Here is a 41,672-nt window from a genome sequence, read left to right on the forward strand (position 1 = left end):
CCCGCTCAGAGATGTGTATAAGAGACAGCCCGACGGGTGCGGGCAAAAAGGTGGGTATTCTCCGAATTACCAGCTTCCGTCTGCTTCGGAGGCGCAACTGGAGACGGGAACACCACGACGGCTCCTTTCGTCGTGTTCTCGGTTCTCGCGCGCCGAGCGGGGTTACAATCGGCGAATCCACCCTACCTGTCTCCCACGAATGAGACCGGTTCGCTCAAGAACCGCCGCCCCTAACCTCCGACGATGGCAACGGGTTACAACGGCGTCTTCGGGGCCTTTCCCTACGCCTTCCGGCGCAGTCGGTCGCTCCTGTTCAAATCGTACGTCGTGCTCAGCGCGTTCGCCGTCGCGCTCGTTGCGCTGTTCGTCGTCATCGCCATCGTCGTCCTCCTCGGTCGGACGGCGGCGGTGCAGGGCGGGTCGCTGACGCTCTCGCGGGCGTTCTTCATCGTCATCGGCCTCCTCGTCGTCCTCCCGGCCGTCGCGCCGACGCTCGCCGTCGCCCGCCGCTACCGGCGCGACATCGAGTCGACGCCGCGGTACGAGGTGGCGCTGGCCGTCGCCGGCTACCTCTTCTTGTTCTCGCTGTACTTGGGCGCCGTCGCGTCGATGCCCGAGACGTTCGTGCTGGACGGGGAGACGGTGACGCGCCCGCCGCCGTCAGGGCTGTTCGCGCCGGTCGTCGCCCTGCTGTACGCGATTCCGCAGGCGCTGTCGTGGATCGTCCCGCTCTGCGGCGCTCTCCTCGTCGCCGCCGCGCACAGGCTGTTCGGCTGAGTCCGTCCGTGCGGCCTCGCGGGAGGCGGCGAGCCTCCGGGCGTGACGAAACCCGGAAGTGGCCGCCGCGCCTACTCGCGAGCAATGACCGAGGACGACGGAATCGGCCGAGGCGAACCGTTCGGCGACGCGGAGCAGGACGACCCGGACGACGAGCGAGTCGAGGGGACGTTCCTCGTGACCGCCGCCGACGAGGACTCGGCGGTGCTGAAGAACGTCGACACCGGGCAGGTGCACACGCTGTCGTCGAACCCCGGCGTCGAACGCCACGACGCCGTCACGGGCGTCGTCGCCCCCGACCCGCCGATGAACGTGTCCTACCAACTCGTCGATATCGAGTCGCGGTGGGGACTCACCATCGAACTGTCCGACGAGGCGCCGACGGCGGACTCCCGCGACATCGCCGAGTCGCAACCGGTGGGCGAACTCACCCGGAAGGAGCGCGCGGGGACGGGAGAGATTCACGTCGTCACTGTCCCCGAGGCGGAGACCGACCAGGCCGCCACCGACGTGGCCGACGACGCGGAGAACACGCTGTCCCGAGCGGCGCGCCTCGGCGTGAACCGCGTCGAGATTCGGACCGACCCCGGCGTCGTCGTCGTTCGATACATGCCCTGAACCGCCCGCGAGGGGGTCGACTGGACGCCGACGCGGATGTGGATACGGGTCCGGTCGACTCCGAACCGCGGGACGGTGGTCTTGTTATACCGTCCGCCCGAACCGTCCCCGCATGGACCGAGTGCGAGCGCTGGTGATCCAGTACACGTGCGTCGGCGGCCTCTACCTCGCCGTCGGCGCGTGGACGATGGCGACGCGTGGGTTCTCTCTCGGCGGTGCGCTGTCCGCGTTCGGCGGAGCGCTGCTCGTCGCGTCCGGCCTCTGGAACCTGCGCCACGAGAACGACGAGTACAGCTTCCGACAATTCGCCCGGCAGGACTGGTTCTTCTGGCCGCAGACCGTCGCCATCGTTCTCCTCGCCGTCGGAGCGGTCGTCCGCCTTCTCTGACCGCCCAAGAGCTATCTTCGTCGGGCGAGGAAGCCCCGTATGGACAGAGAACGCGTCGTGGTCGTCTGCATGGGACTGTACGCGCTCGCTCTCGTCGTCGACAGCGCCGTCGAGTTTCTCACCGAGGGCGTCACCCTGTTCGGCGTCGTGTTCGCGGCGTTCGGCCTGTTCGTGCTGGTGACGCTCGCTCGGAGCGCCGCCCGCGGGACGACCGACGACGGCATCCAGCGCATCGCCGACAGCGACCTGTGGTTCTGGTCGCTCGTCGTCCTGTTCGCCCTCGGTATCGCGGGCATCGTCCTCGACCTGACGAACGGCGGTGCGCTCGCTTAGGACCGTTCCTCGCGCTCCTCGCGTTCCTTGCCGCTCGTCGGCGTCGGCCCGTCGGCGCTCTGGACCTTCCACCCGCCTTCCACCTCGCCGGGTTCGCTCTCGCGCGTCGCGTACTCGATTTCGGTGTCGGGACCCATCGTCTCGACGCCGTCGACGGACTCGATTCGGAGGGGAACGTCCAGAGAGTTGCCGCAACAGCCCACGTCGACGAACTCCTCCCAGGTGTCGCCGGGCGTCAGGTCCTCAAGCACCCGCCGGAGGTAGAGTCGGAACCGGTCGGTCTCCAGTTGGTCGCGCGCCCACGCGCTGAGGTCGTCCGGGTAGGAGATGACGACCCGGCGGGCCTCGTCGTGCTCTCTCGGTGCCGCCGTCGCGTTCGCGTTTCCGTCGTCCATACCTCCGATAGGGGCTCTGGGACAAAACGTCTCACGGCCGCACGCACCGCGTATCGCCAGTCGACGAGTGGGGGCGTATAAGAAGGCTTATTCGGGGACCGTGACGAACGCCACGCATGGTCGACTTCACGGTACCGGAGGTAGATTACACCCGGTACACGAATCGCCAACTCGCCGCGGTCCCCTTGGCGGTGTTGGCGGTCGCACTCCTCGTCATCGGCGGGTGGTACGTCATGACGGGCGTTCCCGTCAACCAGGGCATCGCCTTCACCGGCGGGACGGAGATTCAGGTCGTCGTCGACGGCTCCGGCAACGCCCAAGAACAGATCCAGCAGGCGTTCGACGCCGAACCCGCTTCTATCCAGTCCGTCCCGGCCGAGAACGGGCTGTACATCGTGACGTTCCAGTCGGACTCTGGGTCGGGCGTCGGTGCGGACGCGAACAACTTACAACGACAGGCCGAACAGGCGGGCTTCGAGGTCCGCTCTATCTCCTCGGTCTCGGCCAATTTCGGCGGTGACACGCAGTGGCTCGCCCTCGGCGGGGTCGCCGCCGCCTTCCTCGGCATGAGCGTCCTCGTCTTCGCCATGTTCCGCACGTTCGTCCCCTCCGTCGCCGTCGTCATCTCGGCGTTCTCCGACATCGTCATCCCCGTGGCGCTGATGAACCTCCTCGGCATCCAACTCTCGCTCGGGACCGTCGCCGCCCTCCTGATGCTCATCGGGTACTCGGTGGACTCCGACATCCTCCTGAACAACCACATCCTCCGGCGCTCCGGCGACTTCTACGAGTCGACGTACCGGGCGATGCGGACCGGGGTGACGATGACGCTCACCTCCATCGCGGCGATGATCGTCATGACCATCACGGCGACGCTGTTCGGCATCCAACTGCTCGCGGCCATCGGGACCGTCCTCGTGTTCGGCCTCGCCACCGACCTGATGAACACCTACATGCTCAACCTCAGTCTGCTTCGCTGGTACAAGTTCGAGGGGGTGCGTCGCTGATGGCGGGCCTCCGCGACAACTGGCGGGTCGCCCTCCTCGTCGTATTCCTCCTCGTCTCCACGTTCGCGCTGTTCTCCCCGACGCTCGCCGGGGGGGCGGGATCGGACGGCGGCGTCGGCAACGCGACCGACTCCGGACCCACGAACCTGCAGTTCGGTCTCGAACTCTCCGGCGGGACGCGCATCCGCGCGCCCCTCGTCGGCCTGACCGCCGAGGGCGTCCAGTTCGGGGGCGACCAACCCCGCGTGGTCGAACAGAACGTCGCCTCGAACCTGCAGGGCGCCACGGTGACGGACGTCATCGCCCGTCAGTCGGCCAACTCCACGTCGGTCGAGGTGACCGCCGAGAACGTCACTCAACAGGAGTTCCGCACCGCCCTCCAGTCGGCCGGGTACGGATTCGGGACGGTCCGCGACGGCGTCACCGACGCGACGCGCGAGGAAGTCGTCCGCATCCTCAGCGACAAGATCAATCAGGCCGGCCTCTCCGGCGGGTCGGTCCAACAGGTGACGACGGCGACGGGCCAACACTTCATCCGCGTGGAGGTGCCCAACCGCGACACGAGCGAGGTCCGCCAACTCGTCTCCGAACGCGGGACCGTCGTCGTCCAGGCGTACTACCCGGTCGAAGAGAACGGGACGAGGACCTACCGCTCGGAGGTCGTCCTCCAGCAGAACGACTTCCAGACCATCGGCTCCGTGCAGGACCAGGGCTCGGCCCCGTCCGTGCCGGTCACCATCAAGTCCTCCGTCGCCCCCGAACTCCAGCGGTCGCTGGTCGAGACGGGCGTCGCACAACCCGGCGGTACCTCCTGTACGTACGACCAGAACCCCAACAGCACCCAACCGTGTCTCCTGTTGGTCGTCAACGGCGACGTCGTCAACGCGTTCGGGATGGACGGCGGTCTCGCGAGCAGCATGCGAAGCGGCGAGTGGGCCAACAGCCCGGAGTTCGTCCTGACCGCACGCAACACCTCCGAGGCCCAGCAGGTCGCCATCAACCTCCGCGCGGGCGCGCTCCCGGCGAAACTCGACCTCTCCGGCGAGGACGGGGGTACCACCTCCTACGTCTCGCCCAGTCAGGGTGAGAGCTTCAAGATAGACTCGCTCATCACCGGCATCGTCGCGGTGCTGGCGGTCAGCGGCGTCGTCTTCGTCCGCTACAGCGACGTGAAGGTGGCCGCGCCGATGATCGTCACCGCGCTCTCCGAGGTGGTCATCCTCCTCGGGGCCGCGGCCGCCATCGGCTACCCGCTCGACCTCTCTGTCATCGCCGGCTTCATCGCCGTCATCGGGACCGGGGTGGACGACCTCATCATCATCGCCGACGAGGTGATGGCCGAAGGGGACGTCTCCTCGCGCCGCATCTTCCAGTCGCGCTTCCGCAAGGCGTTCTGGGTCATCGGCGCCGCCGCCGCGACGACCATCGTGGCGATGTCCCCGCTGGCGGTACTGTCGCTCGGCGACCTGCAGGGATTCGCCATCTTCACCATCCTCGGCGTCCTCATCGGCGTCCTCGTCACCCGCCCGGCGTACGGTGACATCCTTCGGTCGCTGACGACTATCGACCGCTGAGAACCGCACCCCGACCCCACTTCGTCGCTCGCCTCCGGCGATTCTTATCACAGAACGCTACTCTCCGCCGTTCGCGGCAGTCTCGCCCGACCCCGATTCCGTCCGTCTATTTTCGCGGCGGCGCCGCCCTAATCCTGTAGGCCGGTATTTAACTGCGGAAGCGCACGTACTGTAAACTGTACCGCGACGCAGACCGTGGTTACCCGCTCGCGCGGGCGACGACGTAGACAGCGAGGCACGTACATTATGTCAATCGACGCTCCCCTGACGGACGACGCAGATGCCCCGCACGCAGCAACCGCTTCGGAGACGCTGGTTTCCACCGTCGTCGAGTACGACGACGAGTCCGATGAGTGTACGATATACCCGCTCCGGGCCGACGACGAGGAGCGCGTCACGACGTGGGTCTCCGCCAAGCGGGAGTCGTACGTCTCGCTGGACGAGATGCGCTGAGCGGCTACGGTCCGGTCCCCCCTCTCCTCTCCCCTGCCGCCGCGGATTCAGAACTCTGTCAGCGACGACTGCGCCGCCGCGTCCAACACGTCGTCGCACGTCGACCACGAAGCCCGCGCGCAGTCCGGCAACTCGCCCGTCTCGCCGACGTACCTCCTGAGGAACTCGCGAGTCGTCGGATCGCTCGGGTACCCGCTCCCGACGGGGCCGTACGCCGTCACATCCTCGTCTATCTCGGCCATCCGCGCGTCGCGTTCCACCTTGGCGACGACGCTCGCAGCGCCGACGTGTGGATACGTCTCGTCCGCGCGGTGTTCGGCGGTGACGGAGACGGCGACACCCGCCTCCTCGACGCCCGTTCGGACGCGCCTGCCGAACCGCGACTCGTTCACGTCGCCCGCGTCGGTTACTACCTCGTCGCCCTCGCGCGCGACGGCGGCGACCGCCTCGACGTGCGCGGCGACGGTCAGCGCGTTCATGTCGGTGTCCGGACGGTCGATACGCTCGGGTTCGACGAACGCGACGCCTATCTCGACTCCCTCGTGCTCCCGAAGCGTCGCCGCTATCTCCTCGCGGCGCGCCGACGAGAGGCGTTTGGAGTCGTCGATGCCGTCCGGCAGGGCGTCTGCGTCGGCGCGCACCGCCGCGGCGACCATCGGCCCGAGCACCGGCCCCTTGCCCGCCTCGTCGCTGCCGACGAGGACGGGCGACCCGTCTGTCATACCTCGGTCGGCGACCAGCGACGACTAAGCGGTTGCGGTCGGCGCCGGCGAAGGAGGGGTGAAAAGAGTCGAACGGGCGCTCAGTCGTCCGCGAGAGGCGGGTCGGCCCGACCCGGCGATTCCTCCGGTCCGTCGCCGTCGTCTTCGAACTCCGCGCGCAGTCGTTGCTCGACGAGCGCTTCCCACTCCGGATTCGACTCGTAGTGGTGACACATGGTATCTGCTCTCACTCGTAGGCGCGGCCGGAGACTGGTAAACGTTGGGACGTCGCCTCGGCGAAGGCCGGTGGTCTACCGGGGGTCGCCGCGGAAGAACGACTCGTTCTCGAATTCCTCGTCGACGCCGTAAACGCCCGTCACGTCGAGCGCCGTCACGACGGCGTCGACGCCGAGCAGGCCCGCCAGACTCGGTTCCGTCCGTCCCTCGTCGCCCGAGACGAGTTCCTTGATGTAGAGGCCGCCGGCCCCGTGCACCTCGACGGTGGCGTGTCGCTCGTCCGCCCACTCGCCCGTCGCCTCGAACACCTCGCGGGTCCGGGTGAGCGCCGCCCGGCGGTGGTCGACGCGGTTCGGCGTGTACTGTTCGATGGTCGCCCCGTCGAGTTCGGCGAGAGCGTCGGCGAGTTCCTCCTCGGTGACGTCGTCGCCGAACTCCACCTCCGCGCGGTAGCGCTTCGAGGCGTTCAACTGCTTTACGCGTTCGACCATGTCGTAGGCGGCGAGGCGGAGTCCCTCGACTTCGGCTTTCCCCCCGGCGAAGGCGTTGATGTCGCCCTCCAGACGCTCGACGTCCACGTCGCGGCGGCGCGGTTCCATGATTTCGATGACGAACGGCCGTCCCGTCCCGAGCATCAGGGCGTCGACGTCCTCCCGCCCGGCGCCGTGGAACTTCGCGTCCGTGCCGTCCATCACGTCCATCACGACGGGGGCGGTCAGACCCTCGACGCTCTCTTGGTACATGTAGCCCGTCCCGTCGCATTTGTCGCAGGGCTGTTTGCCGAGGTATCCAGTACCGTGGCACTTGTTACACGGCCACTCGGTCTGCGGGATGTCGCGTTCGAGTTTGCGGTAGCGCCCGTAGACGAACGTGGAGTTGATTTCGACCGCTACGGTGTCGGCGTCGATGTCGAGGAGGAACTGCACGTCCGGCCGGCCGAACTCCACCTCCGTCTCGGTGAGTCGACCGAACCGCTTGCCCACCTCGCGGTTGTACTCGGATTTGAACAGTTCGCCCGCGTCCTCGGCGAGTCCGGCCCCCTCGCGGAGGAGCACCTCGTTCTCCTCGACCAACGGCGGCGCGCGCGTCCCGACCTGGTAGGTGTCGAACTCGACGCCCTCGACGGCCTCGACGCACCGTTCGGCCCACTCGTCGAATCGGGCGCACTCGCCCTCGCACACCCAGCAGTCCTCGCGGGCCACCTCCTCGGGTTCCTCGTCGTCTTCGAGGGCGGCGGCGACCCGGAGGCTTCGGCCCCGTTCGGCGTTCGTCAGTCCGAAACTCCGGTCGGCGAACACGCGGCCCAGACACGGGTCGCAGACGGGACTCTGCGCGGCCACCTCGCGCGCGTCCTCCAAGATACTCATACGGGACGATGACGTGGACCGCGTTTCTGTCTTCCCCTTTCAGACGACCTGCGACAGCAGCCACCAGGAGGCGAGAGCGACGGCCGCGCCGAGGGCGACGACGAGGCAGAACAGGAGGACGCCGGCGACGGCGAGGACGCGCCCGTCGCGTTCGGCCCCCGATGGGTCGGCGCGCCGCGCCTCGAACAGGCGGACGTTTCTTCGGTTTGCTTTCCACGCCGCGTCGAACACGTCGCCCACGAGGGGAATCGACCCCACGACGGCGTCGACAGCGAGGTTGCCGACCATCCGCGCCACCGTCTCCCGCGGCGCGCCGAGGGCCGCGGCTTCCGCGACGATGTACGCCGAGACGGCCGCGGCGGGCAGGTCGCCCGCGACGGGAAGAAGCCCCAGTATCGGGTCGAGGCCGATGCGCAGGTTCGTCCCCGGAATCGGTATCGCGCTGTCCAGATAGTAGCTCAGGCGGCGGAGTCGCGCGAGGGCCTCGGCTTCGGGGTCCGCGGCGTCGGTCACCGGGTCGCGGACGACGAACGGGGCGGCGTCGGCGTCCGTGGTGTCTGAGGAACTCACGACCGGAGGTGGCGGCGGACGGACTTGAGCGTTCGCTGCGGATTCGGGGACCGGGGGGAGGGCCGAAGCGGGGGGCGTCGGGTTGAGCGGGCGGTTCGCGCGCCGGCGCGTCGTCACCGGCCTACTCCGCGTCCACCTCCCGCACCTCCTTGACGCCGAAGCCCGATTCGAGTGCGGCGGCGACGCTCGCCTCGTCGGGCGGACCGCTGACGCGCAGGGCGGCGTCGACCTGCACGCGTAAGTCGTTCAGCGCGGGTCGTAAGCCGCTCACGTCAGCGCGGTCCACGCCGACGACGCAGTCGACGGCGGCCAGGCGGGCGCGGACGCCCTCCGCTAAGTCGCCGTCGGCGTTCCGCGTGACGAGCACCGTCAGCGACGCGCGGACCGCGCGTTTGCGTTCGCACTCGTGTTCTTCTCGCTGTGCGTCCGGACTAGCAGGACTGATTGCCATAGGCTCCCGGCGCGAATCGAACGCGCCTCTCTCCTCGGAGTGCCGACACGGGAGCGGTCCGGTCGTTCGTCGCGTCGGGTTCGCGGACGCGACGGTACGCACTCGGGACGTAGTGGAACCGCGCGAGAAAGGAACGGGCCGGTTCGTCTCGGGTGAGTCACACGGAGACGACGCCGGTTTCCCGGACCCCGCCCGCGCGGCGCGACTTCACGCGCCGAGCGCGGACCGGACGCAGAGGGAGGGGTTCCCGGAATCGTCGCCGGAGACCCCCGCTTCGATTCCGATGCCCCCCGTCCCCTCGTCGCCGACTGTGGCGGCCGCACGCGCGGCTACCATCGAAGTCGGACGACGAGCGGTGGTGTGACGGAGCATCGGTTCCTCTGCCCGCGGGTCGCGGGACTCGATTCGGCAGACGATGTCGCTTCACTTAATATTTTTTCAGGTGTGACACGGGATACCGCGGCTCAGAGCACCCCCGCGGCCTCGGCGCGGGCGACGAGTCGCCGCGCCATCTTGTTCGTCGCCTCGTCGACCATCTCCCCGTCGACGGAGACGGCGCCCTTTCCCGCGGCCGTCGCCTCGGCGTAGGCGTCGACGATGCGCTGGGCGCGTTCGGCCTCCTCGGGGTCGGGCGCGAACGTCTCGTTCGCGATTTCGATCTGGCTCGGGTGGATGGCCCACTTGCCGTCGCACCCGAGGAGGCTCGCGTTCCGGCAGGACTCCCTGAACCCTTCGGGGTCCTCGATTTCGGCGTACGGCCCGTCGATGACCTGTAGCCCCTCGGCCTTCGCGGCGTGGGCGATACGGGCCAGTTGGTAGTGCCAGTAGTGGCCGGGGTAGTCGCCGCCGGACCCGATGGTCAGGCCCGCCGCGCCGACGCTGGCGGTGTAGTCGCCCGGCCCGAACACCAGCGACTCCATCCGGTCGGAGGCGCGGGCTATCTCCGCGACGTTCGTCATGCCCGCGGCGGACTCTATCTGGCACTGGAGGCCGATCTCCCCCTCGGGCAGTCCCTCGTTCGCCTCGACTTGGGTGAGGAGGTTGTCGACCGTCCGCACCGTCGAGTCGTCGTGGCACATCGGCACCATGATGGTGTCGACGGACTCGCCCGCGGCGCCGACGACTTCGATGACGTCGTCGTACCACCACTCGGTGTCGACGCCGTTCATCCGGAAGCACGCCCGCGTCTCCGACCAGTCGCCGTCCCGCAGACCCTCGATGACCGTCTCGCGGGCGTCCACTTTCTCGCCGGGGGCGACGGCGTCTTCGAGGTCCAAGAACGCCTCGTCGGCGCCCGAATCGGGCGCCTTCCGCACCATCGTCTCGTCGCTGCCGGGCGTCGCCAGTTGGCTCCGCCGCATCGTCGGTTGGATGTCTCCGCTCGTCCGACTCTCGCTCGTCCGCGTCGATTGCTCGCTCATCGTCAGTCGTCGCTCTCTATGGGGTCGCTCTGTTCCTCCGAGAAGCCCTCGGAGCTCTCGATTCGCTCGCGCGCCTCGCGGTCGAACTCCATCTCCGTCTCCTGGTAGTCGGAGACGAACGCGAGTTCGTGGTGCGATTCGGTCGGGTGACCGATGTAGCGCTCTTCGAGGTCCATCTGTCCGACCTCGTCGTTCTCCGCGAGATTCTGGAAGTCCTCGTAGACGCTGTGGGCGCCCGAGTGCAGGCCGAACAGCGTGATGAAGATGTACTCGTAGCCGAGATTCCCCAGTTCCTCGAACGTCAGCGGGTCCTCCTCCTCGGACCACGCGAACGACGAGGAGTAGTTGAACGCCAACTTCAGGTCCGGATGCGTCTCGTGGATGGTCTCGGCGTACTCGACGGCGTCCTCGCGCGAGGGGTCGGGCATCTCCGGCCAGACCATGTCGACGCCGGCGTCGGCGTAGATTCGCCCCCGCTCTAAGTGCTCCTCCCAGTCGCCGTTCGAGGAGCCGTAGGCGTCCGTCCGGGCGATGATGAACGTGTCCTCGGACTGCTTGGCGTCGACGGCCGCCTCGAAGCGCGCGCGGGCTTTGTCGCGCGAGACGATTTCCTTGCCGGCGATGTGGCCGCAGCGCTTCGGCGTCGTCTGGTCCTCGATGTGAATCGCGGCGACGCCCGCCTTCTCGTACTCGCGGACGGCGCGGCGGACGTTGTGGACGCCGCCGTACCCCGTGTCGCAGTCGGCGACGACGGGCAGGTTCGTCGACTCGACGATGCGCTTTGCGTTCTCGACCATCTCGGTCATCGTCACCATCTCCAGGTCCGGGAAGCCGAACTGACCGAGGACCGTGGAGTAGCCGCTCATGTACGCCGCGTCGAGGCCGGCGAGTTCGGCCAGGCGGGCGTCGAGGGCGTGGTAGATGCCCGGCGCGAAGACGAAGTTCTGCTCGTCGAGCATCCGGCGGAACTCCCGGGCGGACTCGTTGTCGACGTCGCGGGTGAACACGTCGGCGCCTGTCGTCCGCTCGTAGGGGTCCGAACTCATCGGCGCTCCTCCGTCTCCATACGGGTCTCCAACCGTTCCAGTTGCGTCCGGAGGGCGGCGATGTCGCGACGCAGGCCGCCGATGTCGTCGTCGGTCGACTCCGTCATCTCCGTCAGCGTCGTCGGTTCGGTCGGTTCGGCCGCGTCGGCGATGAACGGGACCAGCGGGGCGTCCATGTTCTCCTCGTTGTTCGGGTAGTCTCGGGTCGTCGGTCGCGTCGTGCGTCGGGTCATAGGTGTCGTCATCTATCTCGTATCGGTGGGTCGGGGCTGTTCGTCGAGCGGTTCGGCTGACGGAACGCGGGACGGTGGGCGCGTACTGCGCCGGGTACTGCCATCCTGTGTCACCTCGTTCGCTCCGTGTTCAGTCTGCTAAATAAACATAATGATTGATAGTGTTAATATTCTTTAGTGGGATTTAGCACCTAATACGTATACCTATGTGAACAATATCCACACTGAGGTACGCCGAGACAGCAGCGTCCCCTCCCGCCCGTGCCAGCTTCTCTCACCCGGTTCCGCGGTCGGTGCGCTTAATCCCCGCAATCGCCGACCTTCGGTATCCGATGTCTTCTGCGATAACGATACGCGATTTACGCAAGTCCTACGGCGACGTGCAGGCGCTCGACGGCGTCGACCTCGACGTCCCCGAGGGGTCGTTTTTCGGCCTCCTCGGCCCGAACGGCGCGGGAAAGACGACGTTCATCAACGTCCTCGTCGGCCTCGTCCGCAAGTCCAGCGGCCGGGCCGAGGTGTTCGGCTACGACGTGGAGGACGACTACCGCGAGGCGCGCGACAGCATCGGCCTCGCGCCGCAGGAGTTCAACGTCGACCGCTTTTTCCCCATCCGCGAGGTGCTCCAGCACAAAGCGGGCTACCACGGAATCTCCGAGGAGGAGGCGGCCGAACGCGCCGACGAGGTGCTGAAGCGCGTGGGCATCTACGAGAAGCGCGACACGCGGTTCGACTGGCTCTCCGGCGGGATGAAGCGCCGGTTCGTCCTCGCCCGCGCGCTTATCACCGACCCGGACCTCCTCATCCTCGACGAACCCACCGCGGGCGTCGACGTGCAACTCCGCCGCGAACTGTGGGAGACCATCACCGAACTGAACGACTCGGGGACGACCATCCTCCTCACGACCCACTACATCGAGGAGGCCGAACGCCTCTGCGACGAGGTGGCCATCCTCGATTCGGGGCGCGTCGTCGAGGTGGCGAGTCCCGAGGACCTGATGGACCGCGGCACCGACGACGTGGTGGTGACGCTCCGGAACGCCCCCACCGCCGTCCCCGACTTCGCCGCCGAGGACGACCGGGTCGAGGCGGTCGAACTCGACGGGACGCGCCTCGTCGTCACCGCCCGCGAGGGCGGCCTCGTCGCGCCCGAACTCGTCCGCCGCCTCGATAGCGCGGGCCACGAGATAGTCGACCTCGAAATCTCGCGCACCTCGCTCGAAGAGGTGTTCGTGGAGATGACTAGAACCGACGAGGACCGCGCGACGACGGAGGCGAGCGGATGAACGTCGAACGCACGGGCTTCTACGCCCTCCTCAAGCGCGAGGTGCTTCGGTTCATCCGCCGCCCGCGCAACACGTTCGTCCCGCCGTTCATCACGAACGTGCTGTACTTCTCGGTGTTCGGCGTTATCCTCGGCGAACGCATCAACGAGATCGCGGGCGTCCCCTACATCCTCTTTATCCTCCCCGGCCTCATCGTCCTCGGCGCGGTGTCGAACGCCTTCGAGAACGCCTCCTTCTCCATCTTCCACGGCCGGTGGAACCGCTACATCGAAGAGGTGCTGACCTCGCCTCTCTCCTATCGGTCGATGGTCGGCGCGTTCGTCCTCTCCTCTGCGGCCCGCGGCATCATCGTCGGCGCCCTCGTCGCCGTCATCGGCGCGTTCTTCNATCGGTCGATGGTCGGCGCGTTCGTCCTCTCCTCTGCGGCCCGCGGCATCATCGTCGGCGCCCTCGTCGCCGTCATCGGCGCGTTCTTCACCTCCGTCGGCGTCGCCAAGCCGTTCTACCTCGTCGCGTTCATGCTCGTCATCACCCTGCTGTTCGCCGGGTTCGGCGTCGTCGGAGGCCTGTGGGCCGACGACTTCGACGACCTGACGATGATGAACCAGTTCATCCTGCGACCGCTGGTGTTCTTCGGCGGCGTGTTCTACTCGCTGGGCGAACTGCCGGCGACGGTCCAGCAGGTGTCGCTGCTGAACCCGATGATATACATGGTCAACGGCGTCCGCTACGGCTTCCTCGGCGTCAGCGAGGTAGACCCGAACGCCTCCCTGGCCGTCCTCGTCGCCCTCACCGTCGGCGTAACGGCGCTGAACGTCGCCCTGTTCAAGCGCGGTTACGGTCTGACCGACTGAACCGACCTCTCCGGGGGCGGTCCGTCGGCCCCGACGCGTTCCGTCCCGGTTCGACGCGGACGCGAATCGTTCCCTTCACGAGTGAACATCCGAGCGCCGACTACTATCGACCGAGCTATATTTTTCGCCGGGGACGACGCTCCGGGAAACAGTCAAGTCGACTCCGACTACACTAGCGTGCGATGATGAAGATGGGACGGCGCCGGTTCCTCGCGTCCGTCGGCTCCGGGGCGGCCGGTCTCGCCGCGGCGCCCGCCGTCGCGGCCGCCGGCGCCGAGGGGGGGTTCGACCCGTCCGTCCACGGGTTCGGCTTCCGGAACTGGCGCGGGGGCGAACGGGCCTACCCCGGTCACGACCACCGGAAACTGGCCGACGAGGAGGTCAGAGAGTGCATTCGCCTCGACTGGCGGGGGCCGTTCGCCGACCTATTCGGTACGGCCGTCGCCCGCCTGCCGGACGCCCTCGTCGGCCTCGTCTCCTCGCAGATTCGCGTCGCAGCCGCGCAGTTGGCCTCGACGGACGGCCACTGCTACGGGATGACGTTCTCCGCGCAGGAGTTCTTCGAGGACCCCGACGCGCTCCCCGACGCCGTCCGGAACGCCGCCGCCCTTCGGACGCCGGAGGTGCCCCGCGGCGAGAGCGGAACCGTCGGTACCCTCATCGACGAGTACCAGTCCACGCAGTTGCTCGACGTGCACTCGTGGCTGGGTCGACGCCGGATGCTTCGTCCGGGGGCGATAGACCACGCCGCCGAAGTCGCGGCGCTGACGGCGACGGTCGACGCCTTCGGGACGGCGGGCGTGACGCTCGTCGACACCGATACGCGCCTGTCCCACCAGGTGCTCGTCTACGACTACACCGAGCGAAGGAACGCGACGCTGCTCGACGTGTACAACCCGAACGTCCCGGCGCGTTCCTACCGCCCGCGGTACCGCCGACGGCTGAAGGTGGTTCCGAACGCGGACAGACCGCTCGCGAACCACGCCGCGTTCGACAACCTCGTGTTCAACCGCTGGGACCGGGCCATCCGCGTCGACGCCGACGCGACGGCTCCTCGACGGACCGACGACGGCGACTTCTCGCACCTGCTCGAACGCGCCGTCCGGTTCACCGTCTCCTCGCCGAACGTCGCCCTCTCCGTCGTCGCCCCCGACGGGACGACGGTGGGCCGCAACCGCGCCGAGATGATGGACCTGAGTCGCAGCGACGTGTACGACACGCGCTACCGCTACGACGCGCCGGCCGGCGACTACCGCGTCTCGGTCGTCGGCAAGCGGGCGGCGACGTACGAGTTGACCGCGCAGGCCGCCGGATTCGGCGGGTCGCTCTTGGACGACGCCGTGACCGCCCGAATCGACCCCGGCGAGGTGCGCGAGTACGTCGCCTCGGTCCCCGAGAGCGCCGACGGAACGGGGACGCTCGGCGAACGCGGGTCGGTCTCGCTGTCGCGCGTCCGCCGGGCCGTCGACGTTCCCAACCTCCTCGCCGGCGCCGCCGGCGGCGCGGCCCTGTCGGCGTACGCGCTTCGTCGACAGCGAGGGTGAGAATGAGCACCGGCGGCGACCGACGGAGGTAAACGCCGCGCGCGCCTACCGAGGGCGACAGATGCCGACCGACGGACCCGACGGAAGACGGCAGGATCGCTACGGGTTCGACGAGACGGAGAGCCGAGTCGCCGCCGCCCTCGGAAAGTTCGTCCCGCAGGCCGTCGTCAGACGGGGACTCTCCGTCACCGTCCGCACCGACCGCGAGGTGTACGCGCCCGGCGACCCGGTGGAACTCACCGTCGCCATCGAGAACCGGCTTCCACTCCCCGTGAGCGTCGCGACGCCGACCCGCCGCCTGTGGGGGTGGGCCGTCGACGGCGAGTTGGAGGCCAGCGACGAGCGCATCTACCTGCCGGAGTCGCCCTCGGAACTCTCCTTTCGCGGCGGCGAGCGGAAGGTGCTCACGCAGACGTGGAACGGCCTGTTCAAGCGCGTCGGCGACGGCGACGCAGAGACCCGGTGGGTCGAACCCGACCCCGGCGTCCACGAGGTGGGCGCCCATCTCGCCCTCGACGGTGACCGCCCCGCCGACACGACGACGATTCGGATCGAGCGGTAGTCGGGCGTCGCCGCCGGCGACGCGGGCGCTCGCGGACCTGCGAGGAGCACAGGAGGAGCGAGGAAAGACCGGGAGGGAACGGCGCTCAGTCGGCGTTGACGCTGCCCTTCACGTCGTCGTTGTGGAGGTGGCAGGCGGCGAAGTGGACGCCGTCACCGTGCTTCGGTTCGACTTCGTAGGCGGGAACTTCCCGCGCGCAGATGCTCTCCTCGGCGAACGCCTCGGTGAGTCGTTCCTCCGCGGCGTCCCAGTCGTCGTTCAACACGTCGTCGATGCTCTTCTCCACGAGCGACCCGGCCTCGCCGTCGGGCGTCCCGTCGGGGAAGAACTCGTTGCGGAGCGACGCCTCGCCGTCGGCCTCGAACGTGCGGCGCTGGGTCTCGCGCATGAACGCCTTCACGCGCTCCCACTCCGCTGCCGAGAGGTCGTACTGCTCGGGGGCGATGAGCCGCGGACACCGCGTCCGGAAGCGACACCCCGAGGGCGGGTCGATGGGCGAGGGCACGTCGCCTTCGAGTACGCCGCGCTGACCGCCGGCGCGCGGGTCGGGAACAGGAATCGACTGCAAGAGCGCCTTTGTGTACGGGTGCTGGGGGTTCTCGAACAGCTCCTCGGTCTCCGATAGCTCGACCAACTGCCCGAGGTACATCACGGCCACGCGGTCGGAGATGTGTCGGATGACGCTCAGGTCGTGGCTGATGAACAGGTAGGTCAGCCCGAACTCCTCTTGGAGGTCCCGCATCGTGTTCAGCACCTGCGCCTGGATGGAGGCGTCCAGCGCCGAGGTGGGTTCGTCGCAGACGATGAAGTCCGGGTTGACGGCCAGCGCTCGGGCGAGGTTGACCCGCTGTCGCTGCCCGCCGGAGAACTGGTGCGGGTAACGGTTGTAGTGCTGGGGGTCGAGTCCGACCTTCTCCAGCAGCATGCGGGCGCGTTGCTCGCGTTCGCCCTTGTAGAGGCCGTGGGCCTTCATCGGTTCTTCGACGATGGGACCGACCTTCATCCGCGGGTCCAGCGAGGACTGGGGGTCCTGGAATATCATCTGGATGTTCTCGCGCATCGTGCGGAGTTCCTCGCCGCTCATCTCCGCGAGGTTGTCGCCCTTGAACCACACCGCGCCGTCGGTCGGTTCGAGGAGGCGCAGAATCGTCCGCGCGAGCGTCGACTTCCCGCACCCGGACTCGCCGACGAGACCCAGCGTTTCGCCCTTGGCGATGTCGAAGGAGACGTCGTCGACCGCTCTGACCTCCTCGTCGTTGAACAGGCTGGCGATGAGGCCGCTGCCCTGACTGAAGTGCTTGGTGAGTCCCTCGACGCGGAGGAGCGTCTCGCCAAAGTCGATGTCGTCGTCGCTCCCGGTGACCATACCCTGACTCATTGGCCGTCACCTCGCGCTTCGACGAGTCCGCCGCCGAACGCGCCGGTCGCCTCGGTTTCGAGGGGTTCGGCGTCGTCGTAGCCGACGTTCTCGTACTTCACGCAGGAGACCATGTGCCTCGCTTCGCCGGGGTCGCTCACGTCCTGATAGGCTGGGTGGACCTCCCTGCAGACGGTCCGCGCGTCGGGACAGCGGGTGTGGAACCGACAGCCGGACGGCGGGTTGATGGCCTCCGGCATGACCCCCTTTATCGGGTTCAGTTCGTCGACCGACTGGTCGGGTCGCGGGATGGAGTCCAACAGCGCCTCCGTGTACGGATGCCGCGTCTTATGGAACAGGTCGTCCACGTCCGCCTGCTCGATTATCTCGCCGAGGTACATCACGTTCACGCGGTCGCATATCTCCGCGACGACGCCGAGGTCGTGGGTGACCCAGACGAACGAGGTGTCGTACTTCTGTTGGAGTTCATCCACCAGGTCCAGAATCTGCCCCTCGACGGTCACGTCCAGCGCCGTCGTCGGTTCGTCGGCGATGATGAGGTCGGGTTCGCACGCCAGCGCCATCGCGATGATGACGCGCTGGCGCATCCCGCCGGAGAACTGGTGGGGGTAGCTGTCGTAGCGCTTCTCGGGTTCGGGGATGCCGACCTCCCGGAGCATGTCGACGGCTATCCGCTTGGCCTCCTTCCCGCTCACGTCGCGGTTTATCTCGATGAACTCGCGGAGCTGTGCGCCGACCTTGAACACGGGGTTCAGCGCCTCCATCGGGTCCTGGAAGATGATGGCTATCTCCTTGCCCCGGATCTGCTTGCGCATCTGCTCGTTCGACAGCATCTCCGAGGAGCGCCGGAGTTCGCCGTCCGGTCCCTCCTCGAAGTCGATGAGCTTCTTTCCCTTGTACGTCACCGTGCCGCCGACGATCTCGCCGGGGTCCTCGACGAGCCGCATTATCGAACTCGTCGCCACGGACTTGCCCGCGCCGGACTCGCCCACGAGACCGACGAGTTCCCCTTCGTTCACCTCGAAGGAGATGCCGTCCACCGCGCGGACGGTTCCTTCCTCGGTGAAGAACTGCGTTTTCAGATTTTCGACTTTGAGTATTGGTTCGCTCATCAGTTGTTTATCCGGGGGTCGAGTGCGTCGCGCAGGCCGTCTCCGATGAGATTGAAGCCGACGACGGTGATCAGAATAGCGATGCCGGGCCAGATGCTGAACCACGCGTTCGGCAGCATGTACTGCCGGGAGTTCGAGAGCATCTGTCCCCAGGAGGGCGTCGGCGGCTGAGCGCCGTAGCCGAGGAACGACAGACCGGCGATGATGAGTATGTTGACGCCGATCTGGAGCGTCGCCTGCACGAGGACGGGCGCAAAACTGTTCGGGACGACGTGCCGCAGGATGATGTCCCGGTCACGCACCCCGGCCGCGCGCGCCGCCTCGATGAAGTCCTCCTCGCGCACCGAGAGCACGCGCGAGCGGATGAGGCGGGCGAACGTCGGGATGGTCGCGATGCCGACTCCGATCATCGCGTACGTCAGCTTCTGTCCGAACGCGGTCATGAACGCGATGACGAGGATGAGAAACGGGATGGCGTACAGGGTCTCGGAACCGCGCATGAGGGCGTCGTCGATCCAGCCGCCGTAGTAGCCGGCGACGGCGCCGACGAGCGTCCCGAGTATCAGCGCGATGCCCGTCGAGACGATGCCGACGGTGATGGCGATGCGCGTCCCGTAGAACAGGCGGACGAGGATGTCGCGCCCGCGGTGATCGGTGCCGAGCGGGTGCGCCCACGTGCCGGCTTCGTTCGGGTAGAGCTGGTTCGTCAGGTAGACGGGCGGGCGGAGGATCTGCGCGTTGCCCGGGTCGTTCACCGGGTTGACCCAGAACGTCTCCGCCAGCACGTACTGGTGGACGCCCATGTTGGCGAACGTGTCGAAGTCGCCGAGAAAGTCGAAGAGGACGCCGTCGACGAAGCCGACGAGCGCGACGAGCGTCATGAAGACGATGATTCCGAGCCCGACGAGCGCCGTCGGGTCGCGCTTCACCTGCGAGAGCGTGTAGCGCAGTCCGACTCGGGCTTCTGGCTGTTCGGGGCCGCTTTCGTCCGCGTCGAGAGAGGATCCTGTCGTAGTTGCCATGATTACTCGCTCCCGTCAAAGGAGACTCGCGGGTCGACGTAGGCGTACGAGAGGTCCGTGATGATGACGCCGATGACGAACACGAGCCCGAACACCAGCGTCGTCCCCATAATGAGCTGGTAGTCTTGATTCTGTACGGCCGTAATGATGAGACGGCCCATCCCGTTGATGGAGAAAACCGTCTCGGTCAGCACCGCCCCGCCGAGCGCGCTCGTCAGTTGGAGGCCGACGAGCGTGATGAGCGGGAGTTGCGCGTTCCGGAAGGCGTGTTTGCGTACGATTTTGCTCTCGCTGACGCCGTAGGCGCGCGCGAGCTTCACGTACTCCTCGCCGAGCACTTCGAGCATCGAGGAGCGCTCGATGCGGGTGAACGCCGCCATCTGGAGCGTCCCCAGCGTTATCATCGGCATGATGAGGTGCTGGAGCGATTTGATTATCACCTCGAGCTGATTGCTCGCGCCGCCCACGTTCGCGGGTCCGGTCCACGGGAGGACGATGTTCGTCGACGGCAGCCAGCCCAGCCAGAACGAGAAGATGATGATGAGCATCAGCCCGATCCAAAAGGAGGGCGTGCTGACGCCGAACAGCGCCACGACCCGCGAGATGTGATCCGTCGGCTCGTTGCGGCGTTGCGCCGAGACGATACCCAGCGGAACGGCGGTCACGAGCGCGAACGTGAAGCTGGCGAGCAGGAGGTACATCGTCACCGGCAGCCGCTCCATGATCTTCTGTGTGACCGGCACCTGGTAGTAGATGCTCGTTCCGAGGTCGAGTTGGACGACGCTCGCGAGGTAGCTGAAGTACCGAACGTAGAGCGGCCGGTCCAGACCGAACTTCGCGCGGATGGCCGCGGCCTGCTGGGCGCTCGGCGAGGGGCCGAGCATAATCTGCACGGGGTCGCCCGGAATCGCGTCGGTGAGGAAGAACGTGATGGTGATCACGCCGACTATCACCGGTACGGCTTGGAGCAGTCGGCTGATGGTGTAGCGGAGGCGTCCCATCGTCAGTTTCTGCTCCGTGTTCCGGTCACGTATGTCTCTAAACGTCGAGTTGCGGTTGGTATGTACATAAATGTGGCATCACAGCCTCCGTCGTGGCGTTCTACTGCTTGTCGACGGAGACGTTGTTGTAGTCGGTCGTCAGCGTGAAGCTGCTCACTGGGTGTGCGTGCCAGTCTTTCACGTAGTTCTTCACGCCGAAGCTGTTCTTGAGGTTGTACGCCGGCAGGTGTGCGCGGTCGTTGAGGAGCGTCGTCGTCGCCTCCACGTAGAGCTTCTTGCGCGCCTCCTGTTCGGGCGTGCGGCGGGCCTCGACGAACTTCTCGCTGACCCGCTTGCCGGCCTCGCTGTTGTTGCCATAGTACGTCCCGTTGGTCACGCCGAGCGTGTCCTCGGTCCGACCGAACAGGTAGTACGCGAACGCGTCGGGGTCGGGCGTTCCGGACCAACCGAGCGTGTAGATGTTGTAGTCGGACTCGTTTCCGGAGATGTACTTGTTGAGGAACGCGCCCCAGTCGAGACGCTGGACGCTCGCGTCCCAGCCGGCCTCCTTGATGCCGTTCGAGATGGTGATTCCGATCTGTTCGCGCTTGTCGTCCGGCGGGACGATGACCTTGAACGAGTAGTCGTCCGGCACGCCGGCCTCGTCGAACAGCGTCTTCGTCTTGTCGACGTTCTTCGAGTGCGGAATCTGCTTCCACTTGTCGAGCGGGAAGCCCCAGTCCTCGGCGATGGAGAGGGGGTACGGGCTGTACTGGCGCACGCCCGTCGGTTCGACGTAGTTGGAGACGGCCGAGTCCATATCGAACGCGTAGTCGATTGCCTCGCGGACCTTGGGGTCCGTCGTCGGCCCCTCCTTGCAGTTGAACGCCGCGTAGAAGTAGCCGATTCCGGCCACTTCGCTGATGCTGGCGTCGGAGATGCTCTTGACCGTCGGGTACTGCTTCGGCGGAATCTCCTCGACCACGTCGTTTTCGCCGTTCTTGAGGGTCGTGACGCGGGTGGTCGCCTCCTCGACGGGGACGAACTCGATCTCCGAGAGGTTCGGCTTCGGGTCGTCCCAGTAGTCCTCGTTGGCCGACAAGCGGGCGAAGTTACCCTCCTGCCACTCCTCGAAGACGAACGGACCCGACCCCGTGAGCGCGGTGCCCGTGTTGAACGCCTTCTTGTCCTCCTCGCGGACGGACTTCGGAACGACGTACCACGTGAGCGTGTTCTTGAACGGCGCGTACGGATACTTCAGGTCGAACTGCACCGTCTTCTCGTCCACCGCGGTGATGGAGTCGATCATGTTCACCTCCGAGGCGTTCTCGGTGCTCTCCTTGACCGGCGCCTCGAAGGAGTACTTCACGTCGCTCGCGGTGACGGGGTTGCCGTTCGAGAACGTCGCCCCGTCCTGAATCGTCACGGTGTAGCGCTTCCCCGACTTCTCGACGGTCGGTTTGCCGTCTGCGAGGAGCGGAACGACGCCCGTGCTCTCGTCGTACGTGTAGAGCCCCTCGACGACCCGATCGACGACTTGCGACGACGGAACGTCGTTGAGGACGATGGGGTCGAACTCGATGGGGCTCTTGACCAGCGCCATGCGGAGGCTGCCGCCGGAACTCGAGCTACCGTCGTCCGTGGTCTCGCCCGTCGTACCGCTGCCGGTACCCGTTCCGGTTCCGCTCTGGCCCTCCGTCTCGTTGCCGGAGCCACCGGCGCAGCCGGCGAGGCCTGCGATTCCTACGCCACCGAGTCCCTGCAGGACGCGACGGCGGTTCAGTTTGCTGTGAAAGGTTTTGTGCTTGTCTGACATGGTTTAGTACACCTTATGCCGGGGGATACCAAGAATCACCAACTGGCCGAATAAATACCTAACGAATGTCCTCCGGTACAGGCAAATCTTGTTCTAACCCAGGTGAGACGCTCGAAATGGATTTTTTTCTTGTTATAAGGGAGAGATTAAAAGTCGGTTAGTAAATCGGCATGTAGTTCGTTGTTTTACCACGATTAGGATAGTATTCTCTCGAACGAATCTCGTTTGTATTCTTCGCTGGCCAATAGGCTCGTACCTGTTCGGTTTAGTCCCGCCTGATAGTTCGTTATCGTTAACGGTCGACGACTACTACTTATCGCCGACCGACGAGTGATGAGAGGACAGAGCCTTAGGTTCCCGGCGGGAGGTCATCGTATGCGACAGTTCGTCATCATCGGTCACGACGCTCCGACGACCGCCGAGTTTTCGCTGGACGACCTGGCGGGGGCGGCGGGGCGCCTCGACGTCCTCTGTCGGTGCGTCAACTCCGCGTTCTTCCTCTCGCACGCGATTCGGGAATCCGTCCGCGTCCACTTGGTGCTCGGCGACGAGTACACGGTCCGGTTCGACGGGGCGGAGGTGCGACGCCTCAATCCCGACGAACGCAGCACCGCCGCGTTGATTCGCGGTGCCTTGGAGGTCCGAGAGGAGGCCATCGGGCACATGCCCGCGGAGGCCAGTCCCGGCGTGAGTCTCCGTCGGATGGGGTTCGAGTCGACGCTCGAAACCGTCGCCGCCGACGGCACCGTCGTCGAACTCCACGAGGCGGGCGACCCGGTGGTCGACGTGGAACCGCCCGAGGACCCGGTGTTCGTCCTCTCGGACCATCGCGATTTCACCGACGAGGAGGCCGCCCTCCTCGCCGACGCCGCCGACGAGCGAGTCCGCCTCGGTCCGGAGGTGCTGCACGCGGACCACGCCGTCACCGTCGTCCACAACTACCTCGACACGGAGGGGTTCGCGACGTACTGACCGACACCGCGAATCACAACTGTTAAACGCGGTGCCGGACTCATTTCGAGGTGCGGGCCGGTGGGGTAGCTTGGTATCCTTCGGCCTTCGGGTGGCCGTAACCGCAGTTCGAATCTGCGCCGGCCCACTTCTCCCGCATTCTCACCGACGAGCGACGCGAAGCGTTCGCGAGTCGATTTCGAGAATGCGGTTGTGTGGGTGACCGCGGATTGGAACGTCGAAACGAGCGGAGCGAGGTTTGGAAGTTCGAATCTGCGCCCTTGCCGCGAACGACGTGATCGACGGCTCGTGACGGTAGTCGCGGTGGCCCACTTCTCTCCCACTCCCCCCACTGAGCGACGCGTTCGCCTCACTGCTCGTCGCCGGCCCGGCGGAGTTCCTGCGCCCACTCGGGCCACGTCTGACGGCTGTTCCACTCGCCGTCCTCGCCCGCGATGGCCCGCGCGTCGTCCGCGGAGTACACCCACCCGTCCTCGTAGAACAGTCCGTTGAGACGCCCCCTCGCCCGTTGGACGTAGCCGTACGCCGGTTTGAGCATCAGTTGCCAGAAGAAGTCGCCGGCGATGTCGCCGGCGCGCACCGTCGCCGCCAGCGAGGAGTAGTTGGGGACGAGCACGTCCGGCGGCTCCTCGCGGGTGCGCTGCCACTCGGTCAGCCACACCGGCGTCTCCGTCTCCCGCGACAGTCGGGACGCCTCCGCCAGCGCCGTCTCCATGTGCGCCGCCGTCGGCGGGAGGTTGTAGTGGAACTGAAAGATATCGAGTCCCGGTTCGTCGTATTGGAGGTTGTTCGAGAGGTCGAGACAGCCCATCGTGAGCGGCGCCTCCGGGTCGGCGCCGCGGGCCGACTGGAGCATCGCCCGGCAGAACCGGACCCGGTCGGTCCACTCGCCGGGTTCGTTCATCACCTCGACGGCGAGGAGGCCGTCGTGGGCGCCGTACCGCGCTACGAACCACCGGACGAACTGGTGCGGGCCGCTCCACTCACTCTCGTTCGAGATAACCTGGTGCGACGGCGACCGAATCGCGCCGTTATGCAGGACGTCCCGCTCGTGGAGGTTCTCCGCCGTCGGTTCCTCGCCGATGCTCTCGAACAGCACCGGGAGCACCCGGATTCCCCGCTCGGCGGCCGCCGCGAACAGGTGGTCGAGTTTCCGCCGGGCGTCGACGGGGTTGTTCCGCCAGTACTCGTAGCTGACGAGCGTTCGGAGCGCGTTCACGTTGACCGACCGCGCGTACGACAGGTCGCGGACGGCCTCCGCGGGGTCGTACATCTCCCACGCCTGGTACTGGTTGAACGTCCGGGAGGGAAAGTACACCGCGCCGCGGACGTCGGTGAGGCGCGAGGGCTCGGGTCCCGCCGTCGCCGTCGGCGTGGCGGTGTCGGGTTCGGGCGTCTCCGAGTCCGCCGTTGGGGGCCGCGGCTCGGAATCGGGGCGACCGCACCCGCTCAGGCCGGTGAGCGCCGAAGCGGTCCCCGCGCCGACCCGCCGGAGGAACCGCCGTCTCGACCCGGTCCCGTCGGACCTCGAATCACCGCGTCCCATGCTCGTCTGCCGATTCGAGGCGGGCGCCTATGAATCGCGTGGGATGAACGTCGTCGTCGGCGAACGGACGCGCCGCCGTATCACTCGCTCCTCCCAGTCACTCCCGTAGCGGAGAGTTACTCTTGTTCATTTATTTCAGTACTGTTGACTGAGTACGAATTTGGGTGGGAGTTCGGAAAATCCTCATTTAACCGACAGACGCAGTTGAGAGTGCGCTTCGGCGCGTGATTACTGATGACGAACCAAGAACACACGGAAGGCGGAACGGACGGAACGCCGTTCGACGCGGGAGTAGAGTCGGTCCAAGAAGCGGTCACCTCGCGGCGGGGATTCCTCGCGGGTTCGACCGCGGCGGGACTGGGTGCGCTGGCGTTCGGCACCTCGGGCGTGGCGGCCGACAACCACGGGGGTGAGGAGGGGATGAACGGCGAGGGGTCCGAGAACGCTGAGAACTCCGAGAGCGCGACCGAGATAGCCGGTTCCGGCATCTGGGACGTCGACGTGCTGAACTACGCGCTCACGCTCGAACACCTCGAAGACGCGTTCTACCAGCAGAACCTCAAGTCGCTCGGCGGCTTCTACAGCAAGGAGACCATCGTCTCCGCGGATATGTTCGACCACATCCCCTACAGCGTCCGTGAACCCATCTACGGGCATCTGACTGACATCGGCGAACACGAGGCCGCGCACGTGGAGACGCTGGAGACGGTCATCGAGGACCTCGGCGGCACGCCCGTCGAGAAGGCCGAGTACGAGTTCGGCACGATGGTGACGGACGACCCCACGGCGTTCTTCCAGACGGCTCAGGCCCTGGAGAACACGGGCGTCGCCGCCTACGCGGGCGCGGCACCGTACATCGGCGACGACGACATCCTGTCGGCCGCGCTCGGCGTCCACAGCGTCGAAGCCCGTCACGCGTCGTTCCTCAACTACCTGAACGGCGCGGACCCGTTCCCGAACGCCGTCGACGAGGCCCTCGGAAGAGCAGAAGTGCTGGAGATAGCGACCCAGTTCATCGTCGACTAAGCCCTCACCGACCCTCGAACATCTCGACGCTCCTTTTCGGTTCCCGTTCGCTTCGGCCCGCCCCGCTTTTCGCTCCGCCGTCCCCGGGTTCAGAGGCGTTATCCCCGTCGCCCCCCACTCCCGACACGAATGACAGAGGGGATAGACTTCGACTTCGCGGACGCCGCCGCCGTCGCCGAACGACGCGACGAGGTGGTCGCCGCCGTCGAGTCCCACGCCGGCCGCATCGCGCGCGAACTCGCCCTCCTCCAGGGCGGCGACTACGGTCAGCGGGCGTTCGACACCGCGCGGGGGACGTGGACGCTCAAGTACGAGGGCGGAGCGCTCCAGTACCTCCGCTTCGAGGGACGGGGTGACTCGGAGACGTACGTCGTCTCGACGAAGCGCTCCCCGGACCCGGAGGCGTTGGCGACGGCGATGACCGACTACGAGGCGTTCGTCGAGTCGTACAACGACCACGTCGACTCCCTGTCCGGCGTCCTCGACGACGTGTCCACCGACTTCCCGGACCCGCGCAGTACGGACGCCGTCGTCTCGGAACGCGACCGGGTCGTCAACCGCATCCGCGAGGTGTGCGACGAGATGGCCGTCCAGTTGCACCGCTACGACGGCACCGACTACGGCACCTTCGCGACCACCGTCTCGGGCACCCGCTGGGAACTGAAACGCGACGTGGACCGGGCGTCGTACCTCCGGGTCGGCGGCGAGGGAGGGACCTACCTCCTCTCGCAGTACGAACCGCCCGCGGCCCCGGACGTGCGTCGCCTCGTCGGCGAGTTCGAGGGATTCGTCCGGGCGTACAACGACCACGTCGAGGGGTTGGAGTCCGACCTCGACGGCGTCTCGTTCTAATTCGGGCGCCGGTCCCGCCTCACCCGAGTAGATACACCAGCAGGTACGCCCCGCCGGCGACGGTGAGCGTCGCCAGTCCCGTCGCGAGGCCGCGGACCGAGCGCTCGTCCCGCGTCCCGACGCCCCGCGCGGCGGCCGTCGCCCCGACGACGACGGCGAGGGGGACGACGGTGAACCCGAGGACGTGCGCGTCCACCATCGTCGGCCGCGGGAGGAGGAACGCCGCGGGCGCGTAGCCGACGCCGACGACGGCCCGCCCGGCGAACGCGTCGCGTAGACGGCGGTCGGTCAGGCGGAGGTAGACGAGGAGGCCCGCCCACACCGTCGCCGCCTCGACGAAGAGGACGCCGAGGAGGTTCAGCGTCTGGTCGGGCGCGAACGCGACCCGTTCCGTCAGCGGCGAGGGGGCGAACGGCGAGAGCAACGGCGGCGGCGCGGCCATGAACACGTCGCCGAAGGGGTGAGAGAGGAAGCCGACGCCGGCGGCGACGGCGAGGACGCCGACCGGCGCGACGGTGCGCCGAGCGACGGCGACGCCGGTGACGCAGGCGGTTCCGAGGTAGACGGCCGCGACGACGGCCGAGGCGTCGCCCGCGGTCCGGGCCACCGCCGAAACGACGATACCGGCGGTGACGACGCCGCCGAGGGTGAGAGCGACGGTGGCCGCCGTCGGGACGACCGGGGCGTCGACCCGAGCGTCGCGGATACGGCCGACCGCGGCGGCGGCGGCGAAGCAACACGTCGCGGCGGCGCCGACGGGGAGGGGGTGCGTGACGACGCGGTGGACGCCGTTGGCGACGACCCAGAACGCCTCCCACGAGAGGGGCGCGCCGCGCCCGACGGCGAGCAGGTACGTCGCGAACCCGTAGGCGACGTCCAGATCGGGGAGGAGGGCGCAGAGGGCGGCGACGAACCCCGCGGCGAGGGCGGTACGCGCGTCTCTGCCGACCAGTCTGGCGCCGGCCCCGGCGACGGCGAACGCGAGGAACTCGTGGCCGACGAACATCTACACCGCGGCCGGCGCGGCCGGTTCGTCGGTGCTGGCGGGGCGATACATATCGGCTATCGTGAGAGAACTGCGGAGCGGACCATAGTCTTTTCTCCTCGGCGGTTGCCGCGCCCCCGGTATCTACGTTCTTCGGGACCGTCGGTTCGACCATGGACGTCACCGAAATAGACCACGCGAACCTCCACATCCCGACGGACGGCGTCGAGACGGCCGTCACTTTCTACCGCGACCGGTTGGGGTTGGACGTGGAGAACCGCGACCGGTACGAGTCGGGCGACAAACCCTTCTTCTCCGTGCGCCTCGCGCCGGGCGCCGTCGTCCACCTCCAACCCGACGAGGAGTTCCGAGCGCCGACCGACGCGAACTTCGACCACTTGGCCCTCCGCGTCGACGCGGACTTCGCAGACCTGAAGGCGGAACTCGACGACGCCGGCGTCGACATCGACCGTGAACTCGAACCGCTCGGCGCGACGGGCGTCGCTCCCGCCGTCTACGTCACCGACCCGTTCGGCTACACACTCGAACTGAAGGCTGCGCGCGTCTGACCGTCGCTCGGAGGCGACCGACGGACCGAACACTTTTCCTCACCGTGGGTCCAGTCACGGGTAACTGATGACCGGACTACGCCCGGATACGTCAAGGCGGACCGGGACGGCGCTCGTCGTCCTCGGCGTCGCCCTCCTCGTCTCTTCGCTTATCGTCAGCGCCGCCCTCGCACCGAACGTCGGCGCCGCCGGCGACGGCACCGACGCCGGTCACCGAGAGACCCTCGTCGGGTCCCAAGGGGGCGGCCCCGGCCTCCACGAGAAGGGGTCGGTGTACCTCCTCGACGGCCGCGAGATGCAGTGGCGGGCCGCGGAGACGGACAGCTACTTCGACGTGACGATGTTGGAGAACGGCAGCGTCATGGCGGGGTTCATGGACTCCGGCTACCAGGAGTGCGGTCCGTACGAGTCGCCGTGCACGCACACCGGCTTCCGCATCCTCGACCCGAACGAGAACGGCGGCGCGGACATCGTCCACGAGTACTCCTTCCCCGTGCGGACGCGGGCGAACAGCGAGGTGCACGACGTGGAGAAACTCGACTCCGGCGAGTACCTCATGACCGACATGGAGTACGAGCGCATCTTCACCGTGAAAGACGGCGAGGTGACGTGGCAGTGGAACGCGAGTTCGATGTACGACGCGCCCGACGACCCGACGAGGACCGACTGGCTCCACATCAACGACGTGGACGTCATCGGCGAGGATAGATACCTCGTCTCGGTGCGGAACGCCCACCAACTCGTCATCGTCGAACGTGGTGAGGGGGTCGTCGAAGTCATCAACGAGGACGAGAACGGCGACGGGAGGGGCGACCCGCAACTGCTCCGCCAACAGCACAACCCCCAGTGGCTCGGTAACGGCTCCGTCCTCGTCGCCGACAGCCACAACGACCGTATCGTCGAACTCCACCGCAACGAGTCGACCGGCGAGTGGGAGGTGGCGTGGAGCCTCTACGAGGCTGAGGGCGTCGAGTTCAGTTGGCCCCGCGACGCCGACCGCCTGGAGAACGGCAACACGCTCATCACCGACTCGCTGAACCAGCGCGTCGTCGAGGTCAACGAGTCCGGCGAGACGGTGTGGAGCTACAAGACGCCGGAGGTCCCCTACGAGGCCGAACGACTTCCCGAGGGCGAGACGGTCGGCGGACAGCGGTACGCCTTCGACCGCGAGGCGGGCGACGACGCGAGCGGGAAGGTCCCCGTCCTCTCTCTGCTCCTCGTGGTCTTCCAGACCGGACTCCAGACCCCGTTCTGGTTCACCGAACTCCACGTCGCCATCACGCTCGTCTCCGTCGTGCTGGTGCTCGTCGGGTTGGTACTGATCGTCAGAGACCGATAGGCTCGCCCGCGACTCCCGGCGCCCGAGTCCCGCGGCTTTTTGCGCCGGCCGTCCGCAGGCGGGGTATGGCGGACGACGATTCCCGCGCGGACGGCGCGGCCGACGGCGACGACGCGGACGAGGAACTGACGTGGGAGACGACCGACACCGACATCGACTACTCCTGCCCTGGGTTCGACGTTCGACGGGACGAGGTGACGCTCCCCGACGGCGCCGAGACGGACTTCCACTACGTCGACGAACCGGCGGCGGCGGTCATCCTCCCGTTCACGCCCGACGGCGACGTGGTGCTCGTCGAGGAGTGGCGGCAGGCCGTCGGCCGGGTGAACCGCGGCCTGCCGGCGGGGTCGCTCGAATCCGACGACGACGACGTCGCGACGGCCGCGAGGCGCGAACTCGAAGAGGAGACGGGCTACGAGGCCGGGTCGATGGAACATCTCGGTACGGTCGAACCCTCGAACGGCCTCCTGAACTCCGTCCACCACCACTTCGTCGCGCGCGACTGCGAACCGACGGGCGAGCGGAACCTCGATTTCAACGAGAGCATCCGCGTGGCCGTCGAGGAGTACGACGACCTGCTCGCGGCGGCGCTGGACGGCGACCTGCGCGACGGCCGCACGCTCGTCGGCGTCCTGCGGTACGAACTCGCCGGACGCTGGCGCTGACCCCGATACCGGCGCCGACGGCGCCCGTCGACGGGCCGCCGCCCGACCACGAACGGTTTTGGTCGCGGAGGCCGAACGTTCGGTGTGTCCACTGACCAACGAACGTCCTCGTCCGGGTCCTCCGTCTCGCCGGACTCGGACGCACGCTCGCTCCGCGCCCGGATTCGGGCGCTCCTCGTCGCCGTCCTGCTGGCCGGCCTGGGTATCGCCGTCGGGTCGGTACTCGTGCTCGCCGCCGGTCTCCTGTTGCGTCTCGCGGGCGTCCCGATAACGCCCGTGCTGAGTATCGTCATCTCGCTGGCGCTGGCGACGGGCGTCGGCTTCGGCGGCGTCGCGCTTCTCTATCTCTGGTACCGCGACTTCGACATCTCCTACGTCGGCGTCCGCGTGCCGTCGCTCCGCGAGTTCGGCTACGTGGTCGGCGGCTACTTTCTCACCTTGGGACTGGTGTTCTCCGCGGCGGTCGTCATCTCGTCGGTCGGCGTCGAGGGCGGGACGAACAACGCCGCACAGATCGGAATGGAGAACCCCGAGGTCCTCTTGTTGCTCATCCCGGCGTCCATCCTGCTCATCGGCCCCGGCGAGGAACTGCTCTACCGCGGCGTCGTCCAGAACCGCATCCGCGAGCGGTTCCCGGCCGTGGTGGCGATTCCGGTCGCGAGTCTCATCTTCGCGTCCATCCACTACGTCTCGCTGTCGGGCGCCCCCTCCGCGCGACTCATCAGCATCGCGGTGCTCGTGCTCCCGACGCTCGTCTTCGGCACCGTCTACGAACTCACCGACAACATCGTCGTGCCTTCGCTGTTGCACGGCGCGTACAACGCGACGCTGTTCTCGGGGCTCTACTTCTTCGTGAAGTACGGCGGAGAGATGCAACAGCAGGCGGCGTTCCTGTTCGGCTGACCGGTCCGTTCTTCGCCCGAACACACTCGATCCGGAGTCCGACGGTGACGGCCGGCCGAACGCAACCCTTCGCCCGGCGGTGACGGCCGGCCGAACGCAACCCTTCGCCCGGCGGTGACGGCCGGTCGAACGCAACCCTTAGCAACGCCGGCGGGAAACCCCGACCATGCGCGACCACTTCGAGATACGCGACGGGGACGTCGCCGGCAGAATCGGCGAACTCGACGTCCCCCGCGCGGGCGTGACGGTGGAGACGCCGGCCCTGATGCCGGTCGTCAACCCCAACATCATCACGGTGTCGCCCGCGCGCCTCGAGAGCGAGTTCGGGGCCCAGATTCTCATCACGAACTCCTACATCATCCACAAGAACGACGACCTGCGCGAGGAGGCCCTCGACGTCGGCCTCCACGAGATGCTCGGCTTCGACGGCGCTATCGTGACAGACTCGGGGTCGTTCCAACTCGCCGAGTACGGCGAGATATCCGTGACGACCCGCGAGATTCTGCAGTTCCAGCACGACGTCGGGACGGACATCGGCACGCCCGTCGACATCCCGACGCCGCCGGACGTCTCCCGGGAACAGGCCGAACGCGAACTCGCCGTCACCGAGGAGGCCCTGCGAGACGCCGAGGACGTCGACACCGGCGAGATGCTCGTCAACGCGCCCGTGCAGGGGTCGACGTACCCCGACCTGCGCGAGGAGGCTGGTCGGGCGGCCTACGCCACCGAGTTGGACGTGTTCCCCGTCGGCGCCGTCGTCCCCCTGATGAACGCCTACCGCTACGACGACATGGTCGACGCGGTGGCGGGGGCCAAGCGCGGACTCGGTCGCGACGCGCCCGTCCACCTCTTCGGCGCCGGCCACCCGATGATGTTCGCCCTCGCCGCGGCGATGGGCTGTGACCTGTTCGACTCTGCCGCCTACGCCCTGTACGCCCGCGACGGCCGCTACCTCACCGTCCGCGGCACCGAACACCTCGAAGACCTGGAGTACCTCCCCTGTTCGTGTCCCATCTGCGCCGAACACTCCCCCGAGGACCTACGCGCCGCGGCGGGCGAAGAGCAGGAGCGATTGCTCGCCGAGCACAACCTCCACGTCTCCTTCGAGGAACTCCGGCGCGTGAAGCAGGCGATTCGGACGGGCAACCTCATCGAACTGGTCGAAGAGCGCGCCCGGTCGCACCCGGCGATGCTCGACGGCTACCGCGCCCTCCTCGACCACGCCGACCAACTCGAACGCGAGGACCCCGTCTCGAAGGGGTCGTTCTTCGCCCTCTCCGCGGAGAGCGCCCGCCGACCGGAGGTGCGTCGACATCACGGTAGGCTCGACCGGTTGGAGGCGTCCGGGGAGGTGCTTCTCACGCAGGGCGGGACGCCGAAGGGCGACCGCTTCGACGCGGCGTGGCGCGTCGTCCCGCCGTTCGGCCCGTTCCCGCGCGCCCTCTCCGAGACGTACCCGCTCACCGCGCAGGTGCCCGACCGAACCGACCGCGCCGCCTACGAGGCGGCCGCGGAGGGGGTCGCGCGACTGGCCGAGGCGAACCCGGATACGGTGTTCGTCCTCGCGCACGATGGGTGGCCCGAGACCGCACTCGCCCGCGTCCCCGACGGCGTCGAACTGGAACCGCTCGACGGGGTGTCCCCCGACGGCACATCGGCCGACGACGCCGACGAGACGCCCTGAGTCCTCCCTTCGCGTCGGAGTCTCTCCCTCTCCGACATCTTCGGTGGGCTTAGGTGGTGTGCGCGAGTTGTGAGGGACAATGGAGGCCGTCTTGTGGTACGTGCTGACGGGAACGCGCGGGGGAGCGAACCGCGCGCGTGTCCTCCGAACGCTCGATGAGCGGCCTCGCAACGCGAACCAACTCGCCGAGGAGTTGGAGTTGGATTACAAGACGGTCAGACACCACCTCGACGTGCTGATGGACAACGACGTCGTCCAGCGGAGCGGAGACGACTACGGCGCCGTCTACCTGCCCTCCCCGCGGGCGCAGTCGAACTGGGAGACGATAGAGGAGATTATAGAGGGGATGGAGTGAACATGGTCAGATTTGGGAAAGTGTATTTAAACGGCAACCGGCTAGGGAGAATCAATGAGCATCTGGGTTGACGTCGCGCGGGTCGCTTCAGCAGTCAATATCCTGCTACTGCTGGCGCTCGCGTCCGTCTGGGGCCGCAACTACCTCCAGTTCCGGTCGAAGCACCCGCTGGGGCTGCTCATCTTCGCCTCCTTTCTCATCGCCCAGAACACCCTGGCGCTGTACATGTACTGGATGGACCCGACGCTGTCGGGGTGGTTCAGCACCGCCGTCCCCGTCATCGTCTGGCGGCTCATGATGCTGCTGCACGTCTTCGAGACGGCCGGACTCGCGTTCCTCGCCTGGATCACGTTCGACTGACGCGCCGACGCTGCACCTCCGTTCTCGCCTCTTCTTCCCGCGTTTCCGCCTCCGTCCGCTTCCCTTTCGCCTCCCGGTTGCCGCGCTCTCCTTGACGAGACGTCCGGCCGCGAGACGCCTCGGCGCCCCTCGAAATCCCGGAAAGCGGTCGGAAGAGGGAGGAATTTGGGTGACAGTCCGGAAAATCTTCTTTTAAATATCGCTCCCCGGATTGAGATATGCAACGCGCACTAGCAGTGTTCGCAGCGCTGGTCGTCCTCGTCGGGGGTATCCCGGCGGGGGGGACGGCAACGTCCGCGGCGCAGCAGTCTTCCGGCGCCGCCGTATCGTTCGCCGCCCAACCGTCGGGCGGCCACACCGTCGTCGTCGAGAACGTGACGCTCCCCGAGGGCGGATTCGTGACGATTCACGACGCGAGCGTGACCGAGGGTAACGTCCTCGGGAGCGTCGTCGGTACCTCCGAATACCTCGACGCCGGCACGCACGAGAACGTCACCGTCCACCTCGACGAACCCCCGACCGAGTCGGGCGCGTTCGTCGCCATGCCGCACGCGGACTCCGACGGTGACCGCGTCTACGACTTCGTCGCCGACAACGGCGAGACGGACGGCCCGTACACCGCTGACGGGTCCGCCGTCGTCTCGCAGGCCAACGTCAGCGTCTCCGCGACGGTGTCGATGAGCGACCAACCCACCGACGGCGCCTCCGTCGTCGTCGACCGCGTGGAACTCTCCGAGGGCGGGTTCGTGACGGTTCACGACGCCTCGGTCACGGAGGGCGCGGTGTTCGAGAGCATCCGCGGCACCTCCGCGTACCTCGGACCCGGCGTCCACGAGAACGTCCGCATCACGCTCGACACGCCCGTGAACGGGTCCACGACGCTGGTGCCGATGGCGCACAGGGACACCGACGGCGACGAGAACTACACCTTCCCCGAGAGCGAGGGCCAGACTGACGGCCCGTACACGGCGAACGGGTCGGCCGTCGTCGACACCGCCGAAGTGATGCCCGCCGAGACGGCGAACGTCACCTTCTCCGCGCAGTCGACCGGCGGGCAGTCCGTCGTCGTCGACAGCGCGTTCCTGCCCGAGGGCGGGTTCGTGACGGTCCACGATTCGACCGTGACCGAGGGTGCCGTCTTCGAGAGCATCCGCGGCACCTCTGAATATCTCGCGCCCGGTCTGCACAGGAACGTCCGCGTCTCGTTGGACGCGCCTCTGAACAACTCCACGACGCTGGTGCCGATGGCGCACATGGAAACCGACGGCGACATGGAGTACACCTTCCCCGAGAGTCAAGGGGAGGCCGACGGCCCGTACACGGTCGACGGTGAACCCGTCGTCGCACAGGCCGCGGTGAACGTCTCCGCCGACGTCCACATGATGTCGCAGGCCTCCGACGGGCACAGCGTCGTCGTGGACCGCGTGGAACTCGCAGAGGGCGGCTTCGTCACCGTCCACGACGCGTCGCTGTTCGCCGGCGAAGTCGAGGGCAGCATCCTCGGCACCTCCGCGTACCTCGAACCCGGCGTCCACGAGAACGTCACCGTGACGTTCGAGGAACCCATCCGCGCCTCGCAGACGCTCGTTCCGATGGCGCACATGGACACCGATGGCGACATGAACTACACCTTCCCCGAAGCCGACGGCCCGTACACGGCTAACGGGTCGGCCGTCGTCGACACCGCGCGCGTCTCCGTGAACGCCGTCGTCGCCGTCTCGAACCAGACGACCGACGGGGGGACGGTCACGATAGACTCCGTGACGATGGCGAACGGCGGGTTCGTGACGGTCCACGACGCCACGGTCACGGAGGGCGCCGTCTTCGACAGCGTCCGCGGCACCTCCGCGTACCTCGCGCCCGGCACGCACGAGAACGTCACCGTCGAACTCTCCGCGCCCCTGAACGAGACGACGACTATCGTCCCGATGGCGCACATGGACACGAACGGCAACGAGGCGTACGACTTCGTCACCAGCGAGGGCGAGGCCGACGGGCCGTACGTCGCTCGCGGCGGTCCGGTCGTGGCCACCGCCGAAGCCTCCCTCTCCGGTGGAATGAACGGAACCGGAACGGAGATGCGCACGGGAACCGAGATGTCCGAGATGACCGAGACCGAGGGGGAGATGGGCATGGAGGCGAACACCGAGACGAGCGGCGGTGAGGGGACGAGCACCGACGGAAGCACGCCCGGATTCGGCGTCACCGTCGCCGTCGTCGCTCTCCTCGCGGCGGCACTCCTCGCGGTCCGACGCGACTGATCGGGAGACCGAACGAACCGAATCTTCGACCGCACTCTTCTTTCGAACGCTATCCCTCCAGTCGCGACGCTGACCGCCGTTCTCGCCCGTGAGCCTCCGTTAGTCCGGTCCCCGAAGTCGACTCGGCGTCGGCGCGTCCGCCTCGGCGGTCACGTCCCGCATCCGGTCGGTGAAGTCCCACGAGTGCAGGCGCTCGGGCGAGATGCGGATACGGACCTCCTCCCTGTCGTCGTCCAGGAGGAACGCGCCGAGTTCGTTGTCGGTGCCGCCGAGGTATCGCTCCAAAAGATTCCGGAGCAGCGCCTTCCCCTCGTCGGGTTCGACGGTCGCCGTCCCGCGTCCGCGGACGCCGCGGTACGGCGGGTCGTTCGTCGATACCTCGAAGGCGACTCCCCCGTCCGCGCGGAGATAGCGGACCACGTCTGCGTCCGCGCCCGTCGCGCAGCACAGTTCCGGCCCGTCGTCGCCGTCGACCCATTCGTACCACAGCGACAGCATCCACAGGCCGCCGTCCCGCGTCCGGCACGCCAGCCGAACCGGCACGGTCGCTTCGCGGAGGAACGTCGTCGTCTCGTCAACCGACCACGGACCGGTGCGCTTCATACCCTCTCTTTCGTCGGGCGCGGGGAAAATATCGAGGGGCGGCCGCCCGCCGGCGCGGATGCGCAGTGGTAATGGTCGAGTGCGTCGGTCGATGAACATCGACGGCCGATAGTGAGCACACACGTGCGTGTAACAAATACTAGCTCGACACACGGTTTCATATCTCACGGGGGTGCTTCGCTCGCCGACCGTCGAGAGGGAGTCGAACGGGGGCATCGACGCACCGGTCGGGGTACCGATACGCGGCCGTCCCGGCCGCGGGAGAAGGGAAGATAGTTCACCCTTCGTTGCCGAACGCGAGGTATGACCGACTACTTCGAGATTCACGGGCGCGACGGGGCCGCCCGACTCGGCGAACTCCGCCTCGCGGAGTCCGTGACGACGCCCGCCCTCGCGGACGACGTGACGGAGGATGCGGGCAGTCTCTGGACCGCCGAGCGAACCCTCCCCGAGGGGTCCGACGACGTGCTCACGGTGCTCCCGCACCGGTCGTTCCCGGCCGGCACCGACGAACGCGTACAGGAGTCGTTCGCCGTCGACTCGCCCGACGTCGACTACCCCAGCGCTTCGGTCGTCTCCTCGGAGACGGCCGCAGACACCGGCGCGGACGCCTATATCCTCTCGGACGCGGGCGGGTTCGTCGGGCACGCCTCCGCGTTCCGCGACGCCGTCGTCGCCGCGAAGGAGGCGCTCCCGGCCGACACGGCCCTCTACCTCTCGGGCGTCGCCACCCCGCGCAACGTCTCGACGCTGGCTTACGCCGGCGTCGACCTGGTGGACGCCAAACTCGCCCGCGTGAAGGGCCGACAGGGGATGTATCTCACCACCGAGAGTGAGTACTTCCTCGAAGACTTGGAGGAACTCCCCTGTTCCTGCGAGGCGTGCCGCGTCTCCAGAGAGGAGTTCTCCCGTGAGGACTGCGCCGCGCACAACGTGAACGTCCTGCGCGCCGAACTGGCCACCGTCCGCCGACGGATTCGGGACGGCCGCCTGCGCGACTACATCGAGGGGCAGGCCCGCCACGACCAGTGGCTCACGGCCGCCTTCCGCGAGTTCGACCAACAGTACGGCTACCTCGAAGCGCGGACGCCCGTGCTTCGGAACTCGGAGATATCGGCGGCCTCCTCCGACACCGTCCGCCGCGTCGAGATTCAGCGCTTCGCCGAGCGAGTGACCACGCGGTACAAAAACAGATTCGACAATCCGCTCGTCCTCGTCCCCTGTTCGGCGACGAAGCCCTACAGCGAGTCGCAGAGTCACTCGCAGTTCCACGACGCCATCCAGTTCCGCGCGCACGTCGCCTCCATGACGTCGCCAATCGGCGTCGTCCCCACCGAGTTGGAACTCACCTACCCCGCCCAGCACTACGATGCGGCGGTGACGGGTCGGTGGTCCGAGGACGAGAAAGGGTTCGTTGCCACCGTCCTCCGGCGGTACCTCGAACGCAACGACTACCCGCGCGTGATAGCGCACGTCCCCGAACACGGCTACCGCGACATCTGTGAGCGAGTCGAAGAACGGGTGGACGTGCCGTTCGAGTACACCGTCGAGGACCACCCCACGACCACGGACTCGCTGGCGAACCTCATGTCCACCCTGCAGGGCGAACTGAAGTACTCGAAGCGGGAACGCGAGCACAACACCGTGAGCGCCATCGCCGACTACCAGCTCGGCGCGGGCGCCGGCGACGACCTGTTCGCCGACGTGGATATCGAGATGAACAGCCGCTACCCCAAACTGCAGGTCTGGAACGGCGACGGCGAGCAGTTGGCGACGATGGTGCCGCAGTACGGCGTCCTCTCGTTCACGCTCGAAGGGGCGCGGGTGTGGAGCGAGTCGGACGCGCCGACGAAGCGCGTCGAAATCGACAATTTCGCGCCGCACGGCAGCGTTCTCGCGCCGGGCGTCGTGGACGCGGACGACGATGTCCGCGTCGGCGACGAAGTCGTCGTCGAAGGGCCGAAGGCGTTCGCCGTCGGCCGCGCGGAGATGTTCGGCGCGGAGATGGCTGAAAGCACCCGCGGCGTGGCCGTCGAAGTGCGGCACGTCGAGGAGAAGTAACCCGAAGGGCGCCGTTCGGCGTCGAACGGAGCGGTCGCCCGCCCCGTCGGTTGTCCCGTTCTCAGCGACCCCCGCCCCCGACTCGCGTCAGCACCGTCCCCGCCTCGCCGACGACGACGGCCTTCGACTCGTCGAACGCGACGCCTGACAGCGATTCGACGGCGGGCGGCGACGCTCGCTCCCACCCGGCGCCGAACCGCTCGTACACCGTCTCCTCGCCGGCGGCGACGCCCCCCATCCCCGCGGCGGCCACCGCCAGTATCGGGTCGTCGGCGAGGCGTTCGGGCGTCCACCGCGACCCGTCGTACCGGTGGAGCGCACCGTCGTCGTCGCTGACGAGGGGCGCCTCCCCGCCGGCGGTTACGTCCGTGAGGGTGCCGTTCTCCCCCTCGAAGCCGAGCGACTCGAACGTCCGCCCGGCGTCCGCCGTGCGGAACACGCCGTTGTTGCTGTCGCAGACGTACCCCTCCTCGCCGCGGAGTTCGACGCCGACGATGCTGGACCCGCTGCCCGGTTTCACCGCCTCGTCCCACGTCACGTCGCCGTCGCGGTAGCGGCCGCGGCGGACCTGTCCGGACCCGTCCGCGAGGAGCACTGTCTCCGTCCCGTCGGCCCCGGCGGCGGCGACGGCCGCGACGTCGTTCGTATCTCCGTCGGGCGCGGAGAAGTCGACGTGCCGGCCGGAACCGGGGTCGATTCGTCCGACCGCGCCGCTCTCACCGGCGACCCAGACGCCGCCGTCCGCGGCGGCGTCGACGCCGGTGAGGTCGTTCGACGCCGCGCCCGGACCGTCCGAGAGGAGGATTTCCCACTCGGATTCGCCTCCGGCGCCCCCGTTCGGGCCGCCCCCGCCTTCCGCCTCGGCGACGACGACGCCCTCCTCCCCGACGGCGTACGCCCCCGCTTCCGTCACGACGGCGTCGAACAGCGTCTCGTCCGTCGGCGCGTCGGCGACGACCCACTCGGGTTCCGGGGACTCCTCGTCCGTCGGTTCTCTCGACTCGGAGCTATCGGATTCGCTCGTTTCCTCCCCTTCGTCGGCGTCGACTGCCTCCTGCGCCGCGGCCCCGGTTTCGCTTCCGGCTTCCTCGGCGGTTCTCGGTTCCGAATCCGCGGACCCGGCCCGTTTGGTCGGTTCGGTCGATTCGGCTGGTTCACCCGTCCCAGTCGACTCGGTCGATTCCGTCGGTTCGGGTTCCGTGCGCTCTACTCTCTCCGTCCCGTCCGCGGCACTCGCCGTCGGGTCGTCGGTCTCTTCCTCTCGAAGCCATCCGGGGTCCCTGAAGTACTGGACGACTGGCGGAAGCACGTACGCCGCGATGGCGACGACGGCGAACGCCTTGTTGACGAACGTCAGCATCCCGAACGCCGTGAGCGCCGCCGTCGAGACGGTGTGCAGCGACGTCTTCGTGTACCGTCGGAAGAACGCGACGAATCCGTCGTCTTGACGACGAGTCATTGCGGGTACGTAGCGGTCGAGGCCTGTTGAGTCCTTTCGCCGTCTCGGAGACGTTTCCCCGACGATACGACCGGTAGATAATCGCCTGAATATACCTGCGCTCAGATTTATGGCTGTACGATGCACAGGATTGGAGGGTATGGACTCTCTAGCGTCCGTTCGGCGGGCGAAGGGACAGTTAGCATTCACCTCCGAAACCGAGGCATGAAACTGGCAGTCCCCACGGATTTCGACATCCTGCGCGCCCTCTCCGACGGGAAACGAAACACGGCAGTAAATCTCTCGCACATCCTCGAACGGGACCGGTCGTACATCAACACTCGGCTGCCGGTGTTAGCCGACTACGACCTCGTCGAGCGAATCGGACCCGCGCAGAACTCCGGGCTGTACGCCATCACCGAGAAGGGGCGCGTCGTCCTTTCACAACGCGACCAGTACCGGACCGACGACGTGGATTTCGACGCGCTGGTGGCGACCCAACTGGAGACAGCCTCCGACTAAGCCGTCCGGAGACGGCTCCGTTCGGAGATACCGGACGGCGCGCGTTCACTTTCACGATGCGCGCACTCTTTCTCGTTCCGCCCGACGGATGGCACCCTCTGTTCTCGGAGGACGACTCGCCGACTCACGACGCCACGCCCGATACTCAGAGGGGTCGCCGCTTCGACGGGACACGGCCCGGAACCGATCCGACGGCCCGCACTGTACCTTTGAGGCGGTGCTTTCCGCGTGTCACGTCGATTTGATATCGCGGGAACCGGTTTACCGACCCGGTCGTCGGACGACCCCGCGGCGGTCGAACGTGGGACGTGTGGCCTAGATAACGGCCGACGCGGTCCGAGAGAGCGTCGACCCACCGGTCCGGCGTTCGTGCCCCCTGCTACCGTACAGCAACCGTCGGCCCGCGGGAGGTCGTCGTCTCTGCGATACGGGTCCGACTGTCTGTCCGCCGAACGGATGGTTCGGTCGGATGCGTCGGGCAAGTCCGAGGGGAAGGAAGGTCCCCAGCGCTGTCGGATTCCGGGCGATCCCGGGCCGTCGTCGTTCGCGGCCCGCCTGACGCTCCGTGAAGTCCAAGCGCGATATCGAACCGAATTTCGAACGGAAGAGGAATCGGATTCGAAGCCGCGTGCCCGAACCCGGCGGTCGGTCAATCGCTCGAAGACGGATTGGGTCCGGCGTTCGGAGCGGTGTTCGCCTGCACGGTCTCTTCGACCTGCGTGTACACGAGGACGAACCCGACGAGGGCGAGGAGTGCGCCGAAGACGAACGGCGTCGCGTACGGTTGCCCGACCGGGAGTTCGATGCCCGAGAGGTAGCCCGCCGAGAGGGGGCCGATGGCGACGCCGAGGCCGAACGACATCGTCAGCACGGACATCGTCGTCCCGGAACTGCGTCCGGCGGCGATGTCGCCCGCCAGCGCCATCGCCGGCGCGAGGACGGCGGCGCCGGCAATACCCTGCACGAACCGGGCGACGACCATCGCGAGGGGCGTCCCGACGAATCCCTCCACGAACGTCGCCGGAACCAACAGCAGCAGGCCCACGAGGATGAACGGCTTTCGCCCGTACTCGTCGCTCCATATCCCGATGGGTCGCTGGAGGAGCACCTGCGCCAGCGTGAACGCGGCGAACTCGACGCCGAACAGCGTCGCGCTCTGTCCCAGCGCGGTGTTGATCTGCGTCTGGAGCGGTTCGAGCAACGCGATGCCGATAGCGATGAACAGCGAGGCCAACCCGAGGGTGAAGACGGGGTCCAGCAGGTTGTCGCCGGCGTGGTCGCGGACGGCGATGTTCAGATTCTCGCCGGCGCTGGCTTTCTCCTCTTCGCTCACTTCGGGGTCCGAGACGAGCAGGGTCACGAGCACCGCGCCGAGGAGGGCGCTCGCCGTCGCCACGTAGAAGGAC

Annotated in this window: 44 protein-coding genes and 1 tRNA gene; 25 read left to right on the forward strand and 20 right to left on the reverse strand. The window is 67.4% G+C overall.

The window, feature by feature from the left end; translation table 11 throughout:
- The first annotated feature begins 243 nt into the window (after positions 1-243).
- The 4 genes from C474_RS04060 (at position 244) to C474_RS04075 (ending at position 2,116) form a co-directional block, all read left to right on the forward strand.
- Positions 244-777, forward strand: a complete 534-nt coding sequence (locus tag C474_RS04060; RefSeq protein WP_008384238.1) for a hypothetical protein — start codon at positions 244-246, stop codon at positions 775-777.
- Positions 778-861: 84 nt separating this feature from the next.
- Positions 862-1,395, forward strand: a complete 534-nt coding sequence (locus C474_RS04065; RefSeq protein WP_008384241.1) for a DUF5812 family protein — start codon at positions 862-864, stop codon at positions 1,393-1,395.
- Positions 1,396-1,507: 112 nt separating this feature from the next.
- Positions 1,508-1,783, forward strand: coding sequence for a hypothetical protein (locus C474_RS04070; protein ID WP_008384242.1), 276 nt, complete (start codon positions 1,508-1,510; stop codon positions 1,781-1,783).
- A gap of 39 nt (positions 1,784-1,822) precedes the next feature.
- On the forward strand, positions 1,823-2,116 hold the full coding sequence (locus C474_RS04075) for a hypothetical protein (protein WP_008384244.1): 294 nt from the start codon (positions 1,823-1,825) through the stop codon (positions 2,114-2,116).
- Here the strand turns inward: C474_RS04075 and C474_RS04080 are convergent.
- On the reverse strand, positions 2,113-2,511 hold the full coding sequence (locus tag C474_RS04080; protein WP_008384245.1) for a hypothetical protein: 399 nt from the start codon (positions 2,509-2,511) through the stop codon (positions 2,113-2,115). The genes C474_RS04075 and C474_RS04080 overlap by 4 nt on opposite strands.
- A gap of 116 nt (positions 2,512-2,627) precedes the next feature.
- Here C474_RS04080 and secF point away from each other — a divergent pair, with 116 nt between their 5' ends.
- The 3 genes from secF to C474_RS04095 all read left to right on the forward strand — a co-directional run bounded on the left by secF (position 2,628) and on the right by C474_RS04095 (position 5,545).
- Positions 2,628-3,518 (forward strand): protein translocase subunit SecF, encoded by an 891-nt coding sequence (gene secF / locus C474_RS04085; RefSeq protein WP_008384247.1) that lies wholly within the window; start codon positions 2,628-2,630, stop codon positions 3,516-3,518.
- Positions 3,518-5,092, forward strand: a complete 1,575-nt coding sequence (locus C474_RS04090) for a preprotein translocase subunit SecD (RefSeq protein WP_008384249.1) — start codon at positions 3,518-3,520, stop codon at positions 5,090-5,092. The genes secF and C474_RS04090 overlap by 1 nt, the downstream gene beginning before the upstream one ends.
- Before the next feature lie 246 nt (positions 5,093-5,338).
- Positions 5,339-5,545, forward strand: coding sequence for a DUF7511 domain-containing protein (locus C474_RS04095; protein ID WP_008384251.1), 207 nt, complete (start codon positions 5,339-5,341; stop codon positions 5,543-5,545).
- A gap of 47 nt (positions 5,546-5,592) precedes the next feature.
- On the opposite strand, the gene rnhB is transcribed toward C474_RS04095, so the two are convergent.
- From rnhB to C474_RS21195, 9 genes are all read right to left on the reverse strand, one after another.
- The gene (rnhB, locus tag C474_RS04100; protein WP_008384253.1) at positions 5,593-6,267 is read right to left on the reverse strand and encodes a ribonuclease HII; all 675 of its coding nucleotides are present in this window, start codon (positions 6,265-6,267) and stop codon (positions 5,593-5,595) included.
- Between the two features lie 80 nt (positions 6,268-6,347).
- Positions 6,348-6,482 (reverse strand): hypothetical protein, encoded by a 135-nt coding sequence (locus tag C474_RS23250; RefSeq protein WP_275039802.1) that lies wholly within the window; start codon positions 6,480-6,482, stop codon positions 6,348-6,350.
- Between the two features lie 75 nt (positions 6,483-6,557).
- On the reverse strand, positions 6,558-7,850 hold the full coding sequence (locus tag C474_RS04105; protein WP_008384255.1) for a tRNA pseudouridine(54/55) synthase Pus10: 1,293 nt from the start codon (positions 7,848-7,850) through the stop codon (positions 6,558-6,560).
- A 39-nt stretch (positions 7,851-7,889) separates the two neighbouring features.
- A complete protein-coding gene (locus C474_RS04110; protein ID WP_008384257.1) occupies positions 7,890-8,420 on the reverse strand; it encodes a DUF4112 domain-containing protein in 531 nt (176 codons plus the stop codon).
- A 121-nt stretch (positions 8,421-8,541) separates the two neighbouring features.
- Positions 8,542-8,871: a hypothetical protein gene (locus C474_RS04115; protein WP_049916710.1), complete on the reverse strand. Its 330-nt coding sequence runs from the start codon at positions 8,869-8,871 to the stop codon at positions 8,542-8,544.
- 207 nt (positions 8,872-9,078) lie between these two features.
- A complete protein-coding gene (locus tag C474_RS23255; protein ID WP_275039803.1) occupies positions 9,079-9,207 on the reverse strand; it encodes a hypothetical protein in 129 nt (42 codons plus the stop codon).
- Positions 9,208-9,335: 128 nt separating this feature from the next.
- Entirely contained in the window at positions 9,336-10,292 is a 957-nt protein-coding gene (locus C474_RS04120) for an HpcH/HpaI aldolase/citrate lyase family protein (RefSeq protein ID WP_008384261.1), read from the reverse strand.
- 2 nt (positions 10,293-10,294) lie between these two features.
- Complete coding sequence (aceA, locus tag C474_RS04125) at positions 10,295-11,338, reverse strand: isocitrate lyase (protein ID WP_008384262.1); 1,044 nt, start codon at positions 11,336-11,338, stop codon at positions 10,295-10,297.
- Positions 11,335-11,571: a hypothetical protein gene (locus C474_RS21195; protein WP_008384264.1), complete on the reverse strand. Its 237-nt coding sequence runs from the start codon at positions 11,569-11,571 to the stop codon at positions 11,335-11,337. The genes aceA and C474_RS21195 overlap by 4 nt, the downstream gene beginning before the upstream one ends.
- 332 nt (positions 11,572-11,903) lie before the next feature.
- On the opposite strand from C474_RS21195, the gene C474_RS04135 reads away from it, so the two are divergent.
- The 4 genes from C474_RS04135 to C474_RS04150 all read left to right on the forward strand — a co-directional run bounded on the left by C474_RS04135 (position 11,904) and on the right by C474_RS04150 (position 15,817).
- Entirely contained in the window at positions 11,904-12,857 is a 954-nt protein-coding gene (locus tag C474_RS04135) for an ABC transporter ATP-binding protein (RefSeq protein WP_008384266.1), read from the forward strand.
- Positions 12,854-13,711, forward strand: a complete 858-nt coding sequence (locus C474_RS04140) for an ABC transporter permease (RefSeq protein WP_008384268.1) — start codon at positions 12,854-12,856, stop codon at positions 13,709-13,711. The genes C474_RS04135 and C474_RS04140 overlap by 4 nt, the downstream gene beginning before the upstream one ends.
- Before the next feature lie 182 nt (positions 13,712-13,893).
- Positions 13,894-15,255, forward strand: a complete 1,362-nt coding sequence (locus C474_RS04145) for a hypothetical protein (protein ID WP_008384270.1) — start codon at positions 13,894-13,896, stop codon at positions 15,253-15,255.
- 61 nt (positions 15,256-15,316) lie between these two features.
- A complete protein-coding gene (locus C474_RS04150) occupies positions 15,317-15,817 on the forward strand; it encodes a hypothetical protein (RefSeq protein WP_008384271.1) in 501 nt (166 codons plus the stop codon).
- An 85-nt stretch (positions 15,818-15,902) separates the two neighbouring features.
- Here the strand turns inward: C474_RS04150 and C474_RS04155 are convergent, their stop codons facing one another.
- From C474_RS04155 to C474_RS04175, 5 genes are all read right to left on the reverse strand, one after another.
- Complete coding sequence (locus tag C474_RS04155; protein WP_008384273.1) at positions 15,903-17,195, reverse strand: ABC transporter ATP-binding protein; 1,293 nt, start codon at positions 17,193-17,195, stop codon at positions 15,903-15,905.
- Positions 17,192-18,307: an ABC transporter ATP-binding protein gene (locus C474_RS04160; protein ID WP_008384275.1), complete on the reverse strand. Its 1,116-nt coding sequence runs from the start codon at positions 18,305-18,307 to the stop codon at positions 17,192-17,194. The genes C474_RS04155 and C474_RS04160 overlap by 4 nt, the downstream gene beginning before the upstream one ends.
- The gene (locus C474_RS04165; protein ID WP_049916707.1) at positions 18,307-19,329 is read right to left on the reverse strand and encodes an ABC transporter permease; all 1,023 of its coding nucleotides are present in this window, start codon (positions 19,327-19,329) and stop codon (positions 18,307-18,309) included. Before C474_RS04165 ends, C474_RS04160 begins: the two co-directional genes overlap by 1 nt.
- Before the next feature lie 2 nt (positions 19,330-19,331).
- Complete coding sequence (locus C474_RS04170) at positions 19,332-20,330, reverse strand: ABC transporter permease (protein WP_008384279.1); 999 nt, start codon at positions 20,328-20,330, stop codon at positions 19,332-19,334.
- A 100-nt stretch (positions 20,331-20,430) separates the two neighbouring features.
- Positions 20,431-22,125 carry an ABC transporter substrate-binding protein gene (locus C474_RS04175; protein WP_008384281.1) on the reverse strand — a complete coding sequence of 565 codons (1,695 nt, stop codon included), beginning with the start codon at positions 22,123-22,125 and terminating at the stop codon, positions 20,431-20,433.
- Between the two features lie 375 nt (positions 22,126-22,500).
- Here C474_RS04175 and trmY point away from each other — a divergent pair, with 375 nt between their 5' ends.
- A complete protein-coding gene (gene trmY / locus C474_RS04180) occupies positions 22,501-23,097 on the forward strand; it encodes a tRNA (pseudouridine(54)-N(1))-methyltransferase TrmY (RefSeq protein ID WP_008384283.1) in 597 nt (198 codons plus the stop codon).
- 54 nt (positions 23,098-23,151) lie between these two features.
- A tRNA-Pro gene (locus tag C474_RS04185) sits at positions 23,152-23,224 on the forward strand.
- Positions 23,225-23,446: 222 nt separating this feature from the next.
- On the opposite strand, the gene C474_RS04190 is transcribed toward C474_RS04185, so the two are convergent.
- On the reverse strand, positions 23,447-24,643 hold the full coding sequence (locus C474_RS04190; RefSeq protein ID WP_008384285.1) for a twin-arginine translocation signal domain-containing protein: 1,197 nt from the start codon (positions 24,641-24,643) through the stop codon (positions 23,447-23,449).
- 234 nt (positions 24,644-24,877) lie between these two features.
- On the opposite strand from C474_RS04190, the gene C474_RS04195 reads away from it, so the two are divergent.
- Together C474_RS04195 and C474_RS04200 are read left to right on the forward strand one after the other, a co-directional pair.
- Positions 24,878-25,669, forward strand: a complete 792-nt coding sequence (locus tag C474_RS04195) for a ferritin-like domain-containing protein (protein WP_008384288.1) — start codon at positions 24,878-24,880, stop codon at positions 25,667-25,669.
- A 129-nt stretch (positions 25,670-25,798) separates the two neighbouring features.
- Entirely contained in the window at positions 25,799-26,521 is a 723-nt protein-coding gene (locus C474_RS04200; RefSeq protein ID WP_008384290.1) for a hypothetical protein, read from the forward strand.
- Positions 26,522-26,540: 19 nt separating this feature from the next.
- Here the strand turns inward: C474_RS04200 and C474_RS04205 are convergent, their stop codons facing one another.
- Positions 26,541-27,527 (reverse strand): metal-dependent hydrolase, encoded by a 987-nt coding sequence (locus tag C474_RS04205; protein ID WP_008384292.1) that lies wholly within the window; start codon positions 27,525-27,527, stop codon positions 26,541-26,543.
- Between the two features lie 152 nt (positions 27,528-27,679).
- On the opposite strand from C474_RS04205, the gene C474_RS04210 reads away from it, so the two are divergent.
- The 8 genes from C474_RS04210 to C474_RS04245 all read left to right on the forward strand — a co-directional run bounded on the left by C474_RS04210 (position 27,680) and on the right by C474_RS04245 (position 35,642).
- Positions 27,680-28,075: a VOC family protein gene (locus C474_RS04210; RefSeq protein ID WP_008384293.1), complete on the forward strand. Its 396-nt coding sequence runs from the start codon at positions 27,680-27,682 to the stop codon at positions 28,073-28,075.
- Positions 28,076-28,142: 67 nt separating this feature from the next.
- Positions 28,143-29,414, forward strand: a complete 1,272-nt coding sequence (locus C474_RS04215; RefSeq protein WP_008384295.1) for a hypothetical protein — start codon at positions 28,143-28,145, stop codon at positions 29,412-29,414.
- 65 nt (positions 29,415-29,479) lie between these two features.
- On the forward strand, positions 29,480-30,079 hold the full coding sequence (locus C474_RS04220) for an NUDIX hydrolase (protein WP_008384296.1): 600 nt from the start codon (positions 29,480-29,482) through the stop codon (positions 30,077-30,079).
- 162 nt (positions 30,080-30,241) lie between these two features.
- Complete coding sequence (locus tag C474_RS04225) at positions 30,242-30,982, forward strand: CPBP family intramembrane glutamic endopeptidase (RefSeq protein ID WP_394295414.1); 741 nt, start codon at positions 30,242-30,244, stop codon at positions 30,980-30,982.
- A 166-nt stretch (positions 30,983-31,148) separates the two neighbouring features.
- Positions 31,149-32,666: a tRNA guanosine(15) transglycosylase TgtA gene (gene tgtA / locus C474_RS04230; protein ID WP_008384298.1), complete on the forward strand. Its 1,518-nt coding sequence runs from the start codon at positions 31,149-31,151 to the stop codon at positions 32,664-32,666.
- Positions 32,667-32,745: 79 nt separating this feature from the next.
- Positions 32,746-33,021, forward strand: coding sequence for an ArsR/SmtB family transcription factor (locus C474_RS04235; protein ID WP_008384299.1), 276 nt, complete (start codon positions 32,746-32,748; stop codon positions 33,019-33,021).
- A gap of 54 nt (positions 33,022-33,075) precedes the next feature.
- Complete coding sequence (locus C474_RS04240) at positions 33,076-33,381, forward strand: hypothetical protein (RefSeq protein ID WP_008384300.1); 306 nt, start codon at positions 33,076-33,078, stop codon at positions 33,379-33,381.
- Between the two features lie 218 nt (positions 33,382-33,599).
- A complete protein-coding gene (locus C474_RS04245) occupies positions 33,600-35,642 on the forward strand; it encodes a DUF7282 domain-containing protein (protein ID WP_049916708.1) in 2,043 nt (680 codons plus the stop codon).
- A gap of 99 nt (positions 35,643-35,741) precedes the next feature.
- Here the strand turns inward: C474_RS04245 and C474_RS04250 are convergent, their stop codons facing one another.
- Positions 35,742-36,245 carry a pyridoxamine 5'-phosphate oxidase family protein gene (locus C474_RS04250; protein ID WP_008384302.1) on the reverse strand — a complete coding sequence of 168 codons (504 nt, stop codon included), beginning with the start codon at positions 36,243-36,245 and terminating at the stop codon, positions 35,742-35,744.
- 303 nt (positions 36,246-36,548) lie between these two features.
- On the opposite strand from C474_RS04250, the gene arcS reads away from it, so the two are divergent.
- Positions 36,549-38,306 (forward strand): archaeosine synthase subunit alpha, encoded by a 1,758-nt coding sequence (arcS, locus tag C474_RS04255; RefSeq protein WP_008384303.1) that lies wholly within the window; start codon positions 36,549-36,551, stop codon positions 38,304-38,306.
- Between the two features lie 61 nt (positions 38,307-38,367).
- Here the strand turns inward: arcS and C474_RS04260 are convergent, their stop codons facing one another.
- Complete coding sequence (locus C474_RS04260; RefSeq protein ID WP_008384304.1) at positions 38,368-39,765, reverse strand: HVO_0234 family beta-propeller protein; 1,398 nt, start codon at positions 39,763-39,765, stop codon at positions 38,368-38,370.
- Between the two features lie 204 nt (positions 39,766-39,969).
- Between C474_RS04260 and C474_RS04265 the strand changes: the two genes are divergently transcribed.
- Complete coding sequence (locus C474_RS04265) at positions 39,970-40,266, forward strand: helix-turn-helix domain-containing protein (protein ID WP_008384305.1); 297 nt, start codon at positions 39,970-39,972, stop codon at positions 40,264-40,266.
- Positions 40,267-40,915: 649 nt separating this feature from the next.
- Here C474_RS04265 and C474_RS04270 read toward each other — a convergent pair.
- The coding region (locus tag C474_RS04270; protein WP_008384307.1) for an MFS transporter at positions 40,916-41,672 on the reverse strand (757 nt) is incomplete at its 5' end.

The sequence above is a fragment of the Halogeometricum pallidum JCM 14848 genome (assembly GCF_000337095.1).
In the GTDB taxonomy this organism is placed as follows: domain Archaea; phylum Halobacteriota; class Halobacteria; order Halobacteriales; family Haloferacaceae; genus Halogeometricum; species Halogeometricum pallidum.

What these genes read in the sequence shown, in the direction of transcription:
- C474_RS04155 (WP_008384273.1), bottom strand. Translation starts at nt 17,195, where the DNA reads ATGAGTCAGGGTATGGTCACCGGGAGCGACGACGACATCGACTTTGGC.
- C474_RS04190 (WP_008384285.1), bottom strand. Translation starts at nt 24,643, where the DNA reads ATGGGACGCGGTGATTCGAGGTCCGACGGGACCGGGTCGAGACGGCGG.
- C474_RS04165 (WP_049916707.1), bottom strand. Translation starts at nt 19,329, where the DNA reads ATGGCAACTACGACAGGATCCTCTCTCGACGCGGACGAAAGCGGCCCC.
- C474_RS04135 (WP_008384266.1), top strand. Translation starts at nt 11,904, where the DNA reads ATGTCTTCTGCGATAACGATACGCGATTTACGCAAGTCCTACGGCGAC.
- C474_RS04150 (WP_008384271.1), top strand. Translation starts at nt 15,317, where the DNA reads ATGCCGACCGACGGACCCGACGGAAGACGGCAGGATCGCTACGGGTTC.
- aceA (WP_008384262.1), bottom strand. Translation starts at nt 11,338, where the DNA reads ATGAGTTCGGACCCCTACGAGCGGACGACAGGCGCCGACGTGTTCACC.
- C474_RS04070 (WP_008384242.1), top strand. Translation starts at nt 1,508, where the DNA reads ATGGACCGAGTGCGAGCGCTGGTGATCCAGTACACGTGCGTCGGCGGC.
- C474_RS04105 (WP_008384255.1), bottom strand. Translation starts at nt 7,850, where the DNA reads ATGAGTATCTTGGAGGACGCGCGCGAGGTGGCCGCGCAGAGTCCCGTC.
- C474_RS04080 (WP_008384245.1), bottom strand. Translation starts at nt 2,511, where the DNA reads ATGGACGACGGAAACGCGAACGCGACGGCGGCACCGAGAGAGCACGAC.
- C474_RS04250 (WP_008384302.1), bottom strand. Translation starts at nt 36,245, where the DNA reads ATGAAGCGCACCGGTCCGTGGTCGGTTGACGAGACGACGACGTTCCTC.
- C474_RS04240 (WP_008384300.1), top strand. Translation starts at nt 33,076, where the DNA reads ATGAGCATCTGGGTTGACGTCGCGCGGGTCGCTTCAGCAGTCAATATC.
- C474_RS04245 (WP_049916708.1), top strand. Translation starts at nt 33,600, where the DNA reads ATGCAACGCGCACTAGCAGTGTTCGCAGCGCTGGTCGTCCTCGTCGGG.
- arcS (WP_008384303.1), top strand. Translation starts at nt 36,549, where the DNA reads ATGACCGACTACTTCGAGATTCACGGGCGCGACGGGGCCGCCCGACTC.
- C474_RS04120 (WP_008384261.1), bottom strand. Translation starts at nt 10,292, where the DNA reads ATGAGCGAGCAATCGACGCGGACGAGCGAGAGTCGGACGAGCGGAGAC.
- C474_RS04205 (WP_008384292.1), bottom strand. Translation starts at nt 27,527, where the DNA reads ATGTTCGTCGGCCACGAGTTCCTCGCGTTCGCCGTCGCCGGGGCCGGC.
- C474_RS04170 (WP_008384279.1), bottom strand. Translation starts at nt 20,330, where the DNA reads ATGGGACGCCTCCGCTACACCATCAGCCGACTGCTCCAAGCCGTACCG.
- C474_RS23250 (WP_275039802.1), bottom strand. Translation starts at nt 6,482, where the DNA reads ATGTGTCACCACTACGAGTCGAATCCGGAGTGGGAAGCGCTCGTCGAG.
- trmY (WP_008384283.1), top strand. Translation starts at nt 22,501, where the DNA reads ATGCGACAGTTCGTCATCATCGGTCACGACGCTCCGACGACCGCCGAG.
- C474_RS04095 (WP_008384251.1), top strand. Translation starts at nt 5,339, where the DNA reads ATGTCAATCGACGCTCCCCTGACGGACGACGCAGATGCCCCGCACGCA.
- C474_RS04145 (WP_008384270.1), top strand. Translation starts at nt 13,894, where the DNA reads ATGATGAAGATGGGACGGCGCCGGTTCCTCGCGTCCGTCGGCTCCGGG.
- C474_RS04195 (WP_008384288.1), top strand. Translation starts at nt 24,878, where the DNA reads ATGACGAACCAAGAACACACGGAAGGCGGAACGGACGGAACGCCGTTC.
- C474_RS04160 (WP_008384275.1), bottom strand. Translation starts at nt 18,307, where the DNA reads ATGAGCGAACCAATACTCAAAGTCGAAAATCTGAAAACGCAGTTCTTC.
- C474_RS04220 (WP_008384296.1), top strand. Translation starts at nt 29,480, where the DNA reads ATGGCGGACGACGATTCCCGCGCGGACGGCGCGGCCGACGGCGACGAC.
- C474_RS04260 (WP_008384304.1), bottom strand. Translation starts at nt 39,765, where the DNA reads ATGACTCGTCGTCAAGACGACGGATTCGTCGCGTTCTTCCGACGGTAC.
- C474_RS04200 (WP_008384290.1), top strand. Translation starts at nt 25,799, where the DNA reads ATGACAGAGGGGATAGACTTCGACTTCGCGGACGCCGCCGCCGTCGCC.
- C474_RS04075 (WP_008384244.1), top strand. Translation starts at nt 1,823, where the DNA reads ATGGACAGAGAACGCGTCGTGGTCGTCTGCATGGGACTGTACGCGCTC.
- C474_RS04090 (WP_008384249.1), top strand. Translation starts at nt 3,518, where the DNA reads ATGGCGGGCCTCCGCGACAACTGGCGGGTCGCCCTCCTCGTCGTATTC.
- C474_RS04060 (WP_008384238.1), top strand. Translation starts at nt 244, where the DNA reads ATGGCAACGGGTTACAACGGCGTCTTCGGGGCCTTTCCCTACGCCTTC.
- secF (WP_008384247.1), top strand. Translation starts at nt 2,628, where the DNA reads ATGGTCGACTTCACGGTACCGGAGGTAGATTACACCCGGTACACGAAT.
- rnhB (WP_008384253.1), bottom strand. Translation starts at nt 6,267, where the DNA reads ATGACAGACGGGTCGCCCGTCCTCGTCGGCAGCGACGAGGCGGGCAAG.
- C474_RS21195 (WP_008384264.1), bottom strand. Translation starts at nt 11,571, where the DNA reads ATGACCCGACGCACGACGCGACCGACGACCCGAGACTACCCGAACAAC.
- C474_RS04210 (WP_008384293.1), top strand. Translation starts at nt 27,680, where the DNA reads ATGGACGTCACCGAAATAGACCACGCGAACCTCCACATCCCGACGGAC.
- C474_RS23255 (WP_275039803.1), bottom strand. Translation starts at nt 9,207, where the DNA reads ATGGTAGCCGCGCGTGCGGCCGCCACAGTCGGCGACGAGGGGACGGGG.
- C474_RS04265 (WP_008384305.1), top strand. Translation starts at nt 39,970, where the DNA reads ATGAAACTGGCAGTCCCCACGGATTTCGACATCCTGCGCGCCCTCTCC.
- tgtA (WP_008384298.1), top strand. Translation starts at nt 31,149, where the DNA reads ATGCGCGACCACTTCGAGATACGCGACGGGGACGTCGCCGGCAGAATC.
- C474_RS04235 (WP_008384299.1), top strand. Translation starts at nt 32,746, where the DNA reads ATGGAGGCCGTCTTGTGGTACGTGCTGACGGGAACGCGCGGGGGAGCG.
- C474_RS04175 (WP_008384281.1), bottom strand. Translation starts at nt 22,125, where the DNA reads ATGTCAGACAAGCACAAAACCTTTCACAGCAAACTGAACCGCCGTCGC.
- C474_RS04215 (WP_008384295.1), top strand. Translation starts at nt 28,143, where the DNA reads ATGACCGGACTACGCCCGGATACGTCAAGGCGGACCGGGACGGCGCTC.
- C474_RS04065 (WP_008384241.1), top strand. Translation starts at nt 862, where the DNA reads ATGACCGAGGACGACGGAATCGGCCGAGGCGAACCGTTCGGCGACGCG.
- C474_RS04115 (WP_049916710.1), bottom strand. Translation starts at nt 8,871, where the DNA reads ATGGCAATCAGTCCTGCTAGTCCGGACGCACAGCGAGAAGAACACGAG.